Below are 55,004 nucleotides of genomic sequence, written 5' to 3'. Positions count from 1 at the left end.
ATGCGGCCCGGCAGCTGGTCCGAGGGCACCTTGAAGGTGTTCGCCAGCTGCGAGACCAGCAGTTGCTCCTTGCGGACGTACTTGAGCGCGTCCGTTCCGACCAGCGCCTCGACGCGGTGCACGCCCGAGCCGATGGAGGCGTCGGAGACCAGCTTGACCAGGCCGAGCTGGCCGATCCGGTCGACGTGCGTGCCACCGCAGAGCTCGCGGGAGTACTCGCCCATGTCGACCACGCGGACGTCGTTGCCGTACTTCTCGCCGAACAGCGCGACCGCGCCCAGCTCGAGCGCCTTGTCCTTGGTCGTGGTGAAGCTGTTCACCTCGACGTTGGTCTGCAGGTAGTCGTTGACCTCCTGCTCGACCTCGGTCAGGACGTCCGCCGAGACCGAGCCCGGGGTGGTGAAGTCGAACCGCATGCGGCCCGGCGAGTTCAGCGAGCCCGCCTGCGCCGCGCGCTTGCCGTACGCGCCGCGGACGGCCGCATGCACCAGGTGCGTCGCGGAGTGCGAGCGCTCGATGGACAGGCGGCGGTGCGCGTCGACCGAGCCGGTGACCTTGGAGTCCAGGCCGACCTCGCCGTCGACCACCTCGACGCGGTGCACGAAGAGGCCGGGGACGATCTTCTGGACGTCCAGGACCTTCAGCTCGACGCCGTCGCCCAGCAGCACGCCGGTGTCGGCGACCTGGCCACCGCTTTCGGCGTAGAACGGCGTGCGGTCGAGGACCAGCTCCGCCTTCTTGCCCGCGGCGACGCTGCGGACCGGCTGCCCGTCTTCGAGCAGCGCCACGACCTTCGCCTCGGCCTGCAGGTCGGTGTAGCCGAGGAACTCGGTCTCGCCGTGCTGCTCCAGGACCTTCCGGTACTCCGAGAGGTCGCCGTGGCCGGTCTTGCGGGCCGCCGCGTCCGCCTTCGCGCGGGTGCGCTGCTCGTTCATGAGCGTGCGGAAGCCGTCCTCGTCGACGGTCAGGCCCTGCTCGGCCGCCATCTCGAGGGTCAGGTCGATCGGGAAGCCGTAGGTGTCGTGCAGCTGGAACGCCTTGTCGCCGGCGAGCACGTCGCCGCCGCCGCGCTTGGTCTCCTCGGCCGCCATGTCGAAGATGCGCGAGCCGCTGGTCAGGGTCGAGAGGAAGGCCTCCTCCTCGATCCGGACGACCTCGTTGATCCGGTCGAAGCCGCTGACGAGCTCCGGGTAGGTCGGGCCCATGGTGTCGCGCACGACGCTCGCGAACGACTGCAGCACCGGCTCATGCACGCCCAGCAGGCGCGAGGAGCGGATGATGCGGCGCAGCAGGCGGCGCAGCACGTAGCCGCGGCCGTCGTTGCCGGGGGTGACGCCGTCGCCGATCAGCAGCACGCCGGTGCGGGCGTGGTCGGCGATGACGCGGAAGCGGACGTCGTCGGCGTGGTTCGAGCCGTAGCGGCGGCCGGAGAACTCCTCCGCGCGGCCGATGACCGGGCGCACGAGGTCGGTCTCGTAGACGTTCTCGACGCCCTGCAGGATCGTCGCGACGCGCTCGACGCCCATGCCGGTGTCGATGTTCTTCTTCGGCAGCTCGCCGATCGGCTTGTGCCCGAGCTTGGGGCTCAGCTCGCCGCGGACGTCCTGCATGAAGACGAGGTTCCAGATCTCGATGTAGCGGTCCTCGTCCGCGACCGGGCCGCCCTCGCGGCCGTACGCCGGGCCGCGGTCGTAGTAGATCTCGGAGCACGGGCCGCCGGGACCGGGCACGCCCATGTCCCAGTAGTTGTCCTTGCCGTCGCGCGACTGGATCCGCTCGCCGGGCAGGCCGGTGAGCTTGCGCCACAGGCCCGCGGCCTCGGAGTCGTCCTCGTAGACCGTCGCCCAGATGCGGTTCGGGTCGAGGCCGTAGCCGCCTTCGCTCTGGGGCTTGGTGATCAGCTCCCAGGCGTTCTCGATGGCGCCTTCCTTGAAGTAGTCGCCGAAGGAGAAGTTGCCTGCCATCTGGAAGAACGTGTTGTGCCGGGTGGTCTTGCCGACCTCGTCGATGTCCGGCGTGCGCACGCACTTCTGCACGGAGGTCGCGCGCGGGTACGGCGGCGGCGCCTCACCGAGGAAGTACGGCTTGAACTGCACCATGCCGGCGTTGACGAACAGCAGGTTCGGGTCGTCGAGGATCAGCGGCGCGCTGGGCACGCGCGTGTGGCCCTTGCTCTCGAAATGGCGCAGGAAGCGATCGGTGATTTCGTGTGTGTCCACGGGTCAGGTCCTTGTGCTGGTGGTGCAGAACGGGGTCGGACGGCGGCGGCGGAAGGGTTCCGGGCAGGACCGGATCAGCCCTCCGCCCGGCGAGCTCGCCGGACCGGGCGCCGCGCGGCGGCGGCGTGCCGTCCTTCGGCGCGGGGTGCCGTGACACCCGAGCGCTCCTCGACCATGTCGTGCAACTCCTGCTCCCGCTCGTTCATGCCCGCACGCACTTCGGCGCCGAACGAACCCACGGCGCCGGCCAGCTCGCGCACGGCCTCGCCCAGGTTCGATGCTAACCCCGCCGGGGTGGCCTGACGAGCGGTTTCGGCGGCCTTGCGGGACAGCGCGACGCCGGCGACCACGCCGACGCCGAGCCAGAACAGCCGCCTCATTTGCCGGCCTTCTTCGCGGCCTTCAGCGCGTTCTTCTTCTTGCGCGCGCGGATCGCCTTGCTCAGGCCGTAGGACAGCGCCGCGGTCTTGACCAGCGGGCCGCCCAGCGTCGCGGTGAACACCGACGTCAGCGCGGAGACGTTGCCGGTGACGGCCTGCGCGTTCGACGTGATGCCGTCGACCCGCTCCAGCTGCGTGTTCACGTGCGTGATCGTCTGGTTCGCGCCGATCAGCAGCGGGTCGGTGTTGCTGTTGGTGCGCTCGATCGCTTCCGTGGCCGCGTCCAGCGTCTTGCCGAGCTTGATCAGCGGGATCGCCAGCAGGACGACCAGCACCACGAATGCTCCTGCGGCGATCAACGCGGCGATCTGCCCTGCCGACACGGGCCCTCCTCGGTTCACGGTTCTCGGGTGCTGGTGAGGTTACCGCCTGGCCGGGTCCCCGACCGTGTCACCCCGCCGGGCCCGGAAAACGCCTCGCGCCGGGCCGCCGCGGGGCGGTACACCTGGGCGGTGGCCCACGACGACGGACCAGGCAGGCGGGTGCTCGCCGGACCGGGCGGCGAGGCGGCCGACGTGCTCGCCGCGTTGCCCGGCGCCGACCTGACCACGGTCCAGCTGGAGGTGGCGCGCCGCCGCGCGGCCCGGCTGAGCGGACCGGACGTGCTGCGCCGGCACCGGGCCGACCGGTTCGTGGCGCCGAGCCCGCTGCCGGCCGGGCTGCTGCGGCGGGTGGAGGACACCCTGCTGGCGGCCGCGTCCGGGTTCGACCTGGTCACGCTGTCGCCACTGACCCCGCTCGGGACGCACTCGGCGGTGACCGGCCTGGCGCAGCACCGGGTCGTGCCGACCGGCCGCGGCACCGAGGTCGCCGCGGACCCCACGACGGGACTGGCCCTGGAAGCGGCCGTCCGGCGCACCGGTCCCGATCCGGTCCGCCTGGCGGCGGTGCAGCGGGTGGTGCGCGCCCAGCAAGCCGGCGCGGGGCTGTTCGCGCACTTCTCGCTGTTCGGCGCGGTGACGGCGGGCCGGGACAGCGGCAACCTCGGCTTCGAGCGGCAGCACGCCGCCGAGCACGCCCGGCTGCTGGCCGCGGGGTGCCGGGCGCTGGGTGCCACGGAGGTCTCGCTCGGCGTCACGGTGCTGGACCCGCGGTTCGAAGGCCTGCTCGACGACGCCGGGGTGCCGGTCCACCCGTTCCCGGACCGCGAAGGCGGCCGGGGCGGGTACTACGAAGGCCTCTGCTTCAAGGTGTACGCGTCCTTCGGCGGCGAACTCACCGAAGTCGGCGACGGCGGCTTCACGCCGTGGACGCGACGGCTGCTGGGCAACGCGAAGGAGCGGCTGATGACGAGCGGCCTGGGCGTGGACCGCCTGGCGACGCTCCTCTAACGCTCCTTCAGCACCGCGCGGTAGAGCGCCGCCATGTCCTCGTCGCCGTGGCCCGCTTCGACGGCCGCCTCCAGGTGCGCGAGGACCGCCTTCGCGCCCGCCACGTCGACGTCGTCGCCCGCGGCCGCCACCACCAGGCGCGCGTCCTTCGCCGCCAGCCCGGCCGGGAACGAAGCCGGGTAGTCGCCCGCCAGCATCGCGCCGCCCTTGACGTGCGCGTAGCCGACGTCGAGGCCGCCGCCCGAGATCGTCTCCAGGAACAGCGCGGGGTCGAGGCCCAGCGCCTTGGCCAGGCCGAGGCTCTCCGCAGTCGCGTTGGTGAGCGCCAGCACCCAGGCGTTCATCACCAGCTTCAGCCGGCTGCCCCCGCCCGCCGGCCCGAGCCACTGCGTCTTGATGCCGACCGCGTCGAACACCGGGGTGGCCTTGGGCCGGGCTTCCTCGGGACCGGACGCGAGGACCTGCAGCTGCGCCTGCTCGGCGGGCCGGCGGGTGCCGAGCACGGGGGCGTCGACGAACACGACGCCGGCCTTCTCCGCGGCCGCGGCCAGGCGGTCGGTCCAGTCGAGGCCGACCGTGCTCATCTGCAGCCACAACGTCCCCGAAGCGGGCGAAGCGGCTTCGAACGCTTCGGCCACGGCGGGGCCGTCGGCGAGCATCGTGACGAGGATGTCCGCGCCCTCGGCCGCTTCCGCCGCCGAACCGGCGACGGTGGCGACGTCGGCGAGGGGTTCGGCCTTGGCCCGGGTCCGGTTCCAGACCCGGACGTCCAAGCCCGCCTTCGCGATGTTGGCCGCCATCGGCGCGCCCATGATTCCGGTTCCGAGAAACGCGACGCTCATGCCCTCATCGTGCCCGGAAACCGCGCTCAGTAATCGCCCAGCAGGCAGAACGGGTGGCCGGCCGGGTCGGCGTAGACGCGCCAGCCGCGGCCGCCGAGGTCCGGGTCGAGGAGGCGGCCGCCGTGCTGCAGCACGCGGCGGTGGGACTCGCGGAAGTCGTCGACCTCGAAGTCGAGGTGGAACTGCTGCGGGAAGCCCGGGTCCGGCCAGCGCGGCGGCCGGTAGTCGAAGGACCGCTGGAAGCCCAGGACCAGCCCGTCGAGGTGCAGGGTCGCGAAGTCTTCGTCGACCCGCCACCGCGGATCGGGCCGGTCCACCTCGCCGCCGGCCAGAGCCTGGTAGAAGCGGGCGAGCACGACCGGTTCCGGGCAATCCAGGACGATGCACTGCAGCGTCGCGGGCACGGGTTCGCCTCCTGCGGTCACCGGGACCCGGATCCGGCTCCCGTCGAGGCGCGAAGCTTACGAAACCCGATGATCTTGGACGCCCCGGCCCGTCCGGTGATCAACCACCCGGGTTTTGTTCCGCCGCGGTCACTTTTCCCCGCGGATCGTCCGGCGCAGCTTCGGGACGCGCTCGGCGAGCGTCCGCTCCGCGCCGCGCTGGGTGGGCTCGTAGTAGTCGCGGCCCACCAGCTCGTCCGGCGGGTACTGCTGCGCCAGCACGCCCTCCGGGACGCCGTGCGGGTAGCGGTACCCCTGCGCGTTGCCGAGCTTCTTGGCGCCCGCGTAGTGGCCGTCGCGCAGGTGCGGCGGGACGGTGCCGGCGAGCCCCGCGCGGACGTCGGCCAGCGCGGCGTCGATGCCCGTGATGACCGCGTTCGACTTGGGCGCGGTGGCCAGGTGGATCGTCGCCTGGGCCAGCGCGAGCCGGCCTTCCGGCATGCCGATGAACTGGACCGCGTGCGAGGCCGCGACCGCCGCCTGCAGGGCCGTCGGGTCGGCCATCCCGATGTCCTCGCTGGCGTGCACGACCAGCCGCCGGGCGAGGAACCGCGGGTCCTCCCCCGCCTCGATCATCCGGGCCAGGTAGTGCAGCGCGGCGTCGACGTCGGACCCGCGGATGGACTTGATGAACGCGCTGATCACGTCGTAGTGCTGGTCGCCGTCGCGGTCGTAGCGCACCGCCGCCTTGTCCACTGTGGACTCGACGATGGCGAGGTCGATCACCTTCGCCTCGGTGGCCGAGGCCGCGTCCGCCGCCGCTTCGAGCGCGGTCAGCGCGCGCCGCGCGTCCCCGCCCGCGAGCCGGACGAGGTGGGCGCGCGCGTCCTCGCTCAGCGTCAGCTCGCCGCCGAGGCCGCGCTCGTCGGCCAGCGCGCGCTCCAGCAGCTGCGTGATGTCCTCGTCGGTCAGCGGGCGCAGCTGCAGCACCAGCGACCGCGACAGCAGCGGCGAGACGACCGAGAACGAGGGGTTTTCGGTGGTCGCCGCGACCAGCAGCACGGTGCGGTCCTCGACCGCGCCGAGCAGCGCGTCCTGCTGGGTTTTGGAGAAGCGGTGCACCTCGTCGATGAACAGCACGGTGTTTTCGGTGTTGTACTGGCGCCGCCGCCGGGCCTCCTCGATGACCCCGCGGACCTCCTTGACCCCGGCCGACAGCGCGGACATCGCGACGAACCGGCGGCCGGTGGCGATCGAGACGAGGTTGGCCAGGGTGGTCTTGCCGGTGCCGGGCGGGCCGTAGAGCAGCACGGACGCCGGCGCGGCCCCTTCGACCAGGCGCCGCAGCGGGGCGCCTTCGCGCAGCAGGTGCTGCTGGCCGACGACCTCGTCGAGCGAGCGCGGCCGCATCCGGACGGCCAGGGGCGAGCTCGCCGGGTCCGCCTGGGGTTCGCCCGCGTTCGACCCCGTCGGCGCCGGCGGGGGCGCCACATCGGCGTTCACGGTGAAGAGCTCGTCCTGTGCCACACCGATGACGTTAACCGACGGCACCGACAAGACCTCTTGCCGTGGCACCGGCGGCCGCGCTACCGTCGCGCTGACCGGTTGACCGAAAGTGCGATTCTGGTCAACAGGTCAAACGTTCAACGAATCCGCAGGTGGAACCGCATGAGTCATCCGAACCGCGAGCGCGCCGACCGCATCCTGGACGCGGCGGGCGAGCTGCTGCTGCGCATGGGCTACCGCAAGGTGGCGATCGACGACATCGCGCGCGCGGTCGGCATCGGCAAGGGCACCGTCTACCTGCACTGGCGAAACAAGGAACTGCTGTTCCAAGCGCTCATGATGCGCGAGTCGGCCGACCTGAGCGACGAGATACTGGAGTCGATCAAGGCCGACCCGGCGATGATCCTGCCGCACCGGATGATCTCGTCGTCGTTCCTCGTCACGCACCGCCGTCCGCTGGTGATGGCGATGCTGCGCGGCAACGCCGAGATGTTCGGTTCGCTCGGCGACCTCGCCCTGCGCAAGCAGCAGGACGAACTGCGCGGACAGTTCGAGGACGCGATGCTCCGGCGCGGGCTGATCCGCGCGGACGTCCCGAACATCAGCTACGCGCTGAACGCCGCGACGCTCGGCTTCTACCTCGGCGACACGCTGTCCGACGAGTTCGAGGGGATCGCCCTCGAGGAGAAGGCGGCCGTCCTCGCGCACATCATCCGCACCGCGTTCGAACCGGCGGGGGAACCCGATCCCCGGGCGGTCGCGGACGTGGCGGCGGAACTGGGTTCGGCGCTCGAGGCACTCGTTTCGGGCTACCGGAAAGGGATCTACGCACACGATCCCGCCAAGGCCCCCGGTGCGATCCCGGGGCCGCACAGGGGAAAGAAGGGGCGGACATGACCACCACACTCGCCGACACCTGGGGACTCCACGAATCCCAGTTCTGGCTGCGGGGGAAGCAGCCGGAGGCCCGGGTGCAGCACGCGCCCGAGCTCGGCTTCTGGAACGTCTACGGGCACCCGGAGGCCGAAGAGGTGCTCCGCGACCCGGCGACGTACTCCTCGGACACCACCCGGCTGGTGCCGCAGGAAATGATGAAGGACGCCGACCTGAAGGAAATGTCGGCGGGCAACCTGCTGCAGCTGGACCCGCCGCTGCACAACAAGATGCGCAAGCTCGTCAGCCGCGCGTTCACGCCGAAGGTCGTCGCCGACCTGGAACCGCGCATCGCCGCGGTGACCCACGAAATGCTCGACGCGGCCGGCGGCGACGGACGGCTCGAACTCGTCGAAGACCTGGCCTACCCGTTGCCGGTGATCGTGATCGCGGAGCTGCTGGGGGTCCCCGCGAGCGACCGGTACCTGTTCAAGGGCTGGGTGGACAAGCTGTTCGACTCCTCGGAACAGTTCTCGCTGAAGGAGCAGACCAAGTCCCAGGAGGAGTCGGTCCAGAAGTCCCTGGAGGGCCAGAAAGCGCTTGCCGAGTACCTCGCCTCGCACGTCGACGAGCGGCGCAAGCAGCCGCGGGAAGACCTGCTGACGAAGCTCGTCGAGGCCGAGGTCGACGGGGAACGGCTGACGCGCAACGAAGTCGTCAACTTCGCGAACGTCCTGCTGCTGGCCGGGCACATCACCACCACGATGCTGCTCGGCAACGCGGTGCTGTGCCTGGACACGCACCCGGAGTGGGACCGGCGCGTCCGGGCGGACCGGGCGCTGCTGCCGTCGACGATCGAGGAGTCGCTGCGCTACCTCTCGCCGTTCGCGGCGGTGGCCCGCACCGCGACGCGTGAGGTCCAGCTGGGCGGGGTGACCGTGCCGCCGGACCAGATGCTGCTGGTGTGGGTGGCGGCCGCCAACCGGGACGAGCGGGTGTTCGCCGACCCGGACGCGTTCAACCCGCTGCGCGACCCGAACCCGCACCTGGCGTTCGGCCGCGGGATCCACTTCTGCATCGGCGCGCCGCTGGCCCGGCTCGAGGGCCGCGTGGCGCTGGACATCCTGTTCGACCGCTACCCGGCGCTGCGCACGATCCCGGGTGAGCCGCCGAAGTTCCAGGTCAACCCGAACATGACCGGGGTGCGCGAGCTGCCCCTCTCGGTCGGGTAGCACCGGTTGCGCCCTGGGCGAAACCCCTCGCCCGGGGCGCTGCCGTGCCCGATGGTGGACCGATGACGGTGGCGGTGTTGTCCGACGTCCACGGGGTGCTGCCCGCGCTGGAGGCCGTCCTGGCCGAGCCGGACGTCGTGGCGGCGGACCGGATCGTGCTGCTCGGCGACGCGCTCGCCGGGCCGATGCCGGTGGAGACCCTGTCGCGCCTGGAATCGCTCGGCCCGCGGGCGGTGTGGGTGCGCGGCAACGCCGACCGCGAGCTGGCGGCGTCCGCGCGCGGAGCCGGCGACTTCGTCCCGGACCCGATCTTCCCGTGGGCGGCGAAGCAGCTGCGTCCCGGCGATCTGCCGTTCCTGGACGCCCTTCCCCTGACGGTGACGCTGGACGGCGTCCTGTTCTGCCACGCGACCCCGCGCGACGACGCGGAGATCGTGCTCGTCGACAGCCCGCTCGAACGCTGGGCGGAGGTCCTCGACGGCGTCACGGCCCGCACGGTGGTCTGCGGCCACACGCACATGCCGTTCGTGCGGCTGGCCGACCGGCGGCTGATCGTCAACCCGGGCAGCGTCGGAATGCCCTACGGGGCAAGGGGTGCGCACTGGGCGCTGCTCGGCGACGGCGTCGAGCTGCGGCGCACGGAGTACGACGTCGAAGCGGCGTGCCGGTTCCTCGCGGAGCACTGCGCGTACCCGGCCATCGAGGAGTGGGCGGACTTCTTCGTCCGCGATCCGGCTTCGGACGCGGAAGCGCTGCGGGTGTTCAGCGGGCGCGGAACGAGTTCCACATGATGACCGCGGCGTAGGGCAGGAACTCGCGGCCGCGGCGCCAGAGCCACGGGATCCCCTTGAGCACCAGCCACCCCACGTGCCCCGCGGCGCTGGGTTCGACGCCGCCGCTGCAGGTGAGGCTCACCGGTTCCGGCACGGCGAACCCGGCCCCGGCGAGCAGCCCGGTGAAGCCTTCGGCGAGCATCCGGTGACCGAGCTCGGACGGGTGCAGGCGATCGACGCTCCACGACTCGAGTTCGTAGGCGCCGGGAAGCCGGTCGAGGTCGAGGCAGGGCACGCCTTCGCGGGCGACGACCTCGTCGATGGCCGCGTTCAGCTCGGCGACGCGGGCGCTGAGGGCGCGCTTGAGCGACGGCGGGAGGCGGAAGACCTTGCTGTGGTCGTGGAACCGGACGGGCACGACGGTCGTCCCGGCTTCGCGGAGCCGGTGGATCACCTCGGTGAGGTCACCGGCGATGCGGGCGGCGTCGAAGTCCGGCCGAAGGGTGTCGTTCATCCCGGCGACGAGCAGGGCGGCATCCGGCCGGTGCGCGAGGGCGGCGGGCACCTGCTCGGTGAGCACGCACCGCATCCGCGCCCCGGTGAAGGAGGGATTCAGGTACCCCTCGGGCCCCACTCCCAGCGCGGCGGCGACCAGCGGGCCGACCCCGCGCCACCCACCCCGCCGGGGCAGCGGGTCCCCGAGCCCGACGGCGGTGGAATCCCCGAGCACGACGAGCCGCCGCGCGCGCTTGGGCTCGGGTTGCGGCTCCGGTACGGCGGCGAGCACGGGCCGGGAGGGTTCGGGAGTGACTTCGACACTCAGCACGGTCACGCCCCCGACCATCGGCCACGGAGGCTCACGGCCGGTGAGGACGAGGTAACGCGACTTCGACACCGCGCCTAATTCTTGACGCTCACCTCACCGGCGCCGGAAATGTCCCGTTCGCCGACGGAAGAGACCAGCGCCCCCATGTGGCCTTGGTTGCGTCAGACGCACCCAAGGTGGCCTTCGATGCGTCTCACGCACCGAAGGCCACATCGGGGGGCTCGAGGTCAGCGGAACGCCGGGTAGAACGCCAGGTCGGCGTGCGGACCCAACCGGGCCGCCAGTGCCGCCGCCACCCGGGCCGCGAACTCCGACACCGCCGTCATCCGCACGTACCCGGCGTGCTTGGCCAGGTCCCGCCACCAGGTCACGAAAGCCGCTTCACGGCTCACCGGAGCCGCGTGCCGGGACAGATCCAGCGACGCCAGCTCCTCCCCCGTGATCAGCCACACCCGCAGCAGCTCGCTGGTCGTGAGGTGCTCGGCCAGCGCGTCGTCATCGGCGAACGCCGGCCAGACGCCCACCACTTCGGCGCGCCAGGCCGCGATCATCGCCTCGCTCATGCCCGCCGGGAGGGCCAGCGCGTCCGGCCAGCTCGCGAACGGCAGCCTCAGGTGCGCCGCGTCGACCAGGGCCGAGCGGACGCAGCCGTACTCGAAGTCCAGGAAGCGGACGCCCTCGCCCGTCACCAGGTTGTTGTCCGGGCTGAGCTCGACCGGGCTGAACGCGCGGAAGCCCGCCGAACGGGACTGCTCCAAGGCCGCCGTCACCTGGGCGTCGACCTCGGCCGGGACCGGGATGCCCAAGCGCTCCTGGATCAGGGACGGTACGGCCGCGCACAGCTCGTCGACCGCGCTCTCGTCGCCCTTCGCCGGGGCGCCCAGGCGGCGCAGCAAAGCGTTGAAGTCCGCTTCGCGGCCCGCGGTGCTCGCGTGCAGCCGCCCCAGCGACCGGGCCCAGGACAGCAGCGCGCGCTCGGCCGCGCGGGAATCACGCGCGTAGAGCTTGTCCTCCAGCGTCGGCGTGCCGCCGAGGTCCTCCAGGACCAGCGCGCGGTCGCGGCCGTCGTGGGCCAGCAACTCCGGGCACATCCGCTCGTCCGGGGCCAGCGCCGTGAACAGCTGGTAGCTGACCGCCTCCTGGGCGAACGGGTCGGCGCCGGGCCCCGGCGGATCCGGGTAGTGCTTGACCACGACCGTGCGCGGCAACGCGAACGAAGACGACACCACCCTGGCGCGGACCACCGTCGCCGGTCCGCTCCCCGCGAGGTCCTCGGGGGCGACCAGGGTGATCGCGCTGCCGAACCGGCGCGAAAGAACAGACTCGCCCGCCGCGACCGCCGCGGCGACGGCGAGCTGCTCGGCTCCTGCCCCGACCCCAGCGTCGCCGGAGGAGGAGGTGTCGACTGTCATTGTCACCGACCCTACTCGTGACTGAGCAACCATGACTACTGACATCCGGACAAGAAGACGCATCCCACCCGGATACGGGTCACCCGCGTGAAAGCGGACGCATCCCCACCGGTGAACGTTGCCCATTCCGGCGCACGATCAACACAATGGCCGCTGCTGCAACGATTCCGAGAAGGTTGACGAGCAGCTGACCCACCGATTGGACGCATCGGCCCCACTCCCCCGCCACGGCCGCCACCATCGCGTAACCGGCGGCGGGCACGGTGGTCACGGAGATGAACACGCCCACCAGCGCCGCCGACTTCGCCGACGTCATGGCGAGCATTCCCGCCGCGCCCGCGAGCATCGCGACGACCAGGGACGGTACCCCGACCGAGAAGACGAAATCGACCTCGTTGTGCTGCTTGAGCTCGAACGCCTGCGCCCCGAAGACGTCGGTCACCTTCACCAGCAGCGCCCCGCCCAGCGTGACGACCATGGCGAGCGGGAAGCCGACCCCCAGCGCCGCGCCGGCCAGCCGGACGAGGTCCCACCGCCGCAGCACCAGGCCCACCGCCAGGGCGGCGAGCGGCCCGAACTCCGGGCCGACGACCATCGCGCCGACGATCGTCACCGCTGAGTCGGTGAGGACCCCGACCGCGGCGAGCAGGCAGGCGATGGTGAGGAACGCCAGGAACGTCACGTTGAGCCGCGACTCTTCACCCGTGCGGCCGAGCAGCTCCTGCCACACGACGGCGTCCGCGCCCTCACCCGGCGCGGCCTCCTCCGCTTCGTCGGCGGCGTCGGAGAGCGCGGTGTCGAGCGCTTCGAGCGTGATGCCGCCGGAGTGGTCGAGGCCGAGCCCGCACAGCGCCTCGACGATCTCGTCGGCCGCCTCGCGCGCGATGTCGGCCTCGACCAGGTCGCCCGCCGGCTCCACGGCGGCACCGCGGTGCACGATCAGGTGCGCGGTGCCGGCGTGCGCCCGCAGGACGTCGAGCGCCTCGGCGGTCTGGTCCGGCGGGCACACGGCCCTCAGGTGCAGCACTAGCTCTGCGGGGCGGGGGCCGGCTTCGCGTCGATGCCGGCCTCCTTGCGCTGCTGCGCCGTGATCGGCGCCGGCGCCGCGGTCAGCGGGTCGTACCCGCCGCCGGTCTTCGGGAACGCGATCACGTCACGCAGCGAGTCGGCCTTGGCCAGCAGCATGACGATGCGGTCCCAGCCGAACGCGATGCCGCCGTGCGGCGGCGGGCCGAAGGCGAAGGCGTCGAGCAGGAAGCCGAACTTCTCCTGGGCCTCCTCCTCGCCGAGGCCCATCAGGCTGAAGACGCGCTTCTGGACGTCGCCGCGGTGGATACGGATCGAGCCGCCGCCGATTTCGTTGCCGTTGCAGACGATGTCGTAGGCGTAGGCCAGCGCGTTGCCCGGGTCCTGCTCGAACTTGTCGATCCACTCCGGGGTCGGCGAGGTGAAGGCGTGGTGCACGGCGGTCCACTTGCCGGAGCCGACGGCGACGTCGTCGCCGATGTCCTCGACCGGCGCGAACAGCGGCGCGTCGACGACCCACACGAACGACCAGGCGTCTTCGTCGATCAGGCCGAGGCGCTTGCCGATCTCGTCGCGCGCGGCGCCGAGCAGCGGCTGCGTCGACGCGGCCTTGCCGGCGGCGAAGAAGATGCAGTCGCCGGCCTGGGCGCCCGCCGCGGCGGCGACGTTCTCGCGCTCGGTCTCGGACAGGTTCTTCGCGACCGGGCCGCCGAGCGTGCCGTCTTCGTTGACGAGGATGTACGCGAGGCCGCGCGCGCCGCGCTGCTTCGCCCATTCCTGCCACGCGTCGAGCTGGCGACGCGGCTGGTCGGCGCCGCCCGCCATCACGACCGCGCCGACGTACGGGGCCTGGAACACGCGGAACGGCGTGTCGGCGAAGAACTCCGTCATGTCGGTGATCTCGAGGTCGAAGCGCAGGTCCGGCTTGTCCGAGCCGTACTTGGCCATCGCCTCGTGGTAGGTGATGCGCGGGATCGGCCGCGGGATCTCGTGCCCGATCAGCTTCCACAGCGCGGAGACGATGTCCTCGCCGAGCGCGATGACGTCGTCCTGCTCGACGAAGCTCATCTCGATGTCGAGCTGGGTGAACTCGGGCTGCCGGTCGGCGCGGAAGTCTTCGTCGCGGTAGCAGCGGGCGATCTGGTAGTACCGCTCCATGCCGCCGACCATGAGCAGCTGCTTGAACAGCTGCGGCGACTGCGGCAGGGCGTACCAGGAGCCGGGCTTGAGCCGGGCGGGCACCAGGAAGTCGCGCGCGCCTTCCGGCGTCGAGCGGGTCATCGTCGGGGTCTCGATCTCGACGAAGTCCTGGGCGTGCAGCACCTCGCGCGCGGCGCGGCTGACCTCGCTGCGCAGGCGCATGGCCGCGGCCGGGCCGCTGCGGCGCAGGTCGAGGTAGCGGTGCTTGAGGCGGATCTCCTCGCCCACGTCGACGCGGTCGTCGATCGGGAACGGCAGCGGCGCGGCTTCGGACAGCACCTCGAGTTCGGTCGCGAGGACCTCGATCTCGCCGGTGGGGATCTCGGCGTTCGCGTTGCCCTCGGGGCGCTTCGCGACCTCGCCGACGATCTTGACGCAGAACTCGGAGCGCAGCGCGTGCGCGCGCTCGGCCATCTCGCCTTCGCGGAAGACGACCTGGGCGACGCCGCTGGCATCGCGGAGGTCGATGAAGATGACGCCGCCGTGATCGCGCCGCCGGGCCACCCATCCGGTGAGGGTGACGGTCTGTCCGGCCTGTCCGGCACGCAGGGTGCCGGCTTGGTGGGTGCGGAGCACTGCGACTGCTCTCCTTCGAGATGGGCGTTCAGCGGCGGTTGTCGCCGCTCAAAGGCTAACGAACAGCCCAGCCTACGACGTCGGCAGGCTCGCCTGCGGCGGTGGGCAGCGGTGCCCGCGTCAGAGCACGAACCGGGGCCGGGCCTCCAGCGCCGCGACCAGGCGGTGCGCCTGGGCCAGGTAGGCCGCCACCTGGTAGATCCGGCCGCCCGGGTGCCCCACCAGCCAGCTCGCCGCGGCCGACGCCGAGGCGAAGAACGGCTGGCCCGCGCAGGCCACCGCGTCGACGTGCGCCAGGCCGAAGCCGAGGTCGACGGCCGCCACCACCGCGGTCGGCGGGTCGGCCTGGAGGATCCCGTGCGCCACCAGGTCGATCCGGATGTGGGTGCCGGTGACCGGGCAGACCGCGGCCGCGTGCACGCGCTCGCCGGTGGCGATGGCCAGCAGGAACATGTCGACCGAACCGTCCGGGCCGGCGCCGAGGGTGCCTTCGGCGGGCGCCAGCCGGTGGTGCGCGCCGCGCGGGGCCGGGCCGGTCGAGACGAGGTCGCGGTGCAGCGTGAAGCCGATCAGCTCGACCAGCCGCCGGGCTTCGGCGGGGGTGACGCCGACGATCGCGGCCAGGCGGTCGACGCCCACCGGGTGCCGGCCGGCCCGGGTCAGCTTCAGCGCGGCCCAGGCGAGCCGGGCGGCCGCGACGCGATCGGTCTGCGAGGTCGTCACCGTCCGCTCCTTCCCGGGTCCATCCCTTCGACGTTAGGCGCCGGTGACGCGGGACGACAACGACACGATCGGACATTTTCCCGCAAGCCCAGGACAGCGCCGCGCACCGGGGCGAGGATTACGTCGAACGGCCCAGCGCGTCACCCGGATGGTCCACAATGGACCGTCAGAGCAGGCGCAGCTGTTCGGTGGGCGCGGGGGGTTCCGCGGCGGGCGCCGGCTCGGGGTCGCGCGGGTCGTACCCGGTCTTCGGCGCCAGCCCGTGCCGCCGCAGCAACGGCGCGACGCGCTCCGCGAGCCGCTCCCGGTAGGCCTTCTGCACGTAGCTGCCGCGCGCGTACAGCTCCCGGTACCGCGGGACCAGCGCCGGGTACGAGCCGGCCAGCCAGCGGCCGAACCACTCGCGGGCGCCGGGGCGCAGGTGCAGCGGGAAGACCGTCACGCTCGACGCGCCGACGTCGGCGAGCTGCGCGAACAGCGCGTCGAGGGCCTCGGCGGAGTCGGTCAGCCACGGCAGCACCGGCGCCACCAGCACCGAGCACTCCAGCCCGGCGTCGCGGGCCTTGCGGACCAGCTCGAGCCGCGCACGCGGACTCGGCGTCCCGGGTTCGAGGCGGTGCTGGAGCTCGCCGTCGAGCAGCGCGATCGACACCGCGAGCCCGACCGGCACGTCGGCGGCGACGTCCTGCAGCAGCGGCAGGTCGCGCGCCAGCACCGTGCCCTTCGTGAGCACCGACAGCGGCGTGCCGGAGCGCGCCAGCGCCGTGATGATGCCCGGCATCAGCCGGTAGCGGCCCTCCGCGCGCTGGTAGGGGTCGGTGTTGGTGCCCATGGCGACGTGCTCGCGCCGCCACGACGGCTTCTTCAGCTGCGCGGTGAGCACCTGCGGGGCGTTGACCTTGACGACCACCTGGGTGTCGAAGTCGCGGCCGGCGTCGAAGTCGAGGTAGGTGTGGGTGTTCCGGGCGAAGCAGTTGTGGGACACCATGCCGTCGGCGATGAAGTCGCCGGTGCCGGTGGTGATGTCGAACAGCGGCAGCTGCAGGCCCAGCGGCTCGATCGCCTCGACGCGGCGGCGGCTCGCGCCGATCACCGCGCCGTCCAGCGACCGCTTCCAGGTCACCGCCGGGTTGCTCACGTGCAGGAACCGCAGGACTTCGCCGGCGCCGCCGAGCAGCCGGACCTCCTGGCGGGTCGGGAACTTCGGCACCTCGTCGACCTGGCGGGCGAAGCCGAACCGGGCGAGCGCGGCGGCGACGGCGTCGGTGATCTCCGGTTCGTCGTGCGCGAAGGTGAGGATGCCGCGGCCGTAGCCGCCCGCGATGTCGAAGACGCCGGCGAGGAACCCGCGCTGCCAGTGCGCGTCCGGCTCCGACGGCACCTTCAGGAAGCCGACGGACGCCCCGAAGTCGGGCAGGTACGCGAGCGCGCGGGCGGCGGCGTCCGGCTCCGCGGCGAACCCGCCGGAGCGCAGCATCCCGCAGAGGTAGCCGGCGCGGTACCCGAGCGTCTCGTCCGGCGTCGGCTCGAACCGCCCGACCCCGATCAGCTCGGTCCCGGGCTCGAGGTGCGGCCGCTGGGCGGCCCCGAACTTGCTGCCGGTGACGTGCTTCCAGCCCTTGTTCGTCAGGAACCGGTGATCGCCGCCGGCGACGAGCCGCGTGCCGTCCTCGAGGGTCACCCGGTACGCGGCGCGCAAGGTGGTCCAGTGCGCCTCCACGCGGGTCGGCACCAGCCGCCGGGCCGCGCCGTGGCCGCGGGTGCCGTAGATGGCGTCCCCGACCTTCAGCTCCGACAGCGCCTTGGTCCGGCCGTCCGCCAGGAGGATCTCGGTGCCGCCTTCGAGGCAGTACGTGCAGGCGTGGGAGCAGCCGCGGTAGGGGTTCACGGTCCAGCCGAAGGGCACGCCGGAGCCGGCGGGCACCTTGTTCAGCACCGAGCGCGCGTGCACCTCGTGAAAGGTGACGCCGTCGAATTCCGGTGACCGCACGGAACGCACCAGGCCCTCCAGCCCGGGCAGTGCCGGCTCACCCTCCCCTGCTCGCTGCCGATCCCATCGCACGCCGCCAGTCGAACATACGTTCTAGTCGAGTGTCAAACGGGTTCGCGGCAGGTGGATCGGGTGGTGCTGGTGTGGTTCTTGAGGCGGTACACAGGGGCTTTGGACGAGGTGCGGGGCGTGGTTCCCGGCCCGGAGCGTCGCGAACGGTCCTTTCGCGACGCCCGCGGGCGGGGGGCGGCTCAGGCTCGGCACGCGAACGTCATGAAAGGGTCGTTCACGGCGTCGGAGTCCAGGGCCCCGGCAAAGCCACGTCGGTGCGGCCCGCAGCGCTGCACCAGCGAGCGGGTCACCGACGGCAGGGTGGCCCGGCCGCGTGACTTTGCCGGGCCCCCGGCCGTGATGTCGTGAACGACTCGTTCATGTCGTCTGGTGAGGTGAACGACCCTTTCAGGGCATCCCGCCCCGAGCCGGTCAGGACGAGAAGCGGTCCAAGGCCCGGATCTTGTTCGTCGCGTCCAGCGCCGCCACCTTGTACGCCTCCGACAGCGTCGGGTAGTTGAACACCGCGTCCACCAGGTAGTCGACCGTGCCGCCGCAGCCCATCACCGCCTGTCCGATGTGGACCAGGTCGGTCGCGCCCGTGCCGAACACGTGCACGCCCAGCAGCTTGCGGTCCGTCGTGGACACCAGCAGCTTGAGCATCCCGTAGCTGTCGCCGGTGATCTGGCCGCGCGCCAGCTCGCGGTAGCGCGCGATGCCGACCTCGTACGGCACCGACGACGACGTCAGCTGCGCCTCCGTCGAACCGACGTAGGAGATCTCCGGGATGGTGTAGATGCCGATCGGCTGCAGCGCGCCCAGGCCGTTCGCCGGTTCGCCGAACGCGTGGTAGGCCGCCAGCCTGCCCTGGTCCATCGACGTCGCCGCCAGTGCCGGGAAGCCGATCACGTCGCCGACCGCGTAGATGTGCGGGACCTCGGTGCGGTAGTTCTCGTCGACCACCAGCCGGCCGCGCGCGTCCGCGCTCAGGCCCGCCGCCTCCAGGTTGAGGTCGCCGGTCATGCCCTGGCGGCCCGCGGAGTACATGACGCCGTCGGCCGGGATGCGCTTGCCGCTGACCAGGGTCGTGATCGTGGCGTCGTCGGACACCGCGACGTCGGCGACCTTCTCGCCGAAGCGGAACGTGACGCCGAGGTCGCGCAGCTGGAACTTGAGGGACTCGACGATCTCCGGGTCGCAGAAGTCGAGCATCTGGTCGCGCTGCTCGACCACCGTCACCCGCGAGCCGAGCGCGGCGAACATCGACGCGTACTCGATGCCGATCACGCCGGCGCCGACCACCACGAGCGACGACGGGATCTGCTCGAGCCGCAGGATCTCGTCGGAGTCCAGGACGCGGGCGGCGTCGAAGTCGACGTGGCCGGGCCGCGCGGGACGGGTGCCGGTGGCGATCACGACGTGGTCGCCGCTCAGCGTCCGGCGGTCGCCCGGGTGCTTGCTCTCGACGACCACGGTGTGCGCGTCGGCGAACGAGCCGAGGCCGGGGATGAGGTCGACGTGGTTGCGCATCAGCTGCGCGCGCACGACCTGGACCTCGCGCCCGACGACGTGCTGGGTGCGCGCGAGCAGGTCGGCGATGGTGATGTCCTGCTTGACGCGGTAGCTCGCGCCGTAGAGCTCGCGCTGGTTCATCCCGGTCAGGTAGAGCACCGCTTCGCGCAGCGTCTTCGACGGGATCGTGCCGGTGTTGACGCACACCCCGCCGACCATGTCGTGCCGGTCCACGACCGCCACCCGCTTGCCCAGCTTCGCCGCGGCGATGGCGGCCTTCTGACCGCCGGGGCCCGAACCGATGACGATGAGGTCGTACTCGTGCTCGCTCACGACGTCGAGCCTGCGCACCCGGACGCCCCCGCGCAACCCCTCGCCGGGGAAATCCGGCCGGATCGTTCAGCCGCGTAGGGTGCCGCGGCGCCGCTGCCAGTCCGTGACCGCCTCCAGGCCGGACTCGATCTCCTCGGTCAGCAGCGCCGTCAGCTGGGCCGCGACGTCCTCGCCCAGCAGCTCCCCCACCCGGCCCATCGACGACAGCGCTTCCCAGGGCGAGCCCGCCAGCGAGCCCGTGGTGACGCCCGGCTCCGGCGGCGTCAGCCCCTCCTCCAGCCCGAACCGCCCGGCCGCGAGCAGCGCCGCGAGCACCAGGTGCGGCTGGGCGTCCGCGCCGGCGAAGCGGAACTCCAGGCGGGGGTCCGACGGCGGCCCGGCGACGCGCACCGACGCCGTCCGGTCGTCGTGGCCCCAGCGGATCTCGCGCGGGGAGAACGGTGCCGTGCGCAGCCGCACGTAGCTGTTCCACGTCGGCGCCCACACCGCCGTCAGCGCCCGCGCGTCGCGCAGCACGCCCGCCAGGAAGCCGCCCAGCAGGTCCGGCGGCAATCCGTCCACAGTGGACAGAGACAGGTGCACGTGGCCCGAATTCCCCTGCCCCGGCGCGGGTGCGGCCAGGTAGGACGCTTCCACCGAGTGGCGCGCGGCGACCCGGCGCACGATCAGCTGCTGCAGCAGCACGTCGTCGCACGCGGCCAGCGCGTCGCGGTGGCGCAGCACGACCTCGTACTGCCCGGGGTGGCATTCCGCGCGGGCGGACTCGACACCCAAGCCGGCTTCGTCCAAAGCGGACCGGAGGTCGGCCAGCAGCGGCGCCAGGCGTTCGGTGCCGCCGAGCGCGTAGTCGGTGCCGTGCGCGGTGAGCGGCCCGGCGGCGTCGGCGAACACGACCTCGTGCTCGATGCCCACCGACGGCACCAGCCCGAGCCCCTCCAGCGCCGCGAGCTGCCCGCGCAGCACCTCGCGCGGGGCGAGCTCCGCGAGCTGGCCGGACGGCCACTCGGCGTCGCACACCACCGCCCACGTCCGCTCGCCCCACGGGATCGCCGTCGCCGGGTCCGGGCGCATCCGCAGGTCGCCGAAGCCTTCGAGGTAGCCGCCCAGCACGCCGGACGCCGGGAGCGGCTCCCGGTCCGGCGACCACGCGAAGACGTAGCTGCAGACGCCGTAGCCGTCGTCGAGGACCGAGGCGGCGAACGGCGCGGCCAGCTCGACCGCGGCGAAGCGGGCGTGCGGGTCGGGCACCAGCAGGAGCAGGCGCGCGCCGTCCTCGGCGAGCACCCCGCGCAGCACGGCCTTACCCCCGGCCGCCGCGGCCTGGCGCGCCGCCAGTGACCGCGGGCCGGCCGGCCGCGCGAACGGCGTCACCACGCGCCGCCGGGGTCGGCGGCGTGCAGCGGGTTCGGCACCCGGCCCCACCGGACGTCGAACTCGTCGTCGCGCTCCACCTTGTCGAACCCCTGGCCGGCGAGGTGCTCCCGGTTGAGCGTCACGCGCTCGACGTCCGGCGCGAACAGCCGGCACGCGTCGAACCGCGCGGCGACGTCCGGGTTTTCGGCGCGGTAGCGGCCCACGACCTCGCGCACGAGCGCCCAGAACCGGGCCCGGGGCAGGCCGGTCTCGTCGAGCAGGACCTCGGCCCAGAACCGGAACTGGCCGGAGAACACCGAGCTGAACAGCGACTGCGCGAGCAGGTGCGCGGGCCACCGCAGCATGTCCGCGTTCGCCTCGGGCGGGAGCGACTCGTAGCTCCCGACCGGCTCGTCGAGCAGGTCGACGCCCTGGGCGAAGTCCTTGATCAGCACCCGCTGGGGGGAGCCGGCGGCGTCGACGACCAGGACCAGGTTCTGGCCGTGCGGGCAGAACCCGACGCCGTGGCGCAGCAGCCACTGCAGCAACGGCGTGAGCAGCAGGTCGAACAGCCGGGCCAGCCACGCCTCGGGATCGCCGCTCGCGATGAGGTGCGCAAGCATCGAAACGCCGTCGGGACCGCGGTACGGCAAGGCGGCGAACGAAATCGCGCGTTCCCCGTCCGCGAGCCGGATCGGCTCGCGCCACAGCGCGCCCAGCGTCTCGTGGAAGCGGTACGGCAGCTCCTCCAGGTGCCCGAACAGCGGGTGCGTCACCGACACGCTCGCGACTTCGCCGAGCAGCCCGAACCGGTACCGCTCGCTCAGCAGCGGGTCGGCCGCGCTGATCCGGCGCAGCCACGACGTCACCGACGGCCCGGCGAGCGTCGCCGCCGAGTCGAGCCCGCGGTAGACCAGCGTGTTGCGCACCGAGACCGCGGTCTTGACGTCGTGGCGGCCCGGCGTGGTCACGTTGCCCAGCGTCCGGACCGTCTGGTGCGCGCGGTAGGCGTCGGCGCTCTCCCCGAGGTCGACCACGACGCCGGTGGCGAGCTCGGCGGCGTAGAGCGTGCCGAGGATTTCGTCGGCCTGCCAAGGGTGCACCGGCACCCAGACGTAGTCCCCGGGCACCTTCCGGGCGAATTCCGCCCGCAGCGCCCCGAGTTCGGCGTCCAGGAGCGCTTCCCGGCTCAGCTCGTCGACGCAGCGGAACTCGGCGTGGTCCGGGTGGACGGCGAACCAGCGCAGCCGGACGTCGGCGCCCGCTTCCGGCGCGTACCGGGCGCGGTCGCGCGCGGAGAACCCGACGCGGCCCTTGTTCAGCACCAGCCGCGGGTGGCCGGTGAGGTGCCCGTCGGCGACGTTGTAGTCCATCGTGGACAGTGCGGCCGCGGTCGGGGCGCGCCGCAGCCGGGCGGCCTCGTTGGCGACGGTCGAGGTCAGCTCGGCCAGCACGTCGGCCAGCCGCAACCCGCTCAGCCCCAGCACTTCCCGGGCGTCCACGACGAGGGTGCGCGGGTCGGTGACCGGCTCGCCGGAGCGGCGCGCGCTGCCCGGTTCGACCGTCCAGGCGTCGAACGCGCCCCGCCGCGCCCGGAACGCGTATGCGGCGCCGGGCAGCTCGAGCCGGTAGGAATCGCCGTCCCGAACGGGCTCCAGCAGGTGCTCGTAGGAGAGCTCCCCGAGCATCTTGTGCGCGATCAGGGCACCGGCCGCGCGCCAGGCGGCCGCCTCGTCGAGGGTCACTTGTCCTCCAGGCCGAACGTGGTGAAGGCGGTGCGGTCGGGCAGTGCGTGCACGGTCTCGCCGCACACGGCGTTGAGGATCACGGCCGCCCGCCAGGCGCCGAGCCCGAGGTCGGGGGCGCCGGGGCCGTGGGTGTGCCGTTCCGCGTTCTGGACGTAGAGCGCGCCCGGCACGTCGAGGCCGACGCGGTAGCCGGCGTCCACGACCAGGCGGCCCCGGCCGTCGCGGTGGACGGCGTCACCGAGCCCGGCCAGCAGCGGGCCGGTCGGGGCCTCCGCGTACCCGGTGGCCGCGACGACGGCGTCGGTGCGCAGGGTGCCCACGCGGCCCTGCTGCGCGTGCGTGACGCGGAGTTCGATCCGTCCCTCCACTGTGGACGAAGAGACGACTTCCACGCCGGGGGTCAGCACCGCTCCCGGCGGGCCGGCGATGCTGCGGCGGTAGAGCTCGTCGTGGATCGCGGCGATCGTCTCGGCGTCGATCCCCTTGTACAGCTGCCACTGCGCCGGCAGCAGCCGGTCGCGGACGGTTTCGGGGAGGCCGTGGAAGTACGCGGTGTAGTCCGGGGTGAACTGTTCGAGGCCGAGCTTCGAGTACTCCATCGGCGCGAACGCGGGGGTCCGCGCGAGCCAGCGCAGTCCGTCCACAGTGGATTTCGAGCGCAGCAGGTCGAGGAACACCTCGGCCCCCGACTGCCCGGACCCGACGACCGTGACGCTGTCGGCGCCGAGCAGCTTTTCCCGGTGCGGCAGGTAATCCGCGGAGTGCAGCGCGAGGACGTCCGGATCGGCGACGAGGCCGCGCAGCGGCTCCGGCACCGAGGGAACCGAGCCGACGCCGAGCACGACGTGGTCCGCGAGCACCGGTTCGGCCCCGGCGACGGTGAGTTCGAAGGCGTCGCCGTCCCAGCGGATGCCGGTGACCTCGTGCCCGAACCGGCACGACGGCAGCCGGGCCGCGGCCCACCGGCCGTAGTCGTCGTATTCGGCGCGCGGCGGGTGGAAGCGCTCGGCGAAGTAGAACGGGAGCAGCCGGCCGCGGTCGCGCAGGTAGTTGAGGAAGGAGAACGGGCTGGTCGGGTCGACCAGCGTGACCAGGTCGGCGAGGAACGGCACCTGCAGCGTCGCGCCCTCGACCAGCAGGCCGGGGTGCCAGCGGAACTCCGGGCGGGCGTCGAAGAACACCGCGTCCAGGCCGTCGACGCCGTCGGCCAGCGCCGCGAGCGAGAGGTTGAACGGTCCGATCCCGACACCCGCGAGGTGGTGGCGCCTCACGAAGCGACCGGGCTTTCCCGGCCGGCGACGAGTTCGGCACCCGCGGTCGCGGCGATCCGGTCGAGCAGCGGCCGGTAGTCGGCGGCGGTGGCGTGCGGGTGCAGCAGCGTGAGCTTGAGCCACAACCGGCCGGCGCCACCGGGCCCGGTCGGCAGCGTGGCGCGGCCGATGACGGCGGTGCCGGCTTCGAGGAGTGCCCGGCGGACGCGCGCGACGAGTTCGTCCCCGCCGTCGGTGTCCGCGACGACCGGCCGCAGGACCACGGTGGACAGTTCCGGCCGGCCCCAGAGCCGCAGCCCGGGGTGCCGTTCGACGTTCGCCGCGACCTCGGCGGCGGTGGCGCAGCAGCGTTCGACGAGCGCGCCGAGCCCGTCGGTCCCGAGCGCGCGCACGGTGACGGCCATCCGGAAGGCGTCCGGCCGCCGCGACGTCCGGATCGACCGGCCGAGCAGGTCCGGCAGCCCGGCTTCGGTGTCGTCGTCGGCGTTGAGGTACTCGGCCCGCACGGTCAGCGCGGCGAGATCGGCGGCCTCCCGGGCGGCGAACAACCCGGCGGCGACCGGCTGCCAGCCGAACTTGTGCAGGTCGAGCGCCACGGAGTCGGCGAGTTCGAGCCCGGCGAGCTTGGCCTTGAGGGCGTCACTGCACAGAGCGGTGCCCCCGTAGGCGGCGTCGACGTGCAGGCGCGCTCCCGCGCGGCGGCAGATTTCGGCGATTTCGGGGAGCGGGTCGAGGGTGCCGGTGTTGGTGGTCCCGGCGGTGGCGACGACGACGGTGTGCGGCGTGACGACCTCGGCGAGGGCGGCGGGCAGCATGCGGTCGCCTTCGCAGGCCACGACGATCGGGGCGGGCAGGCCGAGCAGCCAGGCGGCGCGGGCGACGCTGTGGTGGGCGTTGGCGCCGCAGATGGCTTGGACGATGCCGGTCTCGCGGGCGAGGAGCAGGCCGAGGAGGTTGGATTCGGTGCCACCGGTGGTGACGACGGCGTCCGGGTTTTCCTCGCCGGGGTAACACAAACGGGCGATCCCGGCGGTGAATTCGCGCTCGAGTTCACTGGCGACGGGGGCCTGGTCCCAGGAGTCCATGGAGGGGTTGAGCGCACTGGCGACGACATCGGCGGCAACGGAGACGGCGAGCGGCGGGCAGTGGAGGTGAGCGGCACAGGCGGGGTCGGCGGGGTCCGCGGACCCGGCGGCGAGGAGCCGGCTGAGCTCTTCGAGGGCGGCTTCGGCTCCGACGCCGTGACGAGGGAGGGTGCCGGTGGCGAGGGCGGGGGCGGGGGCGGGGGCGGGCCCGAGGGTGGCTCGCGGTGCGCCGGCGAGTTCGAGGGCGGTGGCTGCGGCCTGGTCGCGAGCCGCCGCTGGGCCGCCCAGCTCCGCTGAGCCATCCCCGGCCGCCGATCCGCAGGCCACAGCAGGGTCACCGAGCAACTCCACCGGGCCGGCACCATCCCCGGCCGCCGGTCCCCGGGCCGCTGCGGGGCCTCCGAGCAACCCCGCCGAGCCATCCCCGACCGCCGATCCCCGGGCCGCCGCCGGGTCGTCGAGCGGCTCCGCGCCACCGGGGGCGGCCGCCGCGGGGGTTCCGGGGTCGCCGTGCTCGGCCATCAGGGCTGCGGCCACCGCTGCCGGGCCGCCGGCCGGGATGGGGCCGCCGCGTTCCGCTGCGCCCGCTGCCATGCCGCGTAGTGCTGCCGGGATCAGCTCGGCGAGCCGGTCCGCGCCGTCGTGGCCACCGGCCAGCACGTCTGCTCGCATGTACCCGCCCTTCCTTAGGGTTGCCTTGCCTACGCTGAGCAACAGTACGGCGACCGACGGCTGCCTGTCACCCGGCCCCGTCCAGCATGCTCGACCGGGTGGCGGGGACGCGTCGGCCATCGGGAGTAGGTTCGGCCGCGGAGGTGATCACCGTGCCCGCGACCCGGTGGGACGTCCTGCTGGCCATCGGCGCCGGCGGCGCGCTGGGCAGCCTCGCCCGCTACGGGCTGTCCGTCGCCATCCCGCACGCCCGCGGCGAGTTCGCCGTCGCGACGCTGCTCACCAACGCGCTCGGCTGCCTGCTCATCGGCGTCCTGATGGCCTTCCTCACGACCACCGCGCGCCCCCACCACCTGCTCCGCCCGTTCCTCGGCGTCGGCATCCTGGGCGGCTTCACGACGTTCTCCACGTTCGTGACCGACACCCTCGACGCGGCCACGACCGGGCGGATACTGGCTTCGCTGCTGTACGCGGCGGCGTCGCTGGTGCTGTGCCTGGCGGCGGTGGCCGCCGGACTGACGGCGACCCGCGCGATCCGGAAGGGACGCTGATGGAAGGACCGGCCACCCGCCTCACGATCTACCTCGGCGAAGACGACCACTGGCACCACAAGCCGCTCTACCACGAGATCGTCCGCCGGGCCCGCGCCGCCGGTCTCGCGGGCGCTTCGGTGCTTCGCGGCGTCGAGGGCTACGGCGCTTCGTCGCTGATCCACACGACGCGGATCCTGTCGCTGTCGGAGGACCTGCCGGTGGTCATCGTGATCATCGACGCCGAGGAGAAGCTCCGCGCGTTCCTGCCGCAGCTGGACGAGCTCATCGGCGAGGGACTGGTGACCCTCGACCGGGTCGAGGTGGTCCGCCACGCGGGGCGGACGGAGTGACGCTGCTCCTGGTGGCCCTCGGCGGCGCGGCCGGCTCGATCCTGCGCTACCTGACCGACCGCCGGGTGCAGACGTGGCGGGACTCGCCGTTCCCCTTCGGCACCCTGACGGTGAACATCGCCGGCTCGTTCATCCTGGGCTTCCTGAGCGGCTGGCTCCTGCACGGCGCGGAGCCGTCGTCGATCCGCGCCCTGGTCGCGGTCGGCTTCTGCGGCGGCCTGACGACGTTCTCGACGTTCGGCTACGAGACGGTCCGGCTGTTCCTGGAGAAGACCCGGCTGTACGCGGTGCTCAACGTGGTGGTGACGGTGGTCGCGGGCCTGGCCGCCGGAGCCGCCGGGCTGCTGCTGGCCACCGCGGTGTGGTCTTGAGGGGGAAACAGGGTTGAAACCCTGTTTCCCCCTCACGACCGGTCAGCGCGGCGCCAAGCCCCGCACCTGCTCGAACGGGTCACCGCCGGTCGGCAGGAGCGCGATGATCGGGGTCGTCAGCCCGTTGTCCACATAGGACTTGACCTGCTCCCGGCACGACTCCACGCTCCCGTGGATCACCAGCTCGTCCACCACCGAATCCGGGATCACCCGGTTCGCCTTCTGCCGGTCGCCCGCCGCCCACGCCTCGTGCATCGGGGCCAGTGCCTCGCCGCGGCCGAGCCAGTCGTGGAAGGCCGCGTACACCGGGACCGTCAGGTAGCTCGAGATCAGCATGCGGCCCAGGCCGCGCGCGGCTTCCGCGTCTTCCGTCGGGCAGACGAAGATCCGGGCCGCCAGCTCGGCGTCCGGTCCGATGACCGAGCGCACGCGAGGCACGTCCGACGCCGCCAGCCAGTTGGTGATCGCGCCGTCCGCCTCGCGCGCGGCCAGGCGGAGCATGCCGGGGCGCAGGGCCGCCAGCATGATCGACGGCGGCGGGTCGGCCGGGCGCTCCAGCCGGAACTTCGAGACGGCGAACGTGTCGTACTTTTCGCTCACCTTCTCCCCCGCCAGCGCCGAACGCAGGAAGCGCAGCGTGTCCCGCGAGCGCGCGAACGGCTCCTCGAACGGGGCGGCGTTCCAGTTCGAGACGATCACCGGGGACGACGCGCCGATGCCGAGGACGAACCGGCCGGGCGCCAGCTCCGCGACCGTCGCCGCCTGCATCGCCAGCAGGCCGGGGCCGCGGGTGTACACCGGCACGATCGCCGTGCCCAGGCGCAGCTGGGGCGCCCACTGCGAGGCCAGCACGAGCGGCGTGAAGGCGTCCGTGCCCGCCGTCTCCGCCGTCCACGCGTCGGTGTAACCCAGGTCCGGCAGCTGCTCGACCAGCTCGCGGTGCGCGGCGAGCGGCACCCCGGTCAGCGGAATCGTCAGGCCCCAGCGGCTCATGCGTTCTCCTTGTCGACGGCGACGGCGGAAAGCTCGCGCAGCAGCCAGTCCACCTGCGTGCGCATCAGGTTCTCCGCGACCTCTTCGGCCTGCGGCGTCATGTGGGTCGCGCCCGCCAGCGGCAGGAAGACGTGCGGGCGCCCCTTCGCCAGCAACGCCGACGACAGCCGCAGCGCGTGGGCGACGAACACGTTGTCGTCGGCCAGGCCGTGCACGATGAGCAGCGCGCGGCTCAGCTCGGCGGCGCTCTCGATCAGCGAGTTGTGCGCGTAGCTCTCCGGATCGTCCTGCGGTGTCCCGAGGTACCGCTCGGTGTAGTGCGTGTCGTACAGCGACCAGTCGGTGACCGGCGCGCCCGCGACCGCCGCGTGGAACACGTCCGGGCGCCGCAGCACCGCCAGCGCCGACAGGTACCCGCCGTAGGACCAGCCGCGGATGGCTACGCGCTCGAGGTCCAGCTCCGGGAACCGCGCGGCCGCCGCCTGCACGGCGTCCACCTGGTCGGCCAGGGTGACGTCGGCGAGGCGCCCGTGGATCTCGCGCTCCCACACCGCGCCGCGCCCGGGCGTGCCGCGGCCGTCCGCGACGAGCACCGCGAAGCCCTGGTCGGCCAGCCACTGCGAGGTCAGGAAGGCGTTGCGGCTCTGCAGGACGCGCTGGGCGTGCGGGCCGCCGTACGGGTCGAGCAGCACCGGCAGCTTGCCCTCGCTCGGCTCGTAGCCGCGCGGCAGCAGCAGCGCCGCGCGCAGGCCTCGCTCGCCCAGTGTCAGCCAGGTCAGGTTCGGCACGATCTCCGGGTCCACAGTGGACACAGAAATCGACGCCACCGGCGAGCCGTCGCGCAGCACCGAAACGCGCGGCCCGCTGTGCTCCAGGCTCCACGACGAAAGCACGGTGACCGCGGCGTTCCCGGCCCCGTGGTGCACGCCGTCCACAGTGGACAGGCGACGCACCGACGAGCCTTCCGTCCGGAAGACGTGGATCTGCGTCGGGTCGTCCTCGGAGGCGCTGAAGAGGATCTCCTCGCCGACGTCGAGGACCGCCCGCAGCTGGAGCCCGGCCGGGGTGACGGCCTCGCCGCCGACGAACAGCCGGTGGTCGCCGTCGACCATGCCCTCGGTGACCAGGCGCCCGTCGGGCGTCCACGCCGGGACGCCGCCGACGATGTCGATCCAGTGCTGGTCGGCCGCGGTGTGCACGACCGACGTCGAGCCGTCGGCGACGTCGAGGGCGAGGACGTCCATCCGCTTCTGGTCGCGCGGCTGGACGGCCAGCAGCGGCGCGCCGCCCGCCGACCAGTGCACCGAGGCCAGGTACTCCCACTCCCCCGGCTCGACGTCGACGCGGGAGCCGTCCAGGCCGAGCACCGCCAGCGAAACGAGCGCGTTCGTGGTGCCCGCCGCCGGGTAGGCGACGACGGTGGCGGGGTTCTGCGGGTTGGCCGGGTCGGCGATGGTCCAGCGCGGCACCGGGCCGCGGTCCGAGCGCTCGGCCAGGACGCTGCGGCCGTCCGGGGCCCACCAGTAGCCGCGGGTGCGGTCCATCTCCTCGGCCGCGATGAACTCCGCGAGGCCCCAGGTGATGTCCTCACCGTCCTCCTCGGCGAGCACGCGGTCGTCGCCGGTGGCCAGCTCCAGCACGTGCAGCCGCCGGTCCTGGACGTAGGCGACGTGCGTGCCGGCCGGGCTGGGCCGCGGGTCGATGACCGAACCGTCGACCCGCAGCGTCACCTCGCCGGACGCGAGGTCCAGCGTGTAGAGCTTGCCCGAGAGCGAGAACACCGCGACCGTGAAGCCCGCGTCGACGCCGTAGTGCACGACGCCGCCGCCGGTCTCGCGGGCCCGCTCCCGACGCGCGCGCTCCTCAGCGGGCAACTCCTCTTCGCCGGGCAGCAGCTCGGCGGCGTCGACCAGCTTGGTCTCGGCGCCGGTGGCCAGGTCGGCCGACCAGAGGCTGTGCCGGGGGTCGGTGCCCGACTCCGCGCGCAGGAACAGCACGCGGGAGCCGTCCGGGGCGACCCGGAACTCCTTCGGCGCGCCGAGGGTGAAGCGCTGGGTACGGGCCTGTTTGCGGAGGAACGGGAGGTCGTCGACATCGGTCACGTCCGCACTCTTTCAGACGATCACTCCGGTACGCCAACGCCCTTCAGCTTGGCCAGCTCCTCCGCGACGTCGAAGCCCGGCTCCGGGTACACCGGCTTCAGCTCGCCGAGGGTCTCGATGAGCAGCTCGGCGACCGCCCAGTTCCGGTACCACTTGTGGTCGGCGGGCACGACGTACCAGGGCGCGTGACCGGTCGACGTCTTCTTGAAGATGTCGGCGTAGGCCTGCTGGTAGGCCGGCCAGTGCGAGCGGGCTTCGAGGTCGCCCGGGTTGTACTTCCAGTGCTTCTCGGGCGTCTCCAGCCGGGCCTTCAGCCGCTTGAGCTGCTCCTGCGGCGAGATGTGCAGGAACACCTTGACGACGGTGGTGCCCGCGTCCGCCAGCTCCTTCTCGAACTCGTTGATCTCGGCGTAGCGGCGGCGGCGCTCGGCCGAGGTCAGCAGCCCGGTCACGCGCGGGACCAGGATGTCCTCGTAGTGCGAGCGGTCGAACACGCCGATCTGGCCCGCCACCGGCAGCTGCTTGCGGATGCGCCACAGGTAGTGGTGGCGCCGCTCGGCGGGCGTCGGGGCCTTGAACCCGGCGTAGCGGACGCCCATCGGGTTGACCAGGCCGAGCACGTGCGACACCGTGCCGCCCTTGCCGGAGGTGTCCATGCCCTGCAGCACGAGCAGGACGCTGCGGGTGCCGCCGCCGACGCCCTCGGCGTAGAGGGCCTCCTGCAGCGACGACAGCCGCTCGCCGGCGCTGTCGAGCTTGGCCAGCGCCTTGGGCTTCTTGCCGGGACCGACCGGGGCCGACCCGGGGTCCGGCAGCTCCGCGCCCACGCGCAGCGCGTCCCGGACCCGGCTACCTGCGTCGTTCTTCGCCATCCCGCGAAACTACCTGCTCAGGCCGCGGCTTTCCTGGTGAAGGGTCCCGGCCCGCCTCCCGCAGCGTTTCGGGGGTCGACGCCCGGAAGTGCGCAACGAACAACGGGTGAAAGCAACGATTCCCGGCTGAATTCTGCGTGTCCTGCCTTTAACCTGAACGTATGACGACGTTCGCCGGCCGGGAGACCGCCGCCCCCTCCGCCGCGAGCTTCATCGAGCTCGACGAGCGGTGGAGCACGCACAACTACCACCCGCTGCCCGTCGTGATCGCCGAAGCCTCCGGTGCCTCGGTGACCGACGTCGAGGGCCAGTCCTACCTCGACTTCCTCTCCGGGTACTCGGCCATGAACTTCGGCCACCGCCACCCGGACCTGGTCGCCGCCGCCGTCGAGCAGCTCGGCCGCGTCACGCTGACCTCGCGCGCGTTCCACCACGACCAGCTGGGCCTCTTCTGCCGGGAGCTGGCCGAGCTCACGGGCACCGAGCTGGTGCTGCCGATGAACTCCGGCGCCGAGGCCGTGGAGTCCGCGGTGAAGATCGCCCGGAAGTGGGCCCACCGGATCAAGGGCGTACCCGACGGTACCGCCGAGATCATCGTCGCCGGCTCGAACTTCCACGGCCGGACCACCACGATCGTGTCGTTCTCGACCGACGAGACCGCGCGCGCCGACTTCGGCCCGTTCACGCCCGGCTTCGTCACCGTGAAGTACGGCGACGCCGCCGCGCTGCGCGACGCCATCACCCCGCGCACCGCCGCCGTGCTCCTGGAGCCGGTGCAGGGCGAGGCCGGCGTCGTGGTGCCCCCGGAGGGCTACTTCGCCGAGGTCCGTTCCGCCTGCGACGAGCACGGCGTGCTGCTGATCGCCGACGAGATCCAGTCCGGCCTGGCCCGCACCGGCACCGTGCTGGCGCTGGACCACGAAGGCGTCCGCGCCGACGTCTACACCCTCGGCAAGGCCCTCGGCGGCGGCATCCTGCCGGTGTCGGCGGTGGTCGGCCGCCGCGACGTGCTGGGCGTGCTGCAGCCGGGCGAGCACGGCTCGACGTTCGGCGGCAACCCGCTGGCCTGCGCGGTCGGCCGCGCGGTGATCCGCCTGCTGAGCACGGGCGAGTTCCAGCAGCGCTCCACCGAACTGGGCGCCCACCTGCACGCACGGCTGACCGAGCTGATCGGGCACGGGCTGTCCGAGGTCCGCGGCCGCGGCCTGTGGGCGGGCATCGACATCGCCCCCGGCGGCCCGTCCGGCCGGGCGGCTTCGCAGGCGCTGTCGGCGCGGGGCGTGCTGTGCAAGGAAACGCACGAGCGCACGCTGCGCGTCGCACCGCCGCTGGTGATCACGCGTGCGGAACTGGACCGGGGCATCGACGCGATCGCCGAGGTCATCCGCCCCTGAACCACCCGGATGCCGCCGGCTGTGCCTCCCGCCCCGGCGGCATCCGGGAGCACAACGTCCCCTTCGGACGTTGTGCCCGGTATGGGATCAGGGGAATGGGTGGAACGGCCGCTCGCCGGCACCGGCGGGGACACGCCCGCCGAGCTGTACGAGCAGGGCAAACGGCTCCGGGAGAAGACGCCGGCCGCGGCGCACGACCACGAGGCCGCGGGCGCGGACCGGCCGACGCCGGAGCAGTACTTCGAGGCGAGCAACGCCGGGCGGCTGCCGGAGCTGGCCGAACTGCGGCGGGAACGCATGCGCGCGTCGCCGTTCACGTTCTTCCGCGGCGCCGCCGGGCTGATGGGCGCCGACCTCGCCGGCACGCCGTCGGCCGGGCTCACCGCGCAGCTCTGCGGCGACGCGCACGCGGCGAACTTCGGGCTCTACGGCACGCCCGAGGGCAAGATCGTGATGGACATCAACGACTTCGACGAGACCGTGCCGGGCCCGTGGGAGTGGGACCTCAAGCGGCTCGCGGCGAGCCTGGTGCTCGCCGGCCGTGAGGGCGGCATCGGTGAGTCCGGCTGCCGCGAAGCCGCCGAAGACGCCGTGAAGTCGTACCGCCGCACCATCCGCGCGCTGGCCGACCTGCCGTTCCTGCGGTCGTGGAACGCCCTGCCGGACTCCTCGGTGCTGTCGAAGGCCCGCGCGGACGAGCTGATCGACGACTTCGCCGACGCCGCCGAGAAGGCCCGCAAGAACACCAGCGCGAAGGTCGCGGCGAAGTGGACCGAGCGCGTCGACGACCACCGGACCGGCCTGTCCCGGCACCGGTTCGTCGAGGACCCGCCGGTGCTGACGCACGTCGACGAGCGGACCGCCGAAGCCGTCGCCGCCGGCCTGGTGTCCTATGTGGACACCCTGCGCGAGTCGCGGCGGACGCTGATCGCCCGCTACCGGCTCGCCGACGTCGCCTTCCGGGTGGTCGGCACGGGCAGCGTCGGGCTGCGCAGCTACGTCGCCCTGCTGCACGGCAACGACGAGGAAGACCTGGTGCTGCAGGTGAAGCAGGCGCAACGGCCGGCCCTGGCGCCGTACCTCGGCCTGCCTGCGGCGGAGCACGAAGGACAGCGGATCGTCGACGGCGCCCGGCTCGTCCAGGCCGAAACCGACATCCTGCTCGGCTGGACGACCATTGACGGCGAGCCGTTCATCGTCCGGCAGTTCCGCAACCTCAAGGGCGACATCGACCCGGCGGAGCTGGAAAAGGACCACCTCGACGACTACGGCCGCCTGGCCGGGGCGCTGCTGGCCCGCGCGCACACGCGGTCGCTGCACCCGAAGCTCCTGGCGGGCTACTTCGCCGACGATTCCGCGCTCGACGAGGCGCTGGGCGCGTACGCGGTCCGTTACGCCGACCGGACCGAAGCCGACCACGCGGAGTTCTCAGGAGCCTGAGACGAGTCCGGCGACGTCCGCCGCGCAGCCCCAGGCGAGGGTGATGCCCGCGCCGCCGTGGCCGTAGCAGTGCACGACGTCGCCGGTCCGCTCCAGCCGCACCTCGCGCCGGAACGGGCGCAGGCCGACCAGCGACCGCAGCACCCGTGCGCCGGCGAGCCGCGGTTCCAGCTCGCGGGCGCGGCGCACGATGCCGGCCGTCACGCCCGGGTTGGGTTCGGTGTCGCCGCGGCCCGGTTCTTCGGTGCCGCCGCAGACGACGTGGGTGCCGTGCGGGATGACATAGGTCGCGCCCGGGCCGGACTCGTCGACCGCGAACCCCGGCAGGCCCGGGTCGGCCAGGTGCACGACCTGGCCGCCGACGGGGACCATCGAGTCGTCCCCGGCCAGCCGGCCCGCGCCGAGCCCGGCCGCGTTGACGACCGGGCCGAGGCCGTCGAGCGAAGTCAGCGGCCGGTACTCGATGCGTACGCCCAGCGCGTTCACCCGGTTCAGGAGCCAGTCCAGGTAGACCGGGGTGTCGACGAGCGCGGTGGTGAAGTCCAGCCGGTCGCCGTCGCGGACGGGGTCGGTCATCGCGGTCAGCCACCACGGGTCCGGGGCGCCCGGCGCCAGCAGGACGCGGCCGCGGCGGAACCGCACGCCGGGCGCGTCCTGATCGCGCAGCACGGCGAGAGTCGCGGCGGTCCAGCGCACGATCCGCGCATCGGGACGGCGCACGGGCGGGTAGAGCACCCCACCGGCGACGGCGGAGGTCGTCTCCCCCGGCGGAGCGGCGGCGGCGAGGACGACGTCGTGGCCGGCTTCGGCCAGCCGGTGGGCACAGCTCAGCCCGATGATCCCGGCCCCGGCGACGGTCACCCGCATCCCGGCATCGTGACGCACGGACGCGGCGGGCCGCACCGAGGGGGCCGGACCACCCTCGCGCGGGTGAGGCCGAACGATCCCACCCGCCACGCTCGCCGGCCCACCCCGCGGGGCCGCGACTACCCTCGCGCGGGTGAGGACGATCCGGGTGGCGGCCGCGGTCTGCGGTCTGCTCGCACTGCTGCTGGGCCTGCCCTTCGCCGGCGGGACCGCCCCCGGCACCGTCGACCGGGCCGCCGCCGCAGCCGTCGCGCACCTCAGTCCCGGCGTCGTCGGGGCCCTCGTGCTCCCGACCGAGCCCTACGTCGTCATCGCGCTCGGCGTGCTCGCCGTCGTCCTCTGCCTCCGCGCCGGACAACGCCGGGAAGCCGCGCTGGCGCTCGCGATCCCCGTCCTGGCCATCCTGCTCACGGGCTGGCTGCTGAAACCCCTCTACGACCGCTGGAAGAACTACACCCTCGTCTACCCGAGCGGGCACACCGTGAGCCTCGTGGCCGTCCTGACCGTGCTCGTCCTCGTCACGCGCAAGGCCGTCGTGGTCGTGCTTTCCGCGCTCGCGCTCCTCGCGGCCACCGCCGGGCTCGTCGGGATGGGGTACCACTACCTGACCGACGTCGTGGGCGGGACGCTCTTCGCCGTCTCCGTCGTGCTGTTCAGCTGGCCTGCGCCGCGTCGCGTGCCAGTGCCGTCAGGCGGCTGACCGCGCGCAGGTACTTCTTGCGGTAGCCGCCGTTCACCATCTCCTCGGTGAACAGCGACGGCAGCGGCTCGCCCGAGACCACCACCGGGATCGCGCGGTCGTAGAGCCGGTCGGCGAACGCCACCAGCCGCAGCGCCACGTTCTGGTCCGGGGCCGGGTGGACGCCGCGCAGGTGCACGCGGGTGACGCCGTCCAGCAGCCGCCCGTACCGCGACGGGTGCAGCGACCCCAGGTGCTCGCACAGCGCGTCGAAGTCGTCCACAGTGGACCCTTCGTGCGCGGCGGCCGACTCCTCCAGCACCTCGGCCGAAACCGGCGGCGGCGCGTCCGGCAGGCCGCGGTGGCGGTAGTCCGGGCCGTCGACGCGGACCACGCCGAACCGGGCCGAGAGCGTCTGGATCTCGCGCAGGAAGTCCTCGGCGGCGAACCGGCCCTCGCCGAGCTTCTCCGGCAGCGTGTTCGACGTCGCCGCGACGAACACGCCGGCGTCCATCAGCTCCTGCAGCAGCCGCGTGACCAGGGTCGTGTCGCCGGGATCGTCGAGCTCGAACTCGTCGATGGCCAGGAGCCGGTGCTCCGACAGCCGCCGCACGGCTTCGGGGAAGCCCAGCGCGCCGACCAGGTGGGTCAGCTCCACGAACGTGCCGTACGCCTTGGGCGAGGGCACCGCGTGCCAGGCCGAGGCCAGCAGGTGGGTCTTGCCGACGCCGAACCCGCCGTCGAGGTAGAGCCCCATCGGGCCGGCCGGTTCGGCCGGCCCGCCGAAGAGCTTGAAGCGCTTCTTCTCCTTGCGCGTCCCCACTTTCGCGGCGAACGCCGAGCACGACTCGACCGCGGCGGCCTGGCTCGGCTCGTCGGGGTTCGGGAGGTAGGTCTCGAACCGGACGGCGTCGAAGCGCGGCGGCGGCACCAGCGCGCCGATCAGCTCGTCGGCGGACAGCTCGGGACGGCGGCCGGTGAGGTGCGCGGGCATGGTCACGGAGCCTATCCGCCGCACTCACCCGTCCGGGCGCCCAGCCGCCCCGGTAGAGACGTGCTTCACGCCCGTGCTGGGATTGTCCCGTGCGTAGCGTGTGGCCCCTCTCGGCGGGCGAGCTGACCGGGGAAGACCTCGAAGAGATCTACGCCTACCCGGCGAACCTCGACCGGCCGTGGGTGCAGGTCAACTTCGTCGCGTCCGCCGACGGCGCCGTCGAGGTCGACACGACGTCGGCCGGGCTGTCCCACGCCGCCGACCGGCGGGTCTTCCTGCTCGGGCGCGACCTCGCCGACGTGATCCTGGTCGGCGCCGGCACCGCCCGCGCGGAGGACTACCGCGGCGTCGTCGCGGGACCGAAGCGCCTGGAGCGCCGTCGCCGCCTCGGGTTCGACGGCGTCCCGCCGATCGCCGTGGTGACCCGGACCGCGGACCTCGACCCCGCTTCCCGGCTGTTCACCGAGACCGTCGTTCCCCCGATCGTGGTCACCACGGAAACCGCGGACACCGCGGCGCTCGAAGCCGCCGGGGCGTCGGTGCTGCGGGCGGGCACCGCCGACGTCGACCTGCCGCGCGCCCTCGACCTGCTGGCCGAGCGGGGCCTGCGCCGTATCGCGTGCGAAGGCGGGCCGCGGCTGTTCGCGCAGCTCGTCGCGGCCGACCGGATCGACCAGCTGTGCCTGACCGTCGCGCCGCTGCTCGTGGCCGGGACGGCGGACCGGATCGCCACCGGTCCCGGCAGCGTTCCCCGCCGGCTCGCGCTGGCGTCGATCCTGGTCGAGGACGGCTTCACGTTCCTGCGCTACCGCCGGGCCGCCGGGTGAGCGCCGACGCCGACCTGGCCACCCGGGCCGCGGCCGGGGACGAAGCCGCGTTCGGCGCGCTCGTGCGCGAGCACACGCCCCGGATGTACCGGGTCGCGCTGCGGATCACCGGCAGCGCCGCCGAGGCCGAGGACGTCGTGCAGGAGTCGTGGCTCGCCGCGTGGCGCGCGCTCGGCACGTTCCGCCACGAGTCCGCGGTGTCGACCTGGCTCTACCGCGTCGTCACCAACAGCGCGCTCGCCCTGCTGCGCCGCCGCAAGCCCACGATCTCGCTCGACGAACCGGCCGGGCAGTCCACTGTGGACCTCGAACTGCTCGCGGTCCCCGGTCCCGAAGGCCGCGTCGTGCGCGCCGAGGAGGTCGACGCGGTGCTGCGGGCGATCGGCAGGCTCGAGGTGTCCCAGCGGGTGCCGCTCGTGCTGCGCGAGCTGGAAGGCCTGAGCTACGAAGAGGTCGCCGAAGTGCTCGACGTGAACGTCGGCGCCTTGCGTTCCCGGCTGCACCGGGCCAGGGTGGCGCTGCTCGCCGAGTTGAGGGAGCGGTGATGGCCGAGCAGACCGACCCCGAGCGCGACCCGCGCTGGGACGCCGTGCGCGCCGCCGCCCGGCGCCGCGTGCCGACCCCGCCCGGCCTGGTCGAGCGCGTGCTGCGGGCGGTCGCGCGCGGCGGGCGGACGGCCGTCGCGGTGCCCGGCGACGACGGTGGCCTGCGGATCACCGAACAGACCGTCGTCCGCCTGGCCGGGACCATCGCGGCCGGCCGGGCGCCCGCCGGGGTACGCGTCTCCGCCGTGGCCGTCGAGGACGCCGTCGTGCAGGTGCTGGTGTCGGTCCGCTTCGGCGTCGTCGCCGACGAAGCCGCCGAAGCGCTGCGACGGGAGATCACCGCCGAGCTGTCCCGGCAGCTGGGTGTCGCGACCCCGGTGAACGTGCACGTCGTGGACGTCCACCCGGACTGAACATTCCCCCGATCGGGGGACCTTGCGTGAGGGATTCGCGCTCCCGGGCATCGTAAGGGCGAGAGACCGCCGCGAGAGGAGCCAGCACGCATGCACCCGGAACGGACCGAGAGCCCCGGCACGGTCACGCCGCTCAACGAGGAGGGTGCGGCCGGCCGCACCACGATCTCGTCGCTGGTCGTGCAGAAGGTGGCCGGGCTGGCCACCCGCGAGGTCGCCGGCGTGCACGCGCTCGGCGGCGGCGGGGTGTCCCGCGCGATCGGCGCGCTGCGCGAGCGGATCCCCGGCTCCGGCACGGTGACCACGACCGGGGTGTCGGTCGAGGTCGGCGAGAAGCAGACCGCGATCGACCTCGACGTCGTCGTCGAGTACGGCGCCCGCATCACCGACGTCGCCCGCGCGGTGCGGCGCAACGTGATCACCGCGGTCGAGCAGATCACCGGGCTCGAGGTGATCGAGGTGAACATCGCCGTCAACGACATCCACCTGCCGGGCGACGAAGAGCCCGAGTCCACGCGGGTGGAGTGACCGCGCGCGGACCGGACGACCCGGAGGGCCGCGCGGCCTTCCGGGCCTTCGTGCGCACCCACCACCCGGACGTCGGCGGCGACCCGGCGGAGTTCGCGGCGGGCCTGGCCCGCTTCCGCGAGCCGGCCCCGGACTCCCGCTTCGACGCCCCGGTCGTCTTCGTGCCCCGCCGCCGCGGCCTCGCGGCGTTCTTCGCCCGCTTCCGCCGCCGCCCGCCCCGCGTGCGGTGACCGCCCCGCCGGGGCAAGCTTCCCCCACCGCCCGTCCAAGGAGGACATGTGAACGCAACGAAGACCGGGCTCCTGGCCGGGCTGATCCTCGGCCTCGCCGCGACCCAGGGGTTCACCGCGTTCCTGGTGACGCTGGCCGTCGGGATCATCGGCCTGGTCGCCGGCCGGGTCCTCGACGGCGAACTCGACCTCGGCGAGCTGTTCGGCAAGGGCCGCGACAAGTGAACCGCGCCCTCGACGTGCCGCGCGAGCTCGCCGAACCGGCCGAGCGCGGCACCCTCACCATCGGCCACGCCGTGGTCCGCAAGGTCGCGCAGCACGCCGCCGACCAGGTGCCGGGCATCGCGCACGACGGCAAGAAGGGCGCGAAGGCCAAGGTCGGCGGCCTCGACAACGACGTCGACCTCGCGCTGGACCTCGCCCTGCGCTACCCGGGCGCGGTCCGGGCGGTCGTCGGCGACGTGCGGGAGAAGGTCACCGAAGAGGTCGAGCTGATCACCGGCTACCACGTGCGGACGCTCGCCGTGACGGTGTCCGCGCTGCTGCCGGCCCCCGCGCCGAGGGTGCGGTAGCCGTGCGCCCGTTCGTCCGCATCCTCGCCACCCTCCTCGGCCTGGCCTTCGCCGCCGCCGGGGCGGTGCTGGCCCTCGAAGTCGGCTGGCACTGGTGGCGCCCGGAAGCGGCGCCGCTGCTCGTGCCGTGGCCGCGCTGGCAAGCCGAACTCGGCGCGCTGGGCTGGGACGCCTACGCGGTCCGCGTCGGCGCCGGGGTGCTCGCCGCCGCGGGCCTGGTGCTCGTCTTCTGCGCGCTGGCCGCCGGCAGCCGTGCGGTGCGGCTGACCGACCCGGCCGACGAAGTGAGCGTCTCGACGTCGCCGCGGTCGCTGGCCCGGCTGGTCGGGCTGACCGTGCGCGCGCAGGACAACGTCGCCGGCGCGTCCGTCACCGCGAGCGCCCGGCGGGTCCGCGTCCGGGCGAAGAGCACCCTGGAAACCGAGGGCGAGCTGCGGCCGCGGCTGCTGGAAACCGTGTCCGCCCTGCTCGACGAGGTCCCGCTGGCGCGGCGGCCGAAGGTGACCGTCGTCGTCGATTCGCCGAAGGACCGCCGATGACCAAGTCCGTTGCCGCGAAGGCGCTTTCCCGGTCGTACGCGGGCGAACGCGTGCTGACGTTCCTCGTCGGGCTGCTCGCCCTGCTCGGCGGCGCGCTCGCGCTCGTCGTGGGGTACGGCGTGCTCGGCGAGTACCGGGGCCGGCGGCCGCTGCTGGACCCGATGGCCGTCGAGTGGCTCGGGAGCCACGCCACTCCGGCGCGGATCGCCGCGATCGTGCTCGGCGTGCTGCTGTTCGTGCTCGGGCTGCGCTGGGCGCTGCGCTCGCTGCGCCCGGAACCGCGGCCGGACCTGGACCTCGACCGCACCGACGGCGCCGAGCTGGTGGTCACCGCGGCCGCGATCGCCGAGGCCGTGCAAGCCGACGCCGAGCAGCTCGACGGCGTGAGCCGCGCCCGGGTCCGCGCGGTCGGCTCGCGCACCGCCCCCGCGTTGCGGATCACGCTGTGGCTGCACGAAGGCACCGATCTCAAGGGCGTCTGGGCCGGGTTGGACACGCGGGTGCTGGCCAGGGCCCGCGAATCGCTCGGCCTCGACGTCCTGCCCACGGCCGTCCGCCTGGAACTCGACACGACCGCGCCGAAACGCGTGCGCTGAGCCGGGCTTTTCCGCAGAATGCGGGCATGCCCCTACCGCTGCAGCCGCCGCTGAAGCCGATGCTCGCCAAGCCCGCGAAGGCCATCCCGGACTCCGGCGGCTTGCTGTTCGAGCCGAAGTGGGACGGGTTCCGCTGCCTCGTCTTCCGCGACGGCGACGAGCTGTACCTGCAGTCCCGCGCGGAAAAACCGCTCAACCGGTACTTCCCCGAAGCGGTGGCCCGGCTGCTGGAGGTGCTGCCGCCGCGGGTGGTGCTGGACGGCGAGCTCGTCGTCGCGCGGGACGGGCGGCTCAACTTCGACGCCCTCACCGAACGGATCCACCCGGCCGAAAGCCGCATCACGCTCCTGGCGGCCGAGCAGCCCGCCGAGTTCGTCGCGTTCGACGTCCTCGCCCTCGGCGACGACCTGCTGCTCGACGAGCCGACGTCGGTGCGCCGCGACCGGCTCGTGGAGCTGGCGGGCGAGAAGTTCCCGCTCACCCCCGCCACGACCGACCCGGCCACCGCGCGGCACTGGTTCGAGCTGTTCGAAGGCGCCGGTCTCGACGGCGTCATCGGCAAGCCGCTGGACGAGCCATACACGCCCGGCAAGCGCGTGATGCTCAAGTACAAGCACGTGCGCACCGCGGACTGCGTGCTGGCCGGGCTGCGCTGGCACGTCGACGGTGGCCCCGGCGAACTGGTCGGCTCCTTCCTGCTCGGCCTGCGCGACGAGGAGGGCGTGCTGCACCACGTCGGCACGGTCGGGTCGTTCCCGATGCCGCGGCGCCGTGAACTGGCCGAGGAGCTGGCGCCGTTGGTCACCGACGGCGAAGACCACCCGTGGGGCGGGCTCGCGAAGGGCGCGGGGCAGCGCATCCCGGGCGGGATCACGCGCTGGCGCGCCACCGAGCACGAGTGGGTGCCGCTGCGGCCCGAGCGCGTCGTCGAAGTCGCCTACGAGAACACCGAAGGCGGGATGCCCTCGCGGTTCCGGCACAACGCGCGGTTCAAGCGCTGGCGCCCGGACCGCGAGGCCGCTTCGTGCGACTACAGCCAGCTCGAGGAGCCGGCCCGGTACGACCTCGACGCCGTGTTCCGCGGCCAGGTCGTGCGGACCCGCTAACCCTCGTCCCACACCGGCCGTGCGAAGCTCGGCTGGCCCTGCCCTTGATCGTGCTCGACGTGAGGATCCCGCCCGTGCGCCGCCGCCGTTCCCGTGTCCTGGTCGCGCTGCTCGCCCTGGCCGCCGCCGCGGGGTGCGCCGCCGGGCCGTCGGTGCGCCCGGCGCTGGTCGAGAACGACGGGAAGACCACCGGCAGCACGCCGGCGGGGACGCCGTCGGTGCCGCTGCCGCCGCTGGCCGAACCGCAGTCGCCGACGGTGAAGTGGGCCGACTGCGACGACGACACCCGGCAGCGGATCGGCACCCCCGCGGTGCCGGACACCCTGCACTTCACCTGCGCGCGCGTCACCGCCCCGCTGGACGCCCCGGGCGAGCCCCGCCGGTCGCTGGTGCGGCTGCTGGCGCTGAAGGTGGGCAGCGGACCGGTGCCGCTGGTCGTCGTCAACGACATCGACGGCGAGCCGGGCACGGTCTACGCGGCGCGGCTGGCCGCGACGCTGCCGCCGGCGTTCCTGGAGAAGTTCTCGCTGGTCGGGGTGGACCGCCGCGGCACGGGGATGTCCGGCGCGGCCCAGTGCGTGCCGCCGGACATCCGCCACGACCTGATCGACGCCGACCCGGCCCAGGGCGGCCTGCAGGACGTGCTCGACGCGGCCCGCAAGGCGGGTCAGCAGTGCGCGATCGAGCTGGACGACTCCCAGACGGCGCTGGACAGCTGGCGCGCGGCGGGCGACCTCGACGAGGTGCGCAAGCAGCTGGGCATGGAGCGCCTGAACGCCCTCGGCCGCGGCGACGGCTCGAAGGTGCTGGCCGACTACGCGGTCCGCTTCCCCGGCCAGGTCGGCCGCGTGGTCCTCGACGGCGTCCCCGACCCGGGCGCGGACACCGCGGCTGTGCTCGACGCGGTCGCCGCCGGCGCCCAGTCCACCTTGGACGCGTTCGGCACGGACTGCGCGACCCGCGGCTGCGCGCTGGGCGACCCGAAGGCGGCGCTGGCCGCGGTGACCGACCAGCTGCGCGCGAACCCCCCGCTGACCCCGGACGGCGTCGCGTTCGGCCCGGGCGTCGCGATGTTCGCGGTCTACTCGGGACTTTCGCAGCGCGCGCGCTGGCCGGAACTGGCGGACGCGCTGGTGGCGGCACGCGGCGGCAACACCGGCCCGCTGGCGGCGTTCGCGGCCCCGGTGCTGCAGGACTCGCGCGCACAGCCGTCCCGGATCGACGCGACGATCGCGACCCGCTGCAACGACAGCCAGACGCGGTTGTCGGCGGACCAGCTCGACCAGGTGGTGGCCGGCATGCGGGCGAAGTACCCGCAGTTCGGCGCGGTGGTCGCGCAGCAGCTGGCGTGGTGCGGACCGTGGCCCGTGCGCACGGAACCACTGCCGGCCCCGGGCGCCCCGGGCGCCCCGCCGATCCTGGTCGCGGCGACGGCGGCCGACCCGTCGACCCCGGGAGTGGGCAGCACGCGGGCGGCCGATCAGATGCCGTCGGCGGTGACGATCACCTGGCAGGGAGCGGGGCACGGCGCGGTGGGCGCTTCGCCGTGCGTGACCGACGCGGCGCGGGCCTTCCTGGTGGACGGGAAGGTCCCGGCGAACGGAACCCTCTGCCCGGCCTGACGGCACGGGGTGAACCCGCGGCCGGCGAGGCAGCCCACCCACCCGACGGAGGGCGCCGTCGCCGCAGGTCATTCCGGTCTGATGGTCAGGAGTCGCGGAGACCGGCGTTGAGCCGCGCCGCCTCGCGGGTCAAGTGCTCGACCTCCGCCACGTTCGCCGCCTTCCGGGCCGCCTCCACGTACAGCTCCGCCGCCTTCGCCAGGTCGCCCTCGCGCTCGTGGAGGTACGCCGCCACCGCCGTGTACCGCGGCAGGTTCTCGTCCAGCTCGGCCAGCGCCGCCAGCCCGGCGCGCGGGCCGTCCGCCTCCCCCACCGCCACCGCGCGGTTGAGGCGCACCACCGGGCTCCCGGTCAGCTTCGCCAGCTCGTCGTACCACTCGACGATCTGCACCCAGTCGGTCTCGCCCGCGGTCGGGGCGTCGGCGTGCAGCGCCGCGATCGCCGCCTGGGCCTGGAACTCGCCGAGCCGATCCCGCGCCAGCGCGGCCTGCAGGATCGCCACCCCCTCGGCGATCAGCCCGGTGTCCCACAACGACCGGTCCTGGGCGGCCAGCGGCACCAGGTCACCGTCGGGCCCGAGGCGGCTGGCCCGCCGGGCGTGGTGCAGCAGCATCAACGCGAGCAGCCCCGCCACCTCCGGGTGGTCGATCGCCGCCGCCAGCCGCCGGGTGAGGCGGATCGCCTCCGCCGCCAGGTCGACATCGCCCGAGTAGCCCTCGTTGAACACCAGGTACAGCACGCGCAGCACCGTCGCGACGTCGCCGGGCTCGTCGAACCGCACTCCCGAGACCGTCTTCTTGGCGCGGCTGATGCGCTGCCCCATCGTCGCCTCGGGCACCAGGTACGCCTGCGCGATCTGGCGCGTCGTCAGCCCGCCCACCGCGCGCAGCGTCAGCGCGACCGCGGACGACGGCGACAGCGACGGGTGCGCGCACAGGAAGTACAGCTGGAGCGTGTCGTCCTCGGCCGGCACGTCCCCGGGCGTCACCTCGGCTTCGACGACGTCCTCGCGGCGACGGCGGGCGGTCTCGGACCGGGTCTCGTCGAGGAACTTGCGCCAGGCCACCGTGACCAGCCAGCCCTTGGGGTCGCGCGGCGGGCCGTCCGCCCAGCCGCGGACGGCCTCGATCAGGGCTTCCTGGACGGCGTCCTCGGCCGCCGCGAAGGGAGCCCCGCGGCGGACGAGGACCGCCAGGACGGCCGGGGTCAGGCTGCGGAGCAGGACCTCCTCCACCGGACCGGTCACTCCGTGATCGTGGGCAGCGGGGCCAGGCACGGGCGCAGCTCGAGCCACTCGTGGATCGGCTTCCCGCCCGCGCCCGGCGCCGCGGACAGCTCGCCGGCCAGCTCGAGCGCGCGCTCGTGGCTGTCGACGTCGATGATCATCCAGCCGGCGATCAGGTCCTTGGTCTCGGCGAACGGGCCGTCGGTGACCGGCGGGCGCCCTTCGCCGTCGAAGCGGACGAACGTCCCCTCGGGGGCGAGGCCCTGCTCGCTGACGAACTCGCCGGTCTCCCGGAGCTTGACCGCGAACTCGTCCATGTACCGGATGTGCGCGGTGATCTCTTCGGGCGTCCAGCGGTCCATCGGCACGTCGTTGACCGCCGCCGGGGCGCCGCGGTAGTGCTTGAGCAGCAGGTACTTGGCCATCGTGGTGCTCCCTCGGTGGTGGGCGACCGGCGGTCCCGGTCGCCTTCACCCCGGGGACGGAGCCGGTTCTCCGGTTTCGACATCGCCACCGAACTCTTTCGGGGGTCCGGGTGGCGGAGCCCCCGGCTCGGGGCGGAGCCCCGGGCGACACGGAAAAATTACTGGCGGTACGACTCGACCTCGGAGACCGGGCGGGCCGCGGCGTCGTCCGGGTTCTCGTGGAACTCGGTTTTCGCGCGGCGCTGCCGGAGCAGGTCCCAGCACTGGTCGAGCTGCTGCTCGACCGCGGTGAGGCGATCCTTGTCGCCGCCGCTCAGCCCCACGCCGACCGAGCGCGACCGGAGCTCGTGCTCCTCCGCGATCAGCTCGTCGATCCGGCCCAGGATTTCGCTGTCGGCCATGTCGTTCCTCCTCTTGCGGTTTGCTCGGGTGAGACGCTACCCCGGCCCCGGGAATTCCCGCCGCGCCCGGTTCGTTGACCTGGGCATGAGCACCGTTGAGCTGACCGCCGAGAACTTCGACCAGACGGTAAACGACAACGAGTTCGTCCTGATCGACTTCTGGGCGAGCTGGTGCGGGCCGTGCCGCCAGTTCGCGCCGGTCTACGAAAAGGCCTCCGAGAAGCACGACGACCTCGTGTTCGCGAGCGTCGACACCGAAGCGCAGCAGCAGCTCGCCGCCGCCTTCGACGTCCGCTCCATCCCGACGCTGGCCATCATCCGCGACAAGACGCTGATCTACGCCCAGCCCGGCGCGCTGCCCGAGCCGGCCCTCGAAGAGCTCATCAAGCAGGCTCGCGAGGTCGACATGGACGAGGTCAAGCGCAAGGCCGCCGAAGCCGAGGCCGAACAGGCCTGACCACCACCACACGACGAAGGCCGCTCCGGATCCCGGAGCGGCCTTCGTCGTACCTCAGGACCTGGTCGCGAGCCCGCGCAGGAAGAACGCCAGGTTCGCCGGGCGCTCGGCCAGCCGCCGCATGAAGTAGCCGTACCACTCGTCGCCGTAGGGCACGTAGACCCGCATGCGCGCGCCCGAAGCCGCGATCCGCGCCTGCTCCTCCGGCCGGATGCCGTAGAGCATCTGGAACTCGTGGTCGTCGTCACGTCGGAGGTTTTCCTCGGCCAGCGCGGCGGCGATCTCGATCATCCGCGGGTCGTGCGAAGCGACCATCGGGTAGCCCTCGCCCGCCATCAGCACGCGCAGGCAGCGGACGTAGGACTTGTCCACTTCGGACTTCTCCTGGAATGCGACCGACTCGGGCTCGGCGTACGCGCCCTTGCACAGCCGCACGCGCGACCCCGGCCCGGACAGCTCCCGGCAGTCCTGCTCGGTGCGCCGCAGGTAGGCCTGCAGCACCGCGCCGACCCACGGGTACTCGCCGCGCAGCTCGCGCAGGATGCCGAGCGTCGAGTCCGTGGTGGTGTGGTCCTCCATGTCGAGCGTCACGGTGGCGCCGACCGCCTCGGCCGCCGCGCAGATCTTCCGCGCGTTCTCGCACGCGACGTCCTCGCCGTTCGACGGCAGGAACTGGCCCACCGCCGACAGCTTCACCGAGACGTCGGCACCGTCCGCCAGCCCTTCGGAGGCCAGCGCCGACAGCACGGCTTCGTAGGCCGCGACGGTCGACGCGGCCTGCGCGGCGTCGGTGGTGTCCTCGCCCAGGTGGTCGAGGGTGATCCGCCGGCCGTCCGCCGCCAGTTCCCCGGCGACGCGGACGGCGTGGGCGGTCTCGGACCCGGCGACGAACCGGCGCACCACGGATCGCGTGGCAGGCACCGCCTCGACGAGCCGCCGGATGCCCTTCGAGCGGGCGGCGGCGAGCAACGGGGCACGCAGCATGACGGTCTCCCTCTCAGCCCTGGTGCGGGTAGCGCACGGAGGTCGGCGGCACGAACGTCTCCTTGATCGAGCGCGGGCTCGTCCAGCGCTGCAGGTTGAAGATCGAACCCGCCTTGTCGTTGGTGCCCGAGGCCCGCGCGCCGCCGAACGGCTGCTGGCCGACGACGGCACCGGTCGGCTTGTCGTTGACGTAGAAGTTGCCCGCGGCGAACCGCAGCGCCTCGGCCGCCTTCGCCACGGCCGTGCGGTCGTTGGCGATGATCGCGCCGGTCAGCGCGTACGCGGCCGTCTCGTCGACGAGCTTGAGCACGGCGTCGAAGTCGCCGTCCTCGTAGACGTGCACCGACAGGATCGGGCCGAAGTACTCGGTCGAGAAGATCTCGTGCTTCGGGTTGTCCGATACGAGGATCGTCGGCTGCACGAAGTAGCCGACGCTGTCGTCGGCGGTGCCACCGGTCAGCACCTCGACCGAAGCGTCGTCCTTCACGCTGTCGAACAGCGCGGTGTGCTTGGCGAACGCCCGGGCGTCGATGACCGCGCCGCCGAAGTGCGACAGGTCGGTGACGTCGCCGTAGGACAGCGCCTCGGTCTCGGCGACCAGGCCGTCCTTCAGCTTCGTCCACAGGCTGCGCGGGACGTACGCGCGCGAAGCCGCGGAGCACTTCTGGCCCTGGTACTCGAAGGCGCCGCGGACGAGCGCGGTGCGCAGGACGTCGACGTCGGCGGACGGGTGCGCGAGCACGAAGTCCTTGCCGCCGGTCTCGCCGACCAGCCGCGGGTACGAGCGGTAGCCCGCGATGTTCGCGCCGACCGTGCCCCAGAGGTGCTGGAACGTCGCGGTCGAGCCGGTGAAGTGGATGCCGGCCAGGTCGCGGTGGGTCAGGGCGACCTCGGAGACGGCCTTACCGTCACCCGGCAGCAGGTTGATGACGCCCGGGGGCATGCCCGCCTCTTCGAGCAGCCGCATGGTCAGGTGCGCGGCGAAGGACTGCGTCGGCGACGGCTTCCACAGGACCGTGTTGCCCATCAGCGCGGGCGCGGTCGGCAGGTTGCCGGCGATCGCGGTGAAGTTGAACGGCGTGATCGCGTAGACGAAGCCTTCCAGGGGGCGGTGCTCCAGCCGGTTCCACACGCCCGGGGAGCTGATCGGCTGCTCGGTGAGCACGCGGCGGCCGAACTCGACGTTGAAGCGCCAAAAGTCGGCGAGCTCGCAGGCGGCGTCGATCTCGGCCTGGGTGGCGGTCTTGGACTGGCCGAGCATGGTGGCGGCGTTGAGGGTGGCGCGCCACGGGCCGGTCAGCAGGTCGGCCGCGCGCAGCAGGATCGCGGCGCGGTCGTCGTAGGACAGCGAGCGCCACTCCGGCGCGGCCTTCGCGGCGGCCGCGATGGCGTCGGTGGCGTCCTGCGCCGTGGCGCTGTGGATGGTGCCCAGCACGTGCTTGTGGTTGTGCGGCTGGACGACGTCGATCTTCTCGCCGCCACCGGGGCGCTGCTCGCCGCCGACGGTGACCGTGAGGTCGACGGGTTCCGCCTGGCCCAGCCGCTTGAGCGCACCCTCGAGTTCCGCGCGCTCAGCGCTGCCCGGCGCGTACGTCAGCACCGGCTCGTTCTTCGGGGCGGGGGTCTGGGTCACGGCGTCCACGGCGGCTCCTCTGCCAATCCTGCTACGTCTGGATGCCCCGAACGGTAACTCCGGACACTCCCCGGCGGCTTGTCCAACCGGCTAAAATCGCTCGTATGATCTTGTCCGATCGGATAGCTCGGAGATGACGTCGCTGCGGCACGTGCTGGCGACGCTCGGCGAGCCGCTCGTCGAGGTCGTCGTGGCGCCGCACGGCCTCGGCGTGCCGGTCTCCGACGTCGTGATCCTCGACCCCGAAGATCCCCTGGAAGCCTCGCCGGGCGACCTGGTGCTGGTCATCGGCGCCCGCGGCCGGGCGGCGGCGCCGGCGATCCGCGCGGCCGGGCGCGGGGGCGCGGCCGCGGTGGCGGTCAAGGGCGCGACGGGCGCCGACGTCGCCGCCGACGCGGGCGTCGCGCTGCTCACCGTCGGCACCGAAGCGCGGTGGGAGCAGGTCGAGTCGCTGGCCCGCGGGGTCGTCGAGGCCGCGCGGGCGGGTGGCGAGGCGGCCAGCGGCGAGGTGCTCGGCGACCTGTTCGCGCTGGCCCAGACCATCGCGACGCTCACCGGCGGCCTGGTCAGCATCGAGGACACCGCGAACCGCGTGCTCGCCTACTCGCGGGCGGGCGACGAGGTGGACGAGCTGCGGCGGCTGTCGATCCTCGGGCGCGAAGGCCCGGAACGCTACCTCGCGATGCTCCGCGAATGGGGCGTCTACCAGCGGCTGCGTGCGGGCGAGGGGATCGTGCGCATCGACGAGCGCCCCGAGCTGGGCATCCGGCGGCGGATCGCGGCCGGCATCCACGCCGGCAAGCAGCCGCTCGGCACGATCTGGGTCCAGGAGGGCGCCCAGCCGCTCACCGAACGCGCCGAAACGGCCCTGCTCGGCGCGAGCCGGACCCTCGCGCCGCAGCTGATCCGCGCCCGCACGCTGCCGAGCCCCGAACTGCGGCTGCGCGAAGACCTCCTGGCCAGCCTGCTGGAAGGGCGGCTCGATGCGGAGTCCGTCGCGGACGACATCGGCGCCGACCCGTCACGGCCGGCGCAGGTCCTCGCGTTCTCGCTGGAGCGGTCGGGCAACCGGCAGCTGCGGCGCGCGGAGCTGGTGCACCTGATCGCCGTGCACACCGCGGCCTACCGGCGCAGCGCGCTGGTGAGCGTGATCGGCGGCCGCGTCTACGCGCTGCTGCCGGACCTTCCCGAGCACTCCGACGCGGCCGTGCTGGCGCTGGCGCGCGAGATCGCCGCCACCGCCCGGCGGCACCTGGACGTCCCGGTGCGGGTGGCGCTCGGCGGCGTCGTGCCGCGCCTGTCCGACGCGGCCGCGTCCCGGGGCGACGCCGACCGCGTCCTGGCGGCGATGGCGCGCGGGCACTGGGCCGCCGACGTCGCCTCGCTGGCCGACGTCCGCGCCGAGGTGCTGCTCTCGGAGGTGCTGGCGTACCTGGGCGGGCAGCCGCGCATCCGCGACCCGCGCCTGACCGCGCTGACCGAGCACGACGCCGAGCACGGCGGCATCCTCGTCCCGGCGGTCCTGGCCTGGCTGGACGCGTTCGGCGACGTCCGGTCGGCGGCCCGGGTGCTGAACATCCACCCCAACACCGTGCGCTACCGCGTCCGCCGCGCGACCGAGGTGTCCGGAGTGGACTTCGACGACCCCGCCCAGCGCATCCTCACCCAGCTGCAGCTGAGGCTCTGATCCTGCTAGCTTCGCCGCCGTGGATCTCTTCTCGCGCACGTGGGCGGCGTTGCGCGCCGCGGTCGCTTCCCTTCACGACGAAGACTTCGCGAAGCCGTCCGGCTGCCGGGGCTGGCTGGTCCGGGACCTGGTGTGCCACCTGGTGATCGATGCGCAGGACGTGCTGATCACGCTGGTGACGCCGGCTTCGTCGGCGGTGACGCACGACTCGGTGACGTACTGGGCGGTCGGCTCCGAAGCCCCGACGGGCGACGACCCGCTGGACGCCCTGATCGTCCGCTTGGCCGCGGCGTACGAAGACCCGGCGCTGCTCAAGTTCCACCTCGACGACGTCGGCTCGGCGGCCGGGCGCGCGGCGGACCTGGCCGACCCGGGCACGCGCGTGCGCACCCAGGACATGGTCCTGACCGCGGGCGACTACCTCTCGGCGTACGTGCTGGAGTGGACGCTGCACCACCTCGACCTGGTGGCCCACCTGCCGTCGGTTCCGGGGCCGCCGCCGGAGGGACCGGCGCGGACGCGGGCGGTGCTGGAGGAGATCGCGGGGACGGCGTTCCCGGCGTCGTTCTCCGACACCGACGTCCTGCTGGTGGCGACCGGGCGGCGGCCACCGACGGCGGCCGAAGCGACCGCGCTGGGCGAATTGACCGCGCGGCTGCCGTTCGTCCTCGGCTGAACGGCCGGAAATGCGCCGGCGGTAATTCTTCGACGCGCTCTCGGCGTATCGGGAAATCGGCTCACACGAGTGCGGGCAGTTCCGCCGATCGGGCCAGTGCGGCGAATGAATCGAGCCGCGCGGATTGGTCGTACGCGGCCGTCGTCGCCAAAACCTCGTCGGCTCCCGCGGCCTCGATCAGCGCGCCCAGCCGGTCCCGCACTTCGGCCGGCGTACCGGAGATCTGGCCGTCGAGGGTCTCTTCGAGGCGGCGGCGTTCGCGGTCGGTCATCGGCGTGGCGAGGACGTCCGACGGCGGGTCCAGCGGCGGGAAGACGCCGTGGGAGCGCGAATACACCGTCGCCCAGGCCTCCGAGACGAGCAGCCGCCGCGCGTCCGCGGCCGAGTCCGCGACGGCGATCGCGCTCGACACCACGACGTACGGCTCGAGCGCCCACGCGCTCGGCCGGAACCCGTCGCGGTAGCGCGTCACGGCTTCGGCCAGCGCCCGTTCCCCGCGGACGGGCGCGATCACCAGCGGCAGCCCGAGTTCCGCGGCGAGGTCCGCGCCGGAGCCGGTGGCCAGCAGGAACGGCGGCACGCGCAGCCCTTCGGCGGGGTAGGCGTGGACGCCCGGGTAGCCGTGCTCGCCGGTGAAGAACCCGAGCAGCTCGCGCACCTGCGCGGCGAACCCGTCGGCGGCGTCCTTGCCCTGCCCCAGCGCGTCGCGGACCCCGCCGGTGAAGCCGACGGACCGGCCGAGCCCCATGTCGATCCGGCCCGGGTGAAGCGCTTCCAGCACCCCGAACTGCTCGGCGACGACCAGCGGCCGGTGGTTCGGCAGCATGACCCCGCCGGTCCCGACGCGGATCCGCGAGGTCGCCCCGGCGACGGCGGCGGCGAGCACGGTCGGCGCGGACCCGGCGACCCCAGGCACGCCGTGGTGCTCGGACACCCAGAACCGGTGGTACCCCAGCCGTTCGATGCCCGCGGCGAACGCGACGGTGTCCCGCAGCGCCCGCGCGGGACCGCCGTCCCGCCGCACGGGCGAGCGATCCAGGACCGAGAACTTCACACGGGGTGCAACGCGCCGCCGTGACCGGGATTCCCGTCAGGGGCGCCAGCGCTCGCTGTAGTCCGGGTGGTCGGCGTAGGGCAGCGCCAGCAGGCGCAGGGTGAGGCACCAGTTGGAGCCGGCCTCGTCGGCGGGCACGTGGCAGGTCTCACACCAGTATTCGCTGCCGTAGAGCGGAAAACCGGGGACCTTCTCCGACACCGTGGTGCGGTGGGCGAGCAGGATCCGCCGGGTCGCTTCGATCTCGTTGATCATCTGGTTGACCGCGTCGAGGTCGAGATCGCTGAGCCCGCGGATCCGCTGCTCCACGGCGACCTTGGTCTCCCCGCGGTTCATCGCGTCGCCGGCCTTCGCCTTGTTGACGGCCTGCATGATCATCGCCTGCCGCGCGCCCACGCGCGCGGCGAGGAATGCGATCAGGTCGTCCACGAGGGCCTCCCTCCTCGAACCCGCCCCCCGGCCCTGCCCGGGGAGTCATCGATTCGGGACCGCACGTTACGCCAGCGAAGCCGGTGATCGTGATCTCGAAGAAGGCCGTGCACCATTTGTGACCCGAAAGGCGACAGCGGGCGCCCGGGTGATCACTCCGCGTTCGGCAGGGAATTTCGGGGCGGCCGATTAAAGCTTTGACGGCCTGGGCGGGAGTGGTGGGAGACACGGCTGTGTGGCTCGTTACAGCGGGTATCGGATGAGGGTATTTCCGCGCCGTTCGGTGACAGGCGTGCCGGGTTGGCCGGTCGAAGCGCCGGAGGTGCCTTGGCGCGCTCGCCGTCCTGCCCGTGGCGGCGCTCGCGGTCGGCGGGAGCGCCGATCCGCGCCTCGAGAAGTCCCAGCAGGTCCCCTGCGCGGACCGAGCGGGCCTGGATCTCCGCCGACGGCGGGGTGCTTCGCCGCCGCAGGCCCCGCCGCCACCAGCCCTTCGATCCTGGCTTTCGTGGCGCCGGCCACGAGCGAACCGGCGCTGCCCGAACCGGCCTCGAGGGAGTACTCCGTCGACCTGGCCGGGTCGCCCAGGCGGCGCTCCGGCTCGGCGGGCGGCTCGTCCTACCGCGTCGATCGCACCTCGATGAGCACCAAGTCCGGCAAGGTCGTCCCCCAGGCGACGGTGACCGCGGTGAGCTGCCGCAAGCCGTGACTCAGTCCGGGCGGGCCTTGCTCGGCTGGACCCGCTTCGGCTCCCCCGGCATCTTCGGGTAGTCCGGCGGGTACGGCATGTCCCCCAGCCCCTCGTCCCGCAGGTCGCGCTCGTACCACTCCAGCGCCGTCTCCAGCCCGAACGCCTCCGCGTCCATCCCCGCGTGCAGGTCCCCGTGCGACGCCAGGAACGCCGGGATCGTCAGCACGTCGAAGTCGTCCGCGTCGACCTCGTCCAGGAGGTCCCACGTCAGCGGCGTCGAGACCGTCGCCCGCGGGGTGCCGCGGACCGACCAGGCCGAGGCCACCGTGCGGTCGCGGGCCGCCTGGTTGTAGTCGAGGAACACCCGGCCGCCGCGTTCCTCCTTCCACCACGCGATCGTCGCCTTCTCCGGGATGCGCCGCGCCACCTCGCGGCCGAGGGCGATCACCGCGTGGCGGACCTCGACGAAGTCCCACTCCGGGCGGATCCGGACCAGGACGTGCACGCCGCGGCCGCCGGACGTCTTCGGGTAGCCGGTCAGGCCCGCGTCCGCCAGCACCTCGCGGACCACCCGGGCCACCTCGACCGCGTCGGCGAAGCCCGCCCGGTCCGGGGGGTCGACGTCGATGCGGAGCTCGTCCGGGTGGTCGGCGTCGGCGCGGCGGACCGGCCACGGGTGGAAGTCGAACGTCCCCAGGTTGGCCGCCCACGCGAACACCGCGGGCTCGGTCGGGCACACCTCGGCCGCCTTGCGGCCCGACGGGAACGTGATCTCGGCGGTCTCGACCCACGGCGGCGCGCCCTTCGGCACGCGCTTGGCGTAGAACCACTCGCCTTCGACGCCGTCGACGTAGCGCTTCAGCGTGGTCGGCCGCTCGCCGATCGCGCGCAGCAGCGGGGCGCCGACGGTGATGTAGTGCTCGACGACCTGGCGCTTCGTGATGCCGCGCTGGGGGAAGTACACCTTGTCCGGGCTCGAGACGCGGACGGTCCGCCCGCCCACCTCGTACTCGACCGGGTCTCCGTGCTTCGGCATGCGGCCACGCTAGCGGTGATCCGCTCCCCGCCGCCCGCGAAAACGCCCGCCGGTAAGCTCGGGCGGGTGTCCGGCCGCACCAAGCTGATCTGCGCGCTCGCCGTGCTCGCCGTCTTCGCGGCGGCCGCGGTGCTGCTGCCGATCCCCGGTCCGGCCGAACTGCGGGCCTGGGCGGCCACCACCGGCGCCGCCACCCCGCTCGTGCTGTTCGTCGCCTACTCGCTGCTCACCGTGGCGCCGATCCCGCGGACCGTGTTCAACCTCGCCGCCGGGCTGCTCGTGGGCACCGCGGCCGGCATCGCGATCGGCCTGGCCGCCACCACCATCGCGGCGGCGCTGTCCTTCGGGCTGGCCCGCCTGCTCGGGCGCGACCTCGTCACCCGCCACCTGCACCGGTCCGCCGTCCGGACCGTGAACGACCGGCTCTCCGACGGCGGCGTCCTGGCCATCACCTCGCTGCGCTTGATCCCGGTCGTCCCGTTCGCCCCGTTCAGCTACCTCTGCGGCGTGTCGTCCGTGCGACCGTTCCCCTACCTCGCCGGTACGCTGCTGGGCAGCGTGCCCGGCACCGTCGCCGTGGTCGTCCTCGGCGACGCCCTGACCGGCGGAACGCCACCGGCGCTGCTCGTCTGTTACGGCGTGTTCGCGCTGGCCGGGGCGATCGGCCTGGTCCGGGTCTTCCGGAAACGGGCGCCGGTGCCCGCACCGGAGCCCGCCGGACCGGCTGGCTGACGCGAAGAGCACCGGGCCGACCGCTACACTCGATCGGGTGCGCGAAGCGGAAACGCGCTGAGCAGGGTCACCACCACCGGGAATTTCGTCAGGAGCAGTCGCCATCGACACCGGTCAGCTGATCGCGGGGCACTACCGCCTCGTCGAGCACATTGGTAGCGGTGCCATGGGAGTCGTGTGGCGCGCCACCGACGTACGCCTCGAGCGCGACGTCGCGATCAAGCAGATCCTGCCCCAGCCGGGCGTCTCCGAGACCGAACGCGACAACATGCGCCAGCGCGCGATGCGCGAGGCGAAGAACGCCGCCCGGTTCCAGCACCCGAACGCGATCGTGGTGTTCGACATCGCCGAGCACAACGGCGACCCGTGCCTGGTGATGGAGTACCTGAACGGGCCCAGCCTGTCCACGATCCTGTCCGAGGAGGGCACGCTGCCCCTCGGCCGCATCGCCCGGATCGGCGAGCAGGTCGCGTCCGCGCTGGTCGCCGCGCACCGCGCCGGGATCGTGCACCGCGACGTCAAGCCCGGCAACATCCTGATCGACGAGACCGGCACCGCGAAGATCACCGACTTCGGCATCTCGCGCGCGGCCGGCGACATGACGCTCACCGCGACCGGCCTGATCGG

57 protein-coding genes (2 of these 57 running past the window's edge) are annotated in these 55,004 nt (G+C 73.2%); 27 read left to right on the top strand and 30 right to left on the bottom strand.

From position 1 onward, the window contains the following. The 3 genes from alaS to ACLJQM_RS23420 form a co-directional block, all read right to left on the bottom strand. Positions 1–2,219: the 5' portion of an alanine--tRNA ligase gene (alaS, locus tag ACLJQM_RS23430; RefSeq protein WP_410632765.1), read on the bottom strand. Its footprint begins 442 nt before the window's first position; 2,219 of the gene's 2,661 nt are visible here — the first part of the coding sequence; its start codon is at positions 2,217–2,219; its stop codon lies off the left edge, out of view. A 74-nt stretch (positions 2,220–2,293) separates the two neighbouring features. Continuing rightward, complete coding sequence (locus ACLJQM_RS23425) at positions 2,294–2,599, bottom strand: hypothetical protein (protein ID WP_360767337.1); 306 nt, start codon at positions 2,597–2,599, stop codon at positions 2,294–2,296. Then, positions 2,596–2,982 (bottom strand): DUF948 domain-containing protein, encoded by a 387-nt coding sequence (locus tag ACLJQM_RS23420; protein ID WP_247011689.1) that lies wholly within the window; start codon positions 2,980–2,982, stop codon positions 2,596–2,598. The genes ACLJQM_RS23425 and ACLJQM_RS23420 overlap by 4 nt, the downstream gene beginning before the upstream one ends. Positions 2,983–3,111: 129 nt before the next feature. On the opposite strand from ACLJQM_RS23420, the gene ACLJQM_RS23415 reads away from it, so the two are divergent. Then, positions 3,112–3,990, top strand: a complete 879-nt coding sequence (locus tag ACLJQM_RS23415; protein ID WP_410632764.1) for a hypothetical protein — start codon at positions 3,112–3,114, stop codon at positions 3,988–3,990. Here the strand turns inward: ACLJQM_RS23415 and ACLJQM_RS23410 are convergent. The 3 genes from ACLJQM_RS23410 to ACLJQM_RS23400 all read right to left on the bottom strand — a co-directional run bounded on the left by ACLJQM_RS23410 (position 3,987) and on the right by ACLJQM_RS23400 (position 6,742). After that, positions 3,987–4,832, bottom strand: coding sequence for an NAD(P)-dependent oxidoreductase (locus ACLJQM_RS23410; protein ID WP_360767330.1), 846 nt, complete (start codon positions 4,830–4,832; stop codon positions 3,987–3,989). The two genes, ACLJQM_RS23415 and ACLJQM_RS23410, sit on opposite strands and share 4 nt — an antisense overlap. Positions 4,833–4,858: 26 nt before the next feature. Further along, on the bottom strand, positions 4,859–5,236 hold the full coding sequence (locus tag ACLJQM_RS23405) for a VOC family protein (protein ID WP_247011692.1): 378 nt from the start codon (positions 5,234–5,236) through the stop codon (positions 4,859–4,861). A gap of 129 nt (positions 5,237–5,365) precedes the next feature. Then, positions 5,366–6,742 carry a replication-associated recombination protein A gene (locus ACLJQM_RS23400; RefSeq protein WP_247011693.1) on the bottom strand — a complete coding sequence of 459 codons (1,377 nt, stop codon included), beginning with the start codon at positions 6,740–6,742 and terminating at the stop codon, positions 5,366–5,368. Between the two features lie 141 nt (positions 6,743–6,883). Between ACLJQM_RS23400 and ACLJQM_RS23395 the strand changes: the two genes are divergently transcribed. The 3 genes from ACLJQM_RS23395 (at position 6,884) to ACLJQM_RS23385 (ending at position 9,617) form a co-directional block, all read left to right on the top strand. Beyond that, positions 6,884–7,618, top strand: coding sequence for a TetR/AcrR family transcriptional regulator (locus tag ACLJQM_RS23395; RefSeq protein WP_410632763.1), 735 nt, complete (start codon positions 6,884–6,886; stop codon positions 7,616–7,618). Beyond that, positions 7,615–8,826 carry a cytochrome P450 gene (locus ACLJQM_RS23390; protein WP_410632762.1) on the top strand — a complete coding sequence of 404 codons (1,212 nt, stop codon included), beginning with the start codon at positions 7,615–7,617 and terminating at the stop codon, positions 8,824–8,826. The genes ACLJQM_RS23395 and ACLJQM_RS23390 overlap by 4 nt, the downstream gene beginning before the upstream one ends. A gap of 62 nt (positions 8,827–8,888) precedes the next feature. Further along, the gene (locus ACLJQM_RS23385; protein WP_247011697.1) at positions 8,889–9,617 is read left to right on the top strand and encodes a metallophosphoesterase family protein; all 729 of its coding nucleotides are present in this window, start codon (positions 8,889–8,891) and stop codon (positions 9,615–9,617) included. Here ACLJQM_RS23385 and ACLJQM_RS23380 read toward each other — a convergent pair. The 11 genes from ACLJQM_RS23380 to ACLJQM_RS23330 all read right to left on the bottom strand — a co-directional run bounded on the left by ACLJQM_RS23380 (position 9,589) and on the right by ACLJQM_RS23330 (position 25,377). After that, positions 9,589–10,443: an SGNH/GDSL hydrolase family protein gene (locus ACLJQM_RS23380; RefSeq protein WP_360767476.1), complete on the bottom strand. Its 855-nt coding sequence runs from the start codon at positions 10,441–10,443 to the stop codon at positions 9,589–9,591. The genes ACLJQM_RS23385 and ACLJQM_RS23380 overlap by 29 nt on opposite strands. Positions 10,444–10,652: 209 nt before the next feature. After that, positions 10,653–11,837 (bottom strand): phosphotransferase, encoded by a 1,185-nt coding sequence (locus tag ACLJQM_RS23375; RefSeq protein WP_410632761.1) that lies wholly within the window; start codon positions 11,835–11,837, stop codon positions 10,653–10,655. 79 nt (positions 11,838–11,916) lie between these two features. Further along, positions 11,917–12,864: a DUF389 domain-containing protein gene (locus tag ACLJQM_RS23370; RefSeq protein WP_247011699.1), complete on the bottom strand. Its 948-nt coding sequence runs from the start codon at positions 12,862–12,864 to the stop codon at positions 11,917–11,919. Next, positions 12,864–14,639, bottom strand: a complete 1,776-nt coding sequence (gene aspS, locus ACLJQM_RS23365) for an aspartate--tRNA ligase (protein WP_360767316.1) — start codon at positions 14,637–14,639, stop codon at positions 12,864–12,866. The genes ACLJQM_RS23370 and aspS overlap by 1 nt, the downstream gene beginning before the upstream one ends. A 120-nt stretch (positions 14,640–14,759) precedes the next feature. Continuing rightward, positions 14,760–15,362 (bottom strand): organomercurial lyase, encoded by a 603-nt coding sequence (merB, locus tag ACLJQM_RS23360; RefSeq protein WP_247011701.1) that lies wholly within the window; start codon positions 15,360–15,362, stop codon positions 14,760–14,762. A 166-nt stretch (positions 15,363–15,528) separates the two neighbouring features. After that, complete coding sequence (locus tag ACLJQM_RS23355) at positions 15,529–17,424, bottom strand: intein-containing Rv2578c family radical SAM protein (RefSeq protein WP_410632760.1); 1,896 nt, start codon at positions 17,422–17,424, stop codon at positions 15,529–15,531. 411 nt (positions 17,425–17,835) lie between these two features. Then, positions 17,836–19,248, bottom strand: coding sequence for a Si-specific NAD(P)(+) transhydrogenase (gene sthA, locus ACLJQM_RS23350; RefSeq protein ID WP_360767310.1), 1,413 nt, complete (start codon positions 19,246–19,248; stop codon positions 17,836–17,838). A gap of 66 nt (positions 19,249–19,314) precedes the next feature. Further along, positions 19,315–20,619 (bottom strand): glutamine synthetase, encoded by a 1,305-nt coding sequence (locus ACLJQM_RS23345; protein ID WP_410632893.1) that lies wholly within the window; start codon positions 20,617–20,619, stop codon positions 19,315–19,317. Further along, on the bottom strand, positions 20,616–22,346 hold the full coding sequence (locus ACLJQM_RS23340) for an IucA/IucC family protein (protein ID WP_410632759.1): 1,731 nt from the start codon (positions 22,344–22,346) through the stop codon (positions 20,616–20,618). The genes ACLJQM_RS23345 and ACLJQM_RS23340 overlap by 4 nt, the downstream gene beginning before the upstream one ends. Then, a complete protein-coding gene (locus ACLJQM_RS23335) occupies positions 22,343–23,620 on the bottom strand; it encodes a lysine N(6)-hydroxylase/L-ornithine N(5)-oxygenase family protein (protein ID WP_360767304.1) in 1,278 nt (425 codons plus the stop codon). The genes ACLJQM_RS23340 and ACLJQM_RS23335 overlap by 4 nt, the downstream gene beginning before the upstream one ends. Further along, positions 23,617–25,377, bottom strand: a complete 1,761-nt coding sequence (locus ACLJQM_RS23330; protein WP_410632758.1) for a pyridoxal phosphate-dependent decarboxylase family protein — start codon at positions 25,375–25,377, stop codon at positions 23,617–23,619. Before ACLJQM_RS23330 ends, ACLJQM_RS23335 begins: the two co-directional genes overlap by 4 nt. Before the next feature lie 143 nt (positions 25,378–25,520). Between ACLJQM_RS23330 and ACLJQM_RS23325 the strand changes: the two genes are divergently transcribed. Genes ACLJQM_RS23325 through crcB form a run of 3 tightly spaced genes read left to right on the top strand, consistent with a single transcriptional unit; the run spans position 25,521 to position 26,631 of the window. Beyond that, positions 25,521–25,928 (top strand): fluoride efflux transporter FluC, encoded by a 408-nt coding sequence (locus ACLJQM_RS23325; protein ID WP_360767297.1) that lies wholly within the window; start codon positions 25,521–25,523, stop codon positions 25,926–25,928. Then, a complete protein-coding gene (locus ACLJQM_RS23320; RefSeq protein ID WP_410632757.1) occupies positions 25,928–26,260 on the top strand; it encodes a DUF190 domain-containing protein in 333 nt (110 codons plus the stop codon). Before ACLJQM_RS23325 ends, ACLJQM_RS23320 begins: the two co-directional genes overlap by 1 nt. Continuing rightward, positions 26,257–26,631: a fluoride efflux transporter CrcB gene (gene crcB, locus ACLJQM_RS23315; protein ID WP_410632756.1), complete on the top strand. Its 375-nt coding sequence runs from the start codon at positions 26,257–26,259 to the stop codon at positions 26,629–26,631. Before ACLJQM_RS23320 ends, crcB begins: the two co-directional genes overlap by 4 nt. Positions 26,632–26,673: 42 nt before the next feature. Here crcB and ACLJQM_RS23310 read toward each other — a convergent pair whose 3' ends face one another. The 3 genes from ACLJQM_RS23310 to ACLJQM_RS23300 are packed head-to-tail and all read right to left on the bottom strand — an operon-like array spanning position 26,674 to position 30,598. Next, complete coding sequence (locus ACLJQM_RS23310; protein WP_247011712.1) at positions 26,674–27,624, bottom strand: LLM class F420-dependent oxidoreductase; 951 nt, start codon at positions 27,622–27,624, stop codon at positions 26,674–26,676. Beyond that, on the bottom strand, positions 27,621–29,726 hold the full coding sequence (locus tag ACLJQM_RS23305) for a prolyl oligopeptidase family serine peptidase (RefSeq protein ID WP_410632755.1): 2,106 nt from the start codon (positions 29,724–29,726) through the stop codon (positions 27,621–27,623). Before ACLJQM_RS23305 ends, ACLJQM_RS23310 begins: the two co-directional genes overlap by 4 nt. A 20-nt stretch (positions 29,727–29,746) precedes the next feature. Continuing rightward, positions 29,747–30,598, bottom strand: coding sequence for a PPK2 family polyphosphate kinase (locus ACLJQM_RS23300; RefSeq protein WP_247011716.1), 852 nt, complete (start codon positions 30,596–30,598; stop codon positions 29,747–29,749). A gap of 161 nt (positions 30,599–30,759) precedes the next feature. On the opposite strand from ACLJQM_RS23300, the gene rocD reads away from it, so the two are divergent. After that, the gene (rocD, locus tag ACLJQM_RS23295) at positions 30,760–31,992 is read left to right on the top strand and encodes an ornithine--oxo-acid transaminase (RefSeq protein ID WP_360767285.1); all 1,233 of its coding nucleotides are present in this window, start codon (positions 30,760–30,762) and stop codon (positions 31,990–31,992) included. Positions 31,993–32,073: 81 nt separating this feature from the next. After that, the gene (locus tag ACLJQM_RS23290) at positions 32,074–33,432 is read left to right on the top strand and encodes a DUF2252 domain-containing protein (RefSeq protein WP_410632754.1); all 1,359 of its coding nucleotides are present in this window, start codon (positions 32,074–32,076) and stop codon (positions 33,430–33,432) included. On the opposite strand, the gene ACLJQM_RS23285 is transcribed toward ACLJQM_RS23290, so the two are convergent. Beyond that, the gene (locus tag ACLJQM_RS23285; RefSeq protein WP_410632752.1) at positions 33,421–34,299 is read right to left on the bottom strand and encodes an FAD-dependent oxidoreductase; all 879 of its coding nucleotides are present in this window, start codon (positions 34,297–34,299) and stop codon (positions 33,421–33,423) included. The two genes, ACLJQM_RS23290 and ACLJQM_RS23285, sit on opposite strands and share 12 nt — an antisense overlap. A 148-nt stretch (positions 34,300–34,447) precedes the next feature. Between ACLJQM_RS23285 and ACLJQM_RS23280 the strand changes: the two genes are divergently transcribed. Then, positions 34,448–34,999 (top strand): phosphatase PAP2 family protein, encoded by a 552-nt coding sequence (locus ACLJQM_RS23280; RefSeq protein WP_410632892.1) that lies wholly within the window; start codon positions 34,448–34,450, stop codon positions 34,997–34,999. Here the strand turns inward: ACLJQM_RS23280 and zapE are convergent. Continuing rightward, positions 34,953–35,972 carry a cell division protein ZapE gene (gene zapE / locus ACLJQM_RS23275; RefSeq protein ID WP_410632750.1) on the bottom strand — a complete coding sequence of 340 codons (1,020 nt, stop codon included), beginning with the start codon at positions 35,970–35,972 and terminating at the stop codon, positions 34,953–34,955. The two genes, ACLJQM_RS23280 and zapE, sit on opposite strands and share 47 nt — an antisense overlap. A gap of 89 nt (positions 35,973–36,061) precedes the next feature. On the opposite strand from zapE, the gene ACLJQM_RS23270 reads away from it, so the two are divergent. The 11 genes from ACLJQM_RS23270 to ACLJQM_RS23220 all read left to right on the top strand — a co-directional run bounded on the left by ACLJQM_RS23270 (position 36,062) and on the right by ACLJQM_RS23220 (position 42,950). Further along, on the top strand, positions 36,062–36,799 hold the full coding sequence (locus ACLJQM_RS23270) for a pyrimidine reductase family protein (RefSeq protein ID WP_410632749.1): 738 nt from the start codon (positions 36,062–36,064) through the stop codon (positions 36,797–36,799). Then, the gene (locus ACLJQM_RS23265; protein WP_247011726.1) at positions 36,796–37,344 is read left to right on the top strand and encodes an RNA polymerase sigma factor; all 549 of its coding nucleotides are present in this window, start codon (positions 36,796–36,798) and stop codon (positions 37,342–37,344) included. The genes ACLJQM_RS23270 and ACLJQM_RS23265 overlap by 4 nt, the downstream gene beginning before the upstream one ends. Continuing rightward, positions 37,344–37,757: a hypothetical protein gene (locus tag ACLJQM_RS23260; protein ID WP_360767267.1), complete on the top strand. Its 414-nt coding sequence runs from the start codon at positions 37,344–37,346 to the stop codon at positions 37,755–37,757. Before ACLJQM_RS23265 ends, ACLJQM_RS23260 begins: the two co-directional genes overlap by 1 nt. Positions 37,758–37,847: 90 nt before the next feature. Then, positions 37,848–38,285, top strand: coding sequence for an Asp23/Gls24 family envelope stress response protein (locus ACLJQM_RS23255; protein ID WP_360767264.1), 438 nt, complete (start codon positions 37,848–37,850; stop codon positions 38,283–38,285). After that, entirely contained in the window at positions 38,282–38,515 is a 234-nt protein-coding gene (locus ACLJQM_RS23250; protein ID WP_247011729.1) for a hypothetical protein, read from the top strand. Before ACLJQM_RS23255 ends, ACLJQM_RS23250 begins: the two co-directional genes overlap by 4 nt. Positions 38,516–38,563: 48 nt before the next feature. Further along, the gene (locus ACLJQM_RS23245) at positions 38,564–38,740 is read left to right on the top strand and encodes a hypothetical protein (RefSeq protein ID WP_247011731.1); all 177 of its coding nucleotides are present in this window, start codon (positions 38,564–38,566) and stop codon (positions 38,738–38,740) included. Further along, complete coding sequence (locus ACLJQM_RS23240) at positions 38,737–39,087, top strand: hypothetical protein (protein WP_410632748.1); 351 nt, start codon at positions 38,737–38,739, stop codon at positions 39,085–39,087. The genes ACLJQM_RS23245 and ACLJQM_RS23240 overlap by 4 nt, the downstream gene beginning before the upstream one ends. A gap of 2 nt (positions 39,088–39,089) precedes the next feature. Then, complete coding sequence (locus ACLJQM_RS23235) at positions 39,090–39,626, top strand: DUF6286 domain-containing protein (RefSeq protein ID WP_410632746.1); 537 nt, start codon at positions 39,090–39,092, stop codon at positions 39,624–39,626. Beyond that, the gene (locus tag ACLJQM_RS23230; RefSeq protein WP_410632745.1) at positions 39,623–40,222 is read left to right on the top strand and encodes an alkaline shock response membrane anchor protein AmaP; all 600 of its coding nucleotides are present in this window, start codon (positions 39,623–39,625) and stop codon (positions 40,220–40,222) included. Before ACLJQM_RS23235 ends, ACLJQM_RS23230 begins: the two co-directional genes overlap by 4 nt. Positions 40,223–40,248: 26 nt before the next feature. Continuing rightward, a complete protein-coding gene (locus tag ACLJQM_RS23225; protein WP_410632744.1) occupies positions 40,249–41,328 on the top strand; it encodes an ATP-dependent DNA ligase in 1,080 nt (359 codons plus the stop codon). A gap of 74 nt (positions 41,329–41,402) precedes the next feature. After that, the gene (locus ACLJQM_RS23220; protein WP_410632891.1) at positions 41,403–42,950 is read left to right on the top strand and encodes an alpha/beta hydrolase; all 1,548 of its coding nucleotides are present in this window, start codon (positions 41,403–41,405) and stop codon (positions 42,948–42,950) included. An 85-nt stretch (positions 42,951–43,035) separates the two neighbouring features. Here ACLJQM_RS23220 and ACLJQM_RS23215 read toward each other — a convergent pair whose 3' ends face one another. The 3 genes from ACLJQM_RS23215 to ACLJQM_RS23205 form a co-directional block, all read right to left on the bottom strand. Next, entirely contained in the window at positions 43,036–44,184 is a 1,149-nt protein-coding gene (locus ACLJQM_RS23215) for an RNA polymerase sigma factor (protein ID WP_410632890.1), read from the bottom strand. Positions 44,185–44,192: 8 nt separating this feature from the next. After that, a complete protein-coding gene (locus tag ACLJQM_RS23210; protein WP_247011738.1) occupies positions 44,193–44,600 on the bottom strand; it encodes a YciI family protein in 408 nt (135 codons plus the stop codon). 158 nt (positions 44,601–44,758) lie between these two features. Further along, complete coding sequence (locus ACLJQM_RS23205) at positions 44,759–45,001, bottom strand: DUF2630 family protein (protein ID WP_247011739.1); 243 nt, start codon at positions 44,999–45,001, stop codon at positions 44,759–44,761. Positions 45,002–45,086: 85 nt separating this feature from the next. Here ACLJQM_RS23205 and ACLJQM_RS23200 point away from each other — a divergent pair, with 85 nt between their 5' ends. After that, positions 45,087–45,458: a thioredoxin family protein gene (locus ACLJQM_RS23200; protein ID WP_093951826.1), complete on the top strand. Its 372-nt coding sequence runs from the start codon at positions 45,087–45,089 to the stop codon at positions 45,456–45,458. A 54-nt stretch (positions 45,459–45,512) separates the two neighbouring features. Here the strand turns inward: ACLJQM_RS23200 and ACLJQM_RS23195 are convergent, their stop codons facing one another. Both ACLJQM_RS23195 and pruA read right to left on the bottom strand, forming a co-directional pair. Continuing rightward, positions 45,513–46,442, bottom strand: a complete 930-nt coding sequence (locus ACLJQM_RS23195) for a proline dehydrogenase family protein (RefSeq protein WP_410632741.1) — start codon at positions 46,440–46,442, stop codon at positions 45,513–45,515. A gap of 13 nt (positions 46,443–46,455) precedes the next feature. Beyond that, complete coding sequence (gene pruA, locus ACLJQM_RS23190; RefSeq protein ID WP_247011741.1) at positions 46,456–48,084, bottom strand: L-glutamate gamma-semialdehyde dehydrogenase; 1,629 nt, start codon at positions 48,082–48,084, stop codon at positions 46,456–46,458. A 124-nt stretch (positions 48,085–48,208) separates the two neighbouring features. On the opposite strand from pruA, the gene ACLJQM_RS23185 reads away from it, so the two are divergent. Together ACLJQM_RS23185 and ACLJQM_RS23180 are read left to right on the top strand one after the other, a co-directional pair. After that, positions 48,209–49,762 carry a PucR family transcriptional regulator gene (locus tag ACLJQM_RS23185; RefSeq protein WP_247011742.1) on the top strand — a complete coding sequence of 518 codons (1,554 nt, stop codon included), beginning with the start codon at positions 48,209–48,211 and terminating at the stop codon, positions 49,760–49,762. Positions 49,763–49,781: 19 nt separating this feature from the next. Further along, entirely contained in the window at positions 49,782–50,438 is a 657-nt protein-coding gene (locus ACLJQM_RS23180; RefSeq protein WP_360767245.1) for a maleylpyruvate isomerase N-terminal domain-containing protein, read from the top strand. Between the two features lie 61 nt (positions 50,439–50,499). Here the strand turns inward: ACLJQM_RS23180 and ACLJQM_RS23175 are convergent, their stop codons facing one another. Further along, on the bottom strand, positions 50,500–51,492 hold the full coding sequence (locus ACLJQM_RS23175) for an LLM class flavin-dependent oxidoreductase (protein ID WP_410632738.1): 993 nt from the start codon (positions 51,490–51,492) through the stop codon (positions 50,500–50,502). Between the two features lie 36 nt (positions 51,493–51,528). Then, a complete protein-coding gene (locus ACLJQM_RS23170; RefSeq protein WP_247011746.1) occupies positions 51,529–51,921 on the bottom strand; it encodes a DUF6221 family protein in 393 nt (130 codons plus the stop codon). Positions 51,922–52,426: 505 nt separating this feature from the next. Here ACLJQM_RS23170 and ACLJQM_RS23165 point away from each other — a divergent pair. Next, entirely contained in the window at positions 52,427–52,627 is a 201-nt protein-coding gene (locus tag ACLJQM_RS23165; protein ID WP_410632736.1) for a hypothetical protein, read from the top strand. A gap of 1 nt (position 52,628) precedes the next feature. Here ACLJQM_RS23165 and ACLJQM_RS23160 read toward each other — a convergent pair whose 3' ends face one another. Further along, on the bottom strand, positions 52,629–53,645 hold the full coding sequence (locus ACLJQM_RS23160; protein WP_410632734.1) for a DNA polymerase domain-containing protein: 1,017 nt from the start codon (positions 53,643–53,645) through the stop codon (positions 52,629–52,631). 66 nt (positions 53,646–53,711) lie between these two features. On the opposite strand from ACLJQM_RS23160, the gene ACLJQM_RS23155 reads away from it, so the two are divergent. Next, positions 53,712–54,377 carry a TVP38/TMEM64 family protein gene (locus ACLJQM_RS23155; protein WP_247011749.1) on the top strand — a complete coding sequence of 222 codons (666 nt, stop codon included), beginning with the start codon at positions 53,712–53,714 and terminating at the stop codon, positions 54,375–54,377. Between the two features lie 166 nt (positions 54,378–54,543). After that, on the top strand, positions 54,544–55,004 hold the beginning of the coding sequence (locus ACLJQM_RS23150) for a protein kinase domain-containing protein (RefSeq protein ID WP_410632732.1). Its footprint extends 1,147 nt past the window's final position; the window shows 461 of its 1,608 coding nt (coding positions 1–461); its start codon is at positions 54,544–54,546; the stop codon falls past the right edge of the window.

The sequence above is a fragment of the Amycolatopsis sp. cmx-4-83 genome, from assembly GCF_046548815.1.
GTDB lineage: Bacteria > Actinomycetota > Actinomycetes > Mycobacteriales > Pseudonocardiaceae > Amycolatopsis > Amycolatopsis pretoriensis_A.
Note: the sequence above shows the minus strand (reverse complement) of the source record. Positions and strands in the feature narration are given on the sequence as shown.

What these genes read in the sequence shown, in the direction of transcription:
- ACLJQM_RS23255 (WP_360767264.1), top strand. Translation starts at nt 37,848, where the DNA reads ATGCACCCGGAACGGACCGAGAGCCCCGGCACGGTCACGCCGCTCAAC.
- rocD (WP_360767285.1), top strand. Translation starts at nt 30,760, where the DNA reads ATGACGACGTTCGCCGGCCGGGAGACCGCCGCCCCCTCCGCCGCGAGC.
- ACLJQM_RS23195 (WP_410632741.1), bottom strand. Translation starts at nt 46,442, where the DNA reads ATGCTGCGTGCCCCGTTGCTCGCCGCCGCCCGCTCGAAGGGCATCCGG.
- ACLJQM_RS23390 (WP_410632762.1), top strand. Translation starts at nt 7,615, where the DNA reads ATGACCACCACACTCGCCGACACCTGGGGACTCCACGAATCCCAGTTC.
- ACLJQM_RS23210 (WP_247011738.1), bottom strand. Translation starts at nt 44,600, where the DNA reads ATGGCCAAGTACCTGCTGCTCAAGCACTACCGCGGCGCCCCGGCGGCG.
- ACLJQM_RS23310 (WP_247011712.1), bottom strand. Translation starts at nt 27,624, where the DNA reads ATGAGCCGCTGGGGCCTGACGATTCCGCTGACCGGGGTGCCGCTCGCC.
- ACLJQM_RS23260 (WP_360767267.1), top strand. Translation starts at nt 37,344, where the DNA reads ATGGCCGAGCAGACCGACCCCGAGCGCGACCCGCGCTGGGACGCCGTG.
- ACLJQM_RS23425 (WP_360767337.1), bottom strand. Translation starts at nt 2,599, where the DNA reads ATGAGGCGGCTGTTCTGGCTCGGCGTCGGCGTGGTCGCCGGCGTCGCG.
- ACLJQM_RS23290 (WP_410632754.1), top strand. Translation starts at nt 32,074, where the DNA reads ATGGGATCAGGGGAATGGGTGGAACGGCCGCTCGCCGGCACCGGCGGG.
- ACLJQM_RS23380 (WP_360767476.1), bottom strand. Translation starts at nt 10,443, where the DNA reads ATGGTCGGGGGCGTGACCGTGCTGAGTGTCGAAGTCACTCCCGAACCC.
- ACLJQM_RS23375 (WP_410632761.1), bottom strand. Translation starts at nt 11,837, where the DNA reads ATGACAGTCGACACCTCCTCCTCCGGCGACGCTGGGGTCGGGGCAGGA.
- ACLJQM_RS23205 (WP_247011739.1), bottom strand. Translation starts at nt 45,001, where the DNA reads ATGGCCGACAGCGAAATCCTGGGCCGGATCGACGAGCTGATCGCGGAG.
- ACLJQM_RS23185 (WP_247011742.1), top strand. Translation starts at nt 48,209, where the DNA reads ATGACGTCGCTGCGGCACGTGCTGGCGACGCTCGGCGAGCCGCTCGTC.
- ACLJQM_RS23285 (WP_410632752.1), bottom strand. Translation starts at nt 34,299, where the DNA reads ATGCGGGTGACCGTCGCCGGGGCCGGGATCATCGGGCTGAGCTGTGCC.
- ACLJQM_RS23160 (WP_410632734.1), bottom strand. Translation starts at nt 53,645, where the DNA reads ATGCCGAAGCACGGAGACCCGGTCGAGTACGAGGTGGGCGGGCGGACC.
- ACLJQM_RS23410 (WP_360767330.1), bottom strand. Translation starts at nt 4,832, where the DNA reads ATGAGCGTCGCGTTTCTCGGAACCGGAATCATGGGCGCGCCGATGGCG.
- zapE (WP_410632750.1), bottom strand. Translation starts at nt 35,972, where the DNA reads ATGCCCGCGCACCTCACCGGCCGCCGTCCCGAGCTGTCCGCCGACGAG.
- ACLJQM_RS23385 (WP_247011697.1), top strand. Translation starts at nt 8,889, where the DNA reads ATGACGGTGGCGGTGTTGTCCGACGTCCACGGGGTGCTGCCCGCGCTG.
- ACLJQM_RS23395 (WP_410632763.1), top strand. Translation starts at nt 6,884, where the DNA reads ATGAGTCATCCGAACCGCGAGCGCGCCGACCGCATCCTGGACGCGGCG.
- ACLJQM_RS23200 (WP_093951826.1), top strand. Translation starts at nt 45,087, where the DNA reads ATGAGCACCGTTGAGCTGACCGCCGAGAACTTCGACCAGACGGTAAAC.
- ACLJQM_RS23300 (WP_247011716.1), bottom strand. Translation starts at nt 30,598, where the DNA reads ATGGCGAAGAACGACGCAGGTAGCCGGGTCCGGGACGCGCTGCGCGTG.
- ACLJQM_RS23320 (WP_410632757.1), top strand. Translation starts at nt 25,928, where the DNA reads ATGGAAGGACCGGCCACCCGCCTCACGATCTACCTCGGCGAAGACGAC.
- ACLJQM_RS23230 (WP_410632745.1), top strand. Translation starts at nt 39,623, where the DNA reads ATGACCAAGTCCGTTGCCGCGAAGGCGCTTTCCCGGTCGTACGCGGGC.
- ACLJQM_RS23225 (WP_410632744.1), top strand. Translation starts at nt 40,249, where the DNA reads ATGCCCCTACCGCTGCAGCCGCCGCTGAAGCCGATGCTCGCCAAGCCC.
- ACLJQM_RS23330 (WP_410632758.1), bottom strand. Translation starts at nt 25,377, where the DNA reads ATGCGAGCAGACGTGCTGGCCGGTGGCCACGACGGCGCGGACCGGCTC.